General features: G+C 49.7%; 68 protein-coding genes (2 of these 68 only partly in view). 33 read left to right on the plus strand and 35 right to left on the minus strand.

Annotated elements, in window-relative coordinates:
- On the plus strand, positions 1–624 hold the 3' portion of the coding sequence (locus tag MPF33_03620; GenBank protein MCI2414329.1) for a hypothetical protein. 543 nt of this gene lie to the left of the window's left edge; only the last 624 of its 1,167 coding nucleotides appear in the window; its start codon lies beyond the left edge, outside the window; it ends in the stop codon at positions 622–624.
- A complete protein-coding gene (locus MPF33_03625; protein MCI2414330.1) occupies positions 551–1,753 on the plus strand; it encodes a DUF4147 domain-containing protein in 1,203 nt (400 codons plus the stop codon). The genes MPF33_03620 and MPF33_03625 overlap by 74 nt, the downstream gene beginning before the upstream one ends.
- Here the strand turns inward: MPF33_03625 and MPF33_03630 are convergent.
- Positions 1,735–2,244 (minus strand): NADH-quinone oxidoreductase subunit B, encoded by a 510-nt coding sequence (locus MPF33_03630; protein ID MCI2414331.1) that lies wholly within the window; start codon positions 2,242–2,244, stop codon positions 1,735–1,737. The genes MPF33_03625 and MPF33_03630 overlap by 19 nt on opposite strands.
- A 243-nt stretch (positions 2,245–2,487) precedes the next feature.
- Here MPF33_03630 and MPF33_03635 point away from each other — a divergent pair, with 243 nt between their 5' ends.
- Together MPF33_03635 and MPF33_03640 are read left to right on the plus strand one after the other, a co-directional pair.
- Complete coding sequence (locus tag MPF33_03635) at positions 2,488–3,534, plus strand: threonylcarbamoyl-AMP synthase (protein ID MCI2414332.1); 1,047 nt, start codon at positions 2,488–2,490, stop codon at positions 3,532–3,534.
- Complete coding sequence (locus tag MPF33_03640; protein MCI2414333.1) at positions 3,521–4,204, plus strand: biotin--[acetyl-CoA-carboxylase] ligase; 684 nt, start codon at positions 3,521–3,523, stop codon at positions 4,202–4,204. The genes MPF33_03635 and MPF33_03640 overlap by 14 nt, the downstream gene beginning before the upstream one ends.
- Here MPF33_03640 and MPF33_03645 read toward each other — a convergent pair.
- From MPF33_03645 to MPF33_03660, 4 genes are read right to left on the minus strand one after another with little or no spacing between them, the layout of a single operon-like run.
- Positions 4,184–5,404, minus strand: coding sequence for an NAD(P)/FAD-dependent oxidoreductase (locus MPF33_03645; GenBank protein MCI2414334.1), 1,221 nt, complete (start codon positions 5,402–5,404; stop codon positions 4,184–4,186). The two genes, MPF33_03640 and MPF33_03645, sit on opposite strands and share 21 nt — an antisense overlap.
- Positions 5,405–5,434: 30 nt before the next feature.
- Positions 5,435–5,860 (minus strand): universal stress protein, encoded by a 426-nt coding sequence (locus MPF33_03650; protein ID MCI2414335.1) that lies wholly within the window; start codon positions 5,858–5,860, stop codon positions 5,435–5,437.
- Between the two features lie 42 nt (positions 5,861–5,902).
- Entirely contained in the window at positions 5,903–7,138 is a 1,236-nt protein-coding gene (locus MPF33_03655; GenBank protein MCI2414336.1) for a TldD/PmbA family protein, read from the minus strand.
- A complete protein-coding gene (locus tag MPF33_03660) occupies positions 7,131–8,468 on the minus strand; it encodes a TldD/PmbA family protein (GenBank protein ID MCI2414337.1) in 1,338 nt (445 codons plus the stop codon). The genes MPF33_03655 and MPF33_03660 overlap by 8 nt, the downstream gene beginning before the upstream one ends.
- Before the next feature lie 30 nt (positions 8,469–8,498).
- Between MPF33_03660 and MPF33_03665 the strand changes: the two genes are divergently transcribed.
- The 4 genes from MPF33_03665 to cyoE all read left to right on the plus strand — a co-directional run bounded on the left by MPF33_03665 (position 8,499) and on the right by cyoE (position 11,481).
- Positions 8,499–8,894 carry a CopG family ribbon-helix-helix protein gene (locus MPF33_03665; protein ID MCI2414338.1) on the plus strand — a complete coding sequence of 132 codons (396 nt, stop codon included), beginning with the start codon at positions 8,499–8,501 and terminating at the stop codon, positions 8,892–8,894.
- Positions 8,891–9,553: a hypothetical protein gene (locus MPF33_03670; protein ID MCI2414339.1), complete on the plus strand. Its 663-nt coding sequence runs from the start codon at positions 8,891–8,893 to the stop codon at positions 9,551–9,553. The genes MPF33_03665 and MPF33_03670 overlap by 4 nt, the downstream gene beginning before the upstream one ends.
- A complete protein-coding gene (locus MPF33_03675) occupies positions 9,550–10,482 on the plus strand; it encodes a homoserine dehydrogenase (protein MCI2414340.1) in 933 nt (310 codons plus the stop codon). Before MPF33_03670 ends, MPF33_03675 begins: the two co-directional genes overlap by 4 nt.
- Positions 10,483–10,614: 132 nt before the next feature.
- On the plus strand, positions 10,615–11,481 hold the full coding sequence (gene cyoE, locus MPF33_03680) for a heme o synthase (GenBank protein ID MCI2414341.1): 867 nt from the start codon (positions 10,615–10,617) through the stop codon (positions 11,479–11,481).
- Positions 11,482–11,610: 129 nt separating this feature from the next.
- Here cyoE and MPF33_03685 read toward each other — a convergent pair whose 3' ends face one another.
- Positions 11,611–12,174 (minus strand): hypothetical protein, encoded by a 564-nt coding sequence (locus MPF33_03685; protein MCI2414342.1) that lies wholly within the window; start codon positions 12,172–12,174, stop codon positions 11,611–11,613.
- A gap of 67 nt (positions 12,175–12,241) precedes the next feature.
- Here MPF33_03685 and MPF33_03690 point away from each other — a divergent pair, with 67 nt between their 5' ends.
- Positions 12,242–13,015: an enoyl-CoA hydratase-related protein gene (locus tag MPF33_03690; protein MCI2414343.1), complete on the plus strand. Its 774-nt coding sequence runs from the start codon at positions 12,242–12,244 to the stop codon at positions 13,013–13,015.
- Between the two features lie 9 nt (positions 13,016–13,024).
- Here the strand turns inward: MPF33_03690 and amrS are convergent, their stop codons facing one another.
- Entirely contained in the window at positions 13,025–14,080 is a 1,056-nt protein-coding gene (amrS, locus tag MPF33_03695; protein ID MCI2414344.1) for an AmmeMemoRadiSam system radical SAM enzyme, read from the minus strand.
- Positions 14,081–14,112: 32 nt separating this feature from the next.
- Between amrS and MPF33_03700 the strand changes: the two genes are divergently transcribed.
- Positions 14,113–14,547 carry a DUF309 domain-containing protein gene (locus tag MPF33_03700; protein MCI2414345.1) on the plus strand — a complete coding sequence of 145 codons (435 nt, stop codon included), beginning with the start codon at positions 14,113–14,115 and terminating at the stop codon, positions 14,545–14,547.
- Here MPF33_03700 and MPF33_03705 read toward each other — a convergent pair.
- Positions 14,476–14,964 (minus strand): adenosine-specific kinase, encoded by a 489-nt coding sequence (locus MPF33_03705; protein ID MCI2414346.1) that lies wholly within the window; start codon positions 14,962–14,964, stop codon positions 14,476–14,478. The two genes, MPF33_03700 and MPF33_03705, sit on opposite strands and share 72 nt — an antisense overlap.
- A 33-nt stretch (positions 14,965–14,997) precedes the next feature.
- A complete protein-coding gene (locus MPF33_03710) occupies positions 14,998–15,387 on the minus strand; it encodes a carboxypeptidase-like regulatory domain-containing protein (protein MCI2414347.1) in 390 nt (129 codons plus the stop codon).
- Between the two features lie 66 nt (positions 15,388–15,453).
- Between MPF33_03710 and MPF33_03715 the strand changes: the two genes are divergently transcribed.
- Positions 15,454–16,002 carry a hypothetical protein gene (locus tag MPF33_03715; GenBank protein MCI2414348.1) on the plus strand — a complete coding sequence of 183 codons (549 nt, stop codon included), beginning with the start codon at positions 15,454–15,456 and terminating at the stop codon, positions 16,000–16,002.
- A 237-nt stretch (positions 16,003–16,239) separates the two neighbouring features.
- A complete protein-coding gene (locus MPF33_03720) occupies positions 16,240–16,779 on the plus strand; it encodes a cupin domain-containing protein (GenBank protein ID MCI2414349.1) in 540 nt (179 codons plus the stop codon).
- Between the two features lie 12 nt (positions 16,780–16,791).
- Here MPF33_03720 and MPF33_03725 read toward each other — a convergent pair whose 3' ends face one another.
- Positions 16,792–17,748, minus strand: a complete 957-nt coding sequence (locus MPF33_03725; GenBank protein ID MCI2414350.1) for a 3-hydroxyacyl-CoA dehydrogenase family protein — start codon at positions 17,746–17,748, stop codon at positions 16,792–16,794.
- Positions 17,749–17,824: 76 nt separating this feature from the next.
- Here MPF33_03725 and MPF33_03730 point away from each other — a divergent pair, with 76 nt between their 5' ends.
- A complete protein-coding gene (locus tag MPF33_03730) occupies positions 17,825–18,421 on the plus strand; it encodes a haloacid dehalogenase (GenBank protein ID MCI2414351.1) in 597 nt (198 codons plus the stop codon).
- Here MPF33_03730 and lysX read toward each other — a convergent pair.
- From lysX to MPF33_03805, 15 genes are all read right to left on the minus strand, one after another.
- Positions 18,407–19,252 carry a lysine biosynthesis protein LysX gene (gene lysX / locus MPF33_03735; protein MCI2414352.1) on the minus strand — a complete coding sequence of 282 codons (846 nt, stop codon included), beginning with the start codon at positions 19,250–19,252 and terminating at the stop codon, positions 18,407–18,409. The two genes, MPF33_03730 and lysX, sit on opposite strands and share 15 nt — an antisense overlap.
- Complete coding sequence (gene carB, locus MPF33_03740) at positions 19,252–22,392, minus strand: carbamoyl-phosphate synthase (glutamine-hydrolyzing) large subunit (GenBank protein MCI2414353.1); 3,141 nt, start codon at positions 22,390–22,392, stop codon at positions 19,252–19,254. The genes lysX and carB overlap by 1 nt, the downstream gene beginning before the upstream one ends.
- Before the next feature lies 1 nt (position 22,393).
- A complete protein-coding gene (carA, locus tag MPF33_03745; protein ID MCI2414354.1) occupies positions 22,394–23,494 on the minus strand; it encodes a glutamine-hydrolyzing carbamoyl-phosphate synthase small subunit in 1,101 nt (366 codons plus the stop codon).
- A complete protein-coding gene (gene argH / locus MPF33_03750) occupies positions 23,469–24,815 on the minus strand; it encodes an argininosuccinate lyase (GenBank protein ID MCI2414355.1) in 1,347 nt (448 codons plus the stop codon). Before argH ends, carA begins: the two co-directional genes overlap by 26 nt.
- Position 24,816: 1 nt before the next feature.
- On the minus strand, positions 24,817–25,992 hold the full coding sequence (locus MPF33_03755; GenBank protein ID MCI2414356.1) for an argininosuccinate synthase: 1,176 nt from the start codon (positions 25,990–25,992) through the stop codon (positions 24,817–24,819).
- A gap of 89 nt (positions 25,993–26,081) precedes the next feature.
- Positions 26,082–26,225, minus strand: coding sequence for a ribbon-helix-helix domain-containing protein (locus MPF33_03760; protein ID MCI2414357.1), 144 nt, complete (start codon positions 26,223–26,225; stop codon positions 26,082–26,084).
- A gap of 103 nt (positions 26,226–26,328) precedes the next feature.
- On the minus strand, positions 26,329–26,778 hold the full coding sequence (locus MPF33_03765; protein MCI2414358.1) for a hypothetical protein: 450 nt from the start codon (positions 26,776–26,778) through the stop codon (positions 26,329–26,331).
- A 56-nt stretch (positions 26,779–26,834) separates the two neighbouring features.
- Positions 26,835–27,803: a phosphoribosylformylglycinamidine cyclo-ligase gene (gene purM / locus MPF33_03770; GenBank protein ID MCI2414359.1), complete on the minus strand. Its 969-nt coding sequence runs from the start codon at positions 27,801–27,803 to the stop codon at positions 26,835–26,837.
- Entirely contained in the window at positions 27,797–29,230 is a 1,434-nt protein-coding gene (purD, locus tag MPF33_03775; GenBank protein MCI2414360.1) for a phosphoribosylamine--glycine ligase, read from the minus strand. The genes purM and purD overlap by 7 nt, the downstream gene beginning before the upstream one ends.
- Positions 29,231–30,433: an amidophosphoribosyltransferase gene (locus MPF33_03780; GenBank protein MCI2414361.1), complete on the minus strand. Its 1,203-nt coding sequence runs from the start codon at positions 30,431–30,433 to the stop codon at positions 29,231–29,233.
- 5 nt (positions 30,434–30,438) lie between these two features.
- A complete protein-coding gene (gene purF, locus MPF33_03785) occupies positions 30,439–31,776 on the minus strand; it encodes an amidophosphoribosyltransferase (GenBank protein ID MCI2414362.1) in 1,338 nt (445 codons plus the stop codon).
- A complete protein-coding gene (gene purL, locus MPF33_03790; GenBank protein ID MCI2414363.1) occupies positions 31,769–33,883 on the minus strand; it encodes a phosphoribosylformylglycinamidine synthase subunit PurL in 2,115 nt (704 codons plus the stop codon). The genes purF and purL overlap by 8 nt, the downstream gene beginning before the upstream one ends.
- Entirely contained in the window at positions 33,877–34,530 is a 654-nt protein-coding gene (purQ, locus tag MPF33_03795) for a phosphoribosylformylglycinamidine synthase I (protein ID MCI2414364.1), read from the minus strand. Before purQ ends, purL begins: the two co-directional genes overlap by 7 nt.
- On the minus strand, positions 34,526–34,795 hold the full coding sequence (purS, locus tag MPF33_03800; protein ID MCI2414365.1) for a phosphoribosylformylglycinamidine synthase subunit PurS: 270 nt from the start codon (positions 34,793–34,795) through the stop codon (positions 34,526–34,528). The genes purQ and purS overlap by 5 nt, the downstream gene beginning before the upstream one ends.
- Positions 34,792–35,499, minus strand: coding sequence for a phosphoribosylaminoimidazolesuccinocarboxamide synthase (locus MPF33_03805; GenBank protein ID MCI2414366.1), 708 nt, complete (start codon positions 35,497–35,499; stop codon positions 34,792–34,794). Before MPF33_03805 ends, purS begins: the two co-directional genes overlap by 4 nt.
- Before the next feature lie 109 nt (positions 35,500–35,608).
- Here MPF33_03805 and metG point away from each other — a divergent pair, with 109 nt between their 5' ends.
- Genes metG through MPF33_03820 form a run of 3 tightly spaced genes read left to right on the plus strand, consistent with a single transcriptional unit; the run spans position 35,609 to position 37,537 of the window.
- Complete coding sequence (gene metG / locus MPF33_03810) at positions 35,609–35,947, plus strand: methionine--tRNA ligase subunit beta (protein MCI2414367.1); 339 nt, start codon at positions 35,609–35,611, stop codon at positions 35,945–35,947.
- Complete coding sequence (locus tag MPF33_03815; protein MCI2414368.1) at positions 35,941–36,921, plus strand: 50S ribosome-binding GTPase; 981 nt, start codon at positions 35,941–35,943, stop codon at positions 36,919–36,921. The genes metG and MPF33_03815 overlap by 7 nt, the downstream gene beginning before the upstream one ends.
- Positions 36,902–37,537: a 7-carboxy-7-deazaguanine synthase QueE gene (locus tag MPF33_03820; protein ID MCI2414369.1), complete on the plus strand. Its 636-nt coding sequence runs from the start codon at positions 36,902–36,904 to the stop codon at positions 37,535–37,537. Before MPF33_03815 ends, MPF33_03820 begins: the two co-directional genes overlap by 20 nt.
- Here the strand turns inward: MPF33_03820 and MPF33_03825 are convergent.
- Positions 37,460–38,104 (minus strand): hypothetical protein, encoded by a 645-nt coding sequence (locus tag MPF33_03825; GenBank protein MCI2414370.1) that lies wholly within the window; start codon positions 38,102–38,104, stop codon positions 37,460–37,462. The two genes, MPF33_03820 and MPF33_03825, sit on opposite strands and share 78 nt — an antisense overlap.
- Positions 38,105–38,138: 34 nt before the next feature.
- On the opposite strand from MPF33_03825, the gene MPF33_03830 reads away from it, so the two are divergent.
- The 5 genes from MPF33_03830 to MPF33_03850 are packed head-to-tail and all read left to right on the plus strand — an operon-like array spanning position 38,139 to position 41,745.
- Positions 38,139–38,519, plus strand: coding sequence for a hypothetical protein (locus tag MPF33_03830; GenBank protein MCI2414371.1), 381 nt, complete (start codon positions 38,139–38,141; stop codon positions 38,517–38,519).
- Positions 38,509–39,861: an NAD(P)/FAD-dependent oxidoreductase gene (locus tag MPF33_03835; GenBank protein MCI2414372.1), complete on the plus strand. Its 1,353-nt coding sequence runs from the start codon at positions 38,509–38,511 to the stop codon at positions 39,859–39,861. Before MPF33_03830 ends, MPF33_03835 begins: the two co-directional genes overlap by 11 nt.
- A 25-nt stretch (positions 39,862–39,886) precedes the next feature.
- Complete coding sequence (locus MPF33_03840; GenBank protein ID MCI2414373.1) at positions 39,887–40,192, plus strand: winged helix-turn-helix domain-containing protein; 306 nt, start codon at positions 39,887–39,889, stop codon at positions 40,190–40,192.
- 24 nt (positions 40,193–40,216) lie between these two features.
- Complete coding sequence (locus MPF33_03845; GenBank protein ID MCI2414374.1) at positions 40,217–40,705, plus strand: hypothetical protein; 489 nt, start codon at positions 40,217–40,219, stop codon at positions 40,703–40,705.
- A gap of 23 nt (positions 40,706–40,728) precedes the next feature.
- Positions 40,729–41,745: an AbrB/MazE/SpoVT family DNA-binding domain-containing protein gene (locus MPF33_03850; protein MCI2414375.1), complete on the plus strand. Its 1,017-nt coding sequence runs from the start codon at positions 40,729–40,731 to the stop codon at positions 41,743–41,745.
- On the opposite strand, the gene MPF33_03855 is transcribed toward MPF33_03850, so the two are convergent.
- The 3 genes from MPF33_03855 to pyrE are packed head-to-tail and all read right to left on the minus strand — an operon-like array spanning position 41,742 to position 43,600.
- Positions 41,742–42,401: a hypothetical protein gene (locus tag MPF33_03855; protein ID MCI2414376.1), complete on the minus strand. Its 660-nt coding sequence runs from the start codon at positions 42,399–42,401 to the stop codon at positions 41,742–41,744. The genes MPF33_03850 and MPF33_03855 overlap by 4 nt on opposite strands.
- Positions 42,367–43,029, minus strand: a complete 663-nt coding sequence (gene pyrF, locus MPF33_03860; protein MCI2414377.1) for an orotidine-5'-phosphate decarboxylase — start codon at positions 43,027–43,029, stop codon at positions 42,367–42,369. The genes MPF33_03855 and pyrF overlap by 35 nt, the downstream gene beginning before the upstream one ends.
- On the minus strand, positions 43,022–43,600 hold the full coding sequence (gene pyrE / locus MPF33_03865; protein MCI2414378.1) for an orotate phosphoribosyltransferase: 579 nt from the start codon (positions 43,598–43,600) through the stop codon (positions 43,022–43,024). Before pyrE ends, pyrF begins: the two co-directional genes overlap by 8 nt.
- A 62-nt stretch (positions 43,601–43,662) precedes the next feature.
- Between pyrE and pyrB the strand changes: the two genes are divergently transcribed.
- The 12 genes from pyrB to MPF33_03925 are packed head-to-tail and all read left to right on the plus strand — an operon-like array spanning position 43,663 to position 51,510.
- Complete coding sequence (gene pyrB / locus MPF33_03870; GenBank protein ID MCI2414379.1) at positions 43,663–44,556, plus strand: aspartate carbamoyltransferase; 894 nt, start codon at positions 43,663–43,665, stop codon at positions 44,554–44,556.
- A gap of 4 nt (positions 44,557–44,560) precedes the next feature.
- A complete protein-coding gene (pyrI, locus tag MPF33_03875; GenBank protein MCI2414380.1) occupies positions 44,561–45,028 on the plus strand; it encodes an aspartate carbamoyltransferase regulatory subunit in 468 nt (155 codons plus the stop codon).
- Complete coding sequence (locus MPF33_03880; GenBank protein MCI2414381.1) at positions 45,025–45,600, plus strand: 2-polyprenylphenol hydroxylase; 576 nt, start codon at positions 45,025–45,027, stop codon at positions 45,598–45,600. The genes pyrI and MPF33_03880 overlap by 4 nt, the downstream gene beginning before the upstream one ends.
- Positions 45,591–46,739 carry a dihydroorotase gene (locus MPF33_03885; GenBank protein MCI2414382.1) on the plus strand — a complete coding sequence of 383 codons (1,149 nt, stop codon included), beginning with the start codon at positions 45,591–45,593 and terminating at the stop codon, positions 46,737–46,739. Before MPF33_03880 ends, MPF33_03885 begins: the two co-directional genes overlap by 10 nt.
- Positions 46,717–47,589, plus strand: a complete 873-nt coding sequence (locus tag MPF33_03890) for a dihydroorotate dehydrogenase (protein MCI2414383.1) — start codon at positions 46,717–46,719, stop codon at positions 47,587–47,589. Before MPF33_03885 ends, MPF33_03890 begins: the two co-directional genes overlap by 23 nt.
- Complete coding sequence (locus tag MPF33_03895) at positions 47,586–47,900, plus strand: hypothetical protein (protein MCI2414384.1); 315 nt, start codon at positions 47,586–47,588, stop codon at positions 47,898–47,900. The genes MPF33_03890 and MPF33_03895 overlap by 4 nt, the downstream gene beginning before the upstream one ends.
- Positions 47,863–48,174, plus strand: a complete 312-nt coding sequence (locus tag MPF33_03900; GenBank protein MCI2414385.1) for a hypothetical protein — start codon at positions 47,863–47,865, stop codon at positions 48,172–48,174. The genes MPF33_03895 and MPF33_03900 overlap by 38 nt, the downstream gene beginning before the upstream one ends.
- Before the next feature lie 2 nt (positions 48,175–48,176).
- Positions 48,177–48,779, plus strand: a complete 603-nt coding sequence (locus tag MPF33_03905) for a MarC family protein (protein ID MCI2414386.1) — start codon at positions 48,177–48,179, stop codon at positions 48,777–48,779.
- Positions 48,780–48,838: 59 nt separating this feature from the next.
- Complete coding sequence (locus MPF33_03910; protein MCI2414387.1) at positions 48,839–49,306, plus strand: Lrp/AsnC family transcriptional regulator; 468 nt, start codon at positions 48,839–48,841, stop codon at positions 49,304–49,306.
- Between the two features lie 37 nt (positions 49,307–49,343).
- A complete protein-coding gene (locus tag MPF33_03915; protein ID MCI2414388.1) occupies positions 49,344–49,685 on the plus strand; it encodes a DNA-directed RNA polymerase subunit M in 342 nt (113 codons plus the stop codon).
- A gap of 37 nt (positions 49,686–49,722) precedes the next feature.
- On the plus strand, positions 49,723–49,962 hold the full coding sequence (locus MPF33_03920; protein MCI2414389.1) for a hypothetical protein: 240 nt from the start codon (positions 49,723–49,725) through the stop codon (positions 49,960–49,962).
- Positions 49,963–50,001: 39 nt separating this feature from the next.
- A complete protein-coding gene (locus MPF33_03925) occupies positions 50,002–51,510 on the plus strand; it encodes a B12-binding domain-containing radical SAM protein (GenBank protein MCI2414390.1) in 1,509 nt (502 codons plus the stop codon).
- A gap of 17 nt (positions 51,511–51,527) precedes the next feature.
- Here the strand turns inward: MPF33_03925 and serS are convergent, their stop codons facing one another.
- The 6 genes from serS to hisD form a co-directional block, all read right to left on the minus strand.
- Positions 51,528–52,895 (minus strand): serine--tRNA ligase, encoded by a 1,368-nt coding sequence (gene serS / locus MPF33_03930; protein ID MCI2414391.1) that lies wholly within the window; start codon positions 52,893–52,895, stop codon positions 51,528–51,530.
- A gap of 25 nt (positions 52,896–52,920) precedes the next feature.
- The gene (locus MPF33_03935) at positions 52,921–53,325 is read right to left on the minus strand and encodes a metal-sulfur cluster assembly factor (GenBank protein MCI2414392.1); all 405 of its coding nucleotides are present in this window, start codon (positions 53,323–53,325) and stop codon (positions 52,921–52,923) included.
- A gap of 80 nt (positions 53,326–53,405) precedes the next feature.
- Entirely contained in the window at positions 53,406–53,693 is a 288-nt protein-coding gene (gene hisI, locus MPF33_03940) for a phosphoribosyl-AMP cyclohydrolase (GenBank protein MCI2414393.1), read from the minus strand.
- 68 nt (positions 53,694–53,761) lie between these two features.
- Positions 53,762–54,349 (minus strand): imidazole glycerol phosphate synthase subunit HisH, encoded by a 588-nt coding sequence (hisH, locus tag MPF33_03945; protein ID MCI2414394.1) that lies wholly within the window; start codon positions 54,347–54,349, stop codon positions 53,762–53,764.
- Positions 54,346–54,627: a phosphoribosyl-ATP diphosphatase gene (hisE, locus tag MPF33_03950; protein MCI2414395.1), complete on the minus strand. Its 282-nt coding sequence runs from the start codon at positions 54,625–54,627 to the stop codon at positions 54,346–54,348. The genes hisH and hisE overlap by 4 nt, the downstream gene beginning before the upstream one ends.
- Positions 54,620–54,705, minus strand: the end of a protein-coding gene (gene hisD, locus MPF33_03955) for a histidinol dehydrogenase (GenBank protein ID MCI2414396.1). It continues 1,099 nt past the right edge of the window; only the last 86 of its 1,185 coding nucleotides appear in the window; the start codon falls outside the window, past its right edge; its stop codon occupies positions 54,620–54,622. The genes hisE and hisD overlap by 8 nt, the downstream gene beginning before the upstream one ends.

Raw genomic sequence — 54,705 nt, forward strand, 5'->3', positions numbered from 1 at the left:
CTCAGCAGAGGAATGGTGGAAAAAGAAAGCCTTTCCTTGAGCGACATGAAGCTCTCAATACTCGTGTTCTCCGTGGCCTTTGCCTTTGTCGGCATAGCCCCCGTCATTGTGAACAGCTACGCCTTTGACGTCTTTAAGGACGAGCAGAGCTTAGCGCTGGTCTCGGCGTTTACCACTGTAGGTAGCGGAGTTGGAGCTTTCCTGTCCTCGAGGTTCAGCGAGAGGTTTCTCCTCACTACCGCAATACTGGGTGCCCTAGGGTTGGGGGTGTCCATGATCTCCATGTCCCTATTCAAGGACTACGCCGTCTTTACGTTAGTTGTCATTAGGGGAATTTTTACGTCGTTCCAGAACGTGAGCTGGAGGTCGATAATGAGGCTTAACGTTCCAAACCAAGTGATGGGAAGGGTCTGGGGTAGCGTGAAGACGCTCTCTTCAATAGTGGGGGGCGCGTTTAGCGTAGTATATTCCACGTTTTCTGTATATCCAGGGACAGCACTAGATATCCTAGGGTTTTTAATTATCTTGTTCGGAATACTCTTGATAGGAATTGGACGAAATAGTAAGAAAGATCTTGGAGTTCTCAGACCCTTACCTAGTGCTGAAGGAAAAGGTGAAGATTGAGGGCAACAAGCTCACCTATGGGAACTTCAGCGTTACCTTCGAGAGACCCCTGCTTATCTCCGTGGGAAAGGCCTCATATAAGATGGCCAAGTTCTTCCTGGAGAGGGTAAAGCCCGTGAGAAGCATAGTAGTGACTCCCAAGGGCTCAAATGTGATGCTCGATGCCGAAGTCATAGAGTCCACGCATCCCAACGTCAGCGAGCTCAGCGTGAGGTCGGCAAGGGAGGTAAAGGAGGCTTTAGCAAAGGAGAACTACGACCTAGTCCTCTTCCTACTCTCTGGCGGTGCATCTGCCCTCATGGAAGATCCCCTTATACCCTTGGAGGAGTTTTACGAGCTCAACAGGGCCCTAGTCTCCTCTGGACTTTCCATAAACGAGATCAACGTAGTTAGGAAACACCTCTCCACGGTCAAGGGAGGCAACTTGGGCCTACTGTCCAGGGCCCCCGTGGTCACCTTTATAGTTAGCGACGTCCCGGGGAATGACGTGAGTAGCATCGGCAGTGGACCTACAGCCCCAGACCCCTCCACAGTGGAGGATGCAAGAGACATCCTCTCCAGGATAGGCCTCGAAAAGTACTCATCCTTTTTGAGAGAGACGCCAAAGAATCTAGAAAACGTCAGGAACTTCGTTATCCTAGACAATATGCATGTGCTAAAACGCCTCTCTCAGATCCTCCTAAACCCCTTCATACTTACTTCAGAAATAAGGGGTGAGGCAAGTAGCCTTGGGGAAAACCTTGCCTCGATCTACAACTCCTCAATGGAGTACTCGATCCCCTTTTCCGGTAAGTTTTCACTAATAGTTGGAGGGGAGCCAGAGGTCACCATAAGGAAGGGGGAGAGGATAGGAAAGGGAGGGAGAAACGGAGAAGTCGCGTTATCTTTCCTAAAGTGGGTAAGGAAAAGGGGCAAGTTCAAGCTGTACGCCATAGCCACTGACGGTATAGACGGCAACAGCGAATACGCCGGTTGCGTTATAGACGAAGGATTTGACCTAGGCTACAGAGAGATAAGCGAAGCCCTGGCAAATCACTCCAGTTATGAGTTACTGGAGAAGTACAGGGTAACAGTAAAAACTGGGCTGACATACACTAACGTAAACAACGTCTACTTGCTTATCTCGTGATTCCTTATCTTCTTCTGTAGCATCAAGAGACCTCTGGCTATTGCCTCAGGTCTTGTTGGACAGCCTGGTAAGTAGATGTCGACCGGGATCCCTATTTCCGATGGCAAGACCGTGTTGTAAGAGTTCCAGAATATCCCTCCCTCTAGACTACACGCGCCCATGGATATTACATACTTGGGCTCCGGCATCTGCTCCCACACTATCCTCGCCGCTCTGGCCATCTTCCTCGTCATAGTCCCCTCAATCACGAGCAAGTTTGATTGCCTTGCTGAGGAGAACGGAAGTAGGCCAAACCTTTCCCCGTCGAACCTCGCTGCGGCAAAGGCCCCGAATTCAGTTCCACAGCAACTGGTGGTAAGGTGAGGTGGCCACAGCGAGAAGGAAATTCCCCAGTCTATGAGTTTCTTGATGGGTTTCCTGTTGATTAACCATTGGGCCGCCTTTTTGGCTGCCTCCTCCACGTTTCCAACTAACAATAGCTCTTCAGTCACAGTGCATCATTTAGTTAATCGTAGTGACAAATTATATACTTTTTTAACAAAACTTTTATCGCGGGTAAATACGCTCTCTGTAATCGTCAATTCTGTATCTAGGAAAAATGGAAATTTTTCATTTGTTCATCACATCGATCAGAGATCACCTCATCAATCACCCCTCAGCTTTTATCAACATGGAACAGCGAGCTTTATGGTTTGTGGATAAAAATAAAGTCTAATAGGATTCTCCTTTAGTTTATGATAATTAAGGTAGACCCTTTGAATCCTGAAATCGACAAGATAAGGATAGCTGCAGAGGTCATAAAGAAGGGAGGTTTAGTAGCATTCCCCACTGAAACAGTTTACGGGCTCGGTGGGAACGCCTTCAACCCAGAGGCTGCAGTAAAGGTTTTCAAGGCGAAGAACAGGCCCATGGATAACCCCCTAATAGTCCACATTTCCGACCTAGACCAGCTCTTCGAGGTAGCAAGGGGCATACCTGACCACGTGCTTGAGGTGGCTCAGAAGGTATGGCCAGGACCCCTAACCTTTGTCTTACCTAAGACCGATAAAGTCCCAAAGGAGACCACTGGAGGCCTTGACACTGTGGCAGTAAGGATGCCTGCCCATCCCATAGCCCTCCAGCTGATAAGGGAAAGTGGCGTTCCTATAGCAGCCCCAAGCGCCAACTTGGCTACAAGACCTAGCCCCACAAGAGCTGAGGACGTAATAGATGACTTAGACGACAAGGTAGACGTTATAATTGACGGCGGGGAGACGTTCTTTGGAGTGGAGTCCACTATAATTAACGTCACTGTTGACCCACCAGTCCTACTTAGGCCAGGGCCGTTCACGGTGGAGGAGCTGGAGAAGCTATTTGGCAAGATAGTTGTCCCCGAGGAGATAAGGACTGGCGGGTTTAAGGTTGCCTTGGCCCCGGGCATGAAGTACAAGCACTATGCTCCTAGGAAAAAGATGCTCTTAGTAGAAAATATGTCAATTTTCAGGGAAGTGGTGGAGGCGCTGAGGAAGAAGTACAAGGTGGCCGTGCTGTGCTCAACCGAGATGGCTCCCATGTTCGACGACCCTAAGATAATCCTGGGTAGCGAGAAGAACTTGTACGAGGTGGCGAAGAACCTGTTCGCGTCGTTTAGGAAATTAGATACGTTGGACGTGGACCTTGGCGTTCTACAGTCATTTCCCGAGGCTGGGATAGGATTGGCAATCATGAATAGGGCAAGGAAGGCGTCTGGGATGTCAATTATTAAGGAGATGGAGGATATAGAGAAATATGTTGGTAATTAAGCTGGACAAGGTCACCTCGACCCAGGATTTTGCGGAAGCAGTGTACTCCCTGCTCTATTCCGAGTACATAGTAGTTGCAGAGGAGCAGACCAAGGCTAGGGGTAGGCACGGAAGGGAGTGGTATTCGCCAAAGGGAGGCCTCTGGTTTACCTACGTCAAGTACAATTTCCTCCCGAGTCAAGTGCCAATGGCTACCTTGAAGTCCTCCCTTGCCATAAGGCAAGTCTTAGGCAAGTATGTAGATGCAAGGATAAGGTGGCCAAACGACATAGTGGTTAACAAGAAGAAGATCTCAGGAGTCCTCGTGGAGGCGATAGCTCAAGGTGAGACCTCCACGATTTTCATAGGCACTGGAGTTAACACTAACGTTACCGCTTTTCCTCAAGGGATTTCCGCGACTTCACTCTTCCTCGAGACGGGAAAGGAGTTCAACAACGACGAACTCCTGCTCGAGCTCGTTAAGTCCATTGACGAGTACCTAAAGATAGGGGACAAGGAAGCGATAGAAGAGGTCAACCGCTATTTGTCCATAAAGGACGAGAAGGTGAAAATCTACGGCAGGGACTTCGCAAAGGAGTGCGAGGCCCTATTCGTGGACAACTACGGAAGGTTAATAACTGACTGCGGTATATTTGAAGTGGAGGACGTCTTAAGGCTGGAGTCTTCTTAGGGCCTCCCAGAGCGACTCAAGGTAAGAGGGGTGGGGGGCGAAGAACTCCTTTGCCTCTGAAAGAGGCATTTTGGACAGTACCGACGCTATCGTCACTATTTCCTCCGCTCTCTCACTGAAGGCCACTGCTCCAGTGATCCTTCCTTCTTTTTGACAGACCTTTACGAAGCCCTCCGTCTCCTTCTCGGCTATGGCCCTAGGGTTTTCAGCCATGTTCACCCTGACGCATTGGCCCTCCATTTTACCGACATACGCTATCTGGGGCTCAGTATAGATGACTTTGGGTACCATCTCGCCCACGTACTTTTCCTTAAGGCCTATAGCGTTCTTCCCTGCTATTATCCCCTTGTGTATTGCCTCGTGTGCCGTAAAGCTCCCAGTTACGTCACCTGCCGCATATATGTTGCCCACTCCGGTGTACATCCTCTCGTCTGTTTTTATCCAGCCAGAGAACGTTCCCTCGAACCCCTTCAAGGAAGGCCTTCTCCCGAACGTGAATACTACTAGGTCCACGTTAACAGTCTCATTCCCGAACAAGACCTTCTTCTCATCTACCTTCGCTAAGTCGCCTAGGTGCAACTTTACCCCAAGTCTCTGGAAATACTTGGTGACCTCGGATCTTAAGTCTTCGTCTAAGTAGGGCAATAGCCTGTTCTCCTTTTCAAATATGTGAACTTCCTTTCCCAGCATCTTAAAAAGCCATCCGTACTCGACTCCCCCAACTCCTCCGCCTATTAGCCCTACCACGTTAAACTGTCCATCTAAGTAGGGAATGTTGTCTGAGGCTATTGTTCCCTTAACGCTGGGCTTCTCGGTACCAAGGGCTAGCACTACAGAGTCTGCCTCCATGCTCTGCCCTCCCACGTTTATTTTACCAGAGCTAAGGGAGGCTAAGCCGTGTACAACCTCTACGCCGTAGCTCTCCAAGGTCGCCTCAACTCCCTTTGACAGCCTGTTAATGGCGTCCTTCGCTAACATTTTAGCATCCTCAAAGGAGAACTCGACCTTTCTGCCAAGCCTTCCAAGCTGATACGCAATTACCCCAGGGTGGAGCATCGCCTTGGAGGGTATACAGCCGTAGAGGACGCAAGTCCCCCCAAGCTTTTCGTCTTTTTCTATTAGCGTCACCTTAGCATGTGAGCAGGCTGTTATTGCTGCGTAAAGTCCCGCGGGCCCGCTCCCAACTACAACTACTCTCATATGGTAAAATGAAAAGAGGTAACTAAAAAATTACTTTACAACGAGTACCGGTATCTTGGCCTCCTGGACAATCCTAGTGGACACGCTACCTAATAGGAGCCTCTTAAATGTAGAAAGACCTCTGCTCCCTGTGACTATAAGGTCAACCTTGTTTTTAGTCGCATAGTCGAGGATTGCCCCAGCGGGGTCCCCTTCAAGTACTTCTCCATTGGCGTTTACCCCCTTGGAGGCTGCCTGCTTCTTTGCCTCCTCCACGTCGCCCTTAGCCTTGTTGTAGACGCTCTCAATCACTTCTGCAGGGACTGGGGCAATACCCGCACCAGCAAAAATCGTCGAGTCAACGACCTCCACAATGTCCAGCTTAGCCGAGTACTTTGAAGCCAGTTCTATGGCGACGTCTAGCGCTCTCTTTGAGTTGTCCGAACCGTCATAAGCTACGAGTATATGAGAGAACATAAATCCTTATTGAAGAAAAGAAATATTAAATTTAATTACTGATTAGGAGACGTGCAATCCCCTTATTAGAAGATCTCCAGACATTACATTGTCTACTAGCTTTCTTTTCTTTCCTTCTGCCTCTATACCCCTCAGTAAGTCAACAAGGTTACCGGTGATTATGACGTCTCTTACTCCTTTCATGTCCTTGGAGAACCACGCTACTGGGGCGGTTACGCTGAACTCTCCCGTGTCGAAGTTGCTCGTGTGGACTCCCTGAACTTGATCTACTACGAGGTAGTTCTCTCTGCTTTCTAGAAGGTCCTTGTGCTCTATGACGAGGTTTGAGGGAGATATCCCAGGAGTAGTGAGGTAGCTCCTGGAAGCTGAGGCCGTGTGCTCGCTCTTGGACTTCAGTGCCCAGAACCAATTGCTGAGGAATCCCTTTACTTTCTTGTCTATTACCACGTTAATCCTAGACCCCTGCCCTTCTCCGTCGAACGACCTAGAGTACAAGGAGTCTTGGAGGGTCGGGTCGTCAACTACCTTAAGGCCTTCGTTTACCTGCATTCCCTGCCTTAAGGGACTCTTCCCCCTGAACTGGTTTTCCCTGCTAACGGCGTGAGATAAGAGAGGGAAAACTAGCTCCGCAACTGCCTTTGGCGTAAGTATCAGAGCGTCGACCTTTCCTTTAATCTTCTCCCTGTTCTTGGTCACGTCAACCTTGGCCTTTACCTCCTCAATTAAGTCACCGACGTCCGTGGAAGGGTCTCTGAAAGACTTGTACTCCACGATCTCCGGCGATACGTTGGTCCCTTCCTTGTTGTTGGCCATTACCACTACGCTAATTCCCTTTCTCCTCTCTTCCACCTGAAGGCCCTCCGTGTTTACCAAGCCCACCGTGCTCTCGTAGGCCTCAGAGTGGATCGTTATCACGTTTACCGACTCGTAGAGCTCCCTCAGAGTCTCCACGTACTTCAGCGTTACCTCCCTTAGATCGAATTCCTTGGCGAGCGGCAAGTAGTTTACCTTAGAGGGAAGGGGGATCTGATTTGCTTCGTCCTCCTCCGAGACCTTCCACGAGCTTATGGCGTTCTCTATTAGGCTCTCGCTTGGTCTGGTGGAAAAGGCAAAACCCATCTTCCCTTCCTTGAACACCCTTAGTCCGTATCCTTCCTCGAAGAGGTCCTTGGAAGAGTATTGTCTTTCTATCCTTATTGAGAACTCCCTCCTCTTGACGTAAAATAGCTCCGCTGAGAAGCCTAGGTTTTTTGCCTTTGAGATTACCTTGTCAAGCAACTCCTCCCACCTTTATCTTTACCTTAATGTACGGGCCACCAGTGCCCACGGGGACGCTTTGTCCACCTTTACCGCAGAAGCCTGGCCAAACGTCGAACTCCTTAGATACCGCCGATATGCTGTTGAGCGTCTCTAAGGTGTAGCCGGAGATACCAACGTTTCTAAGGGGCTCCTTTACCTCCCCGTTCTCTATCCTATACCCCTCCTGTATCCCAAACTGGAAAGAGCCGTCTGGGCTTGTCTGACCGCCCAAGGGGGAGGACAAGAGGTACCCCTCCTTCACTTCCTTGACCATCTCATCCAGTTTCCAGTCGCCCGGGTACATGAAGGTATTCCTCATCCTAATTAGCACTGGTGTCCTGAAGCTCTCGGCCCTAGCGTTTCCCGTGGGCTTCTGTCCCAGATAGGCGGAGTAATACCTATCAGTCATGAACTCCTTAACTACCCCCTTTTCTATGATTTTCACCTCTCTGCCCTCCACTCCCTCATCGTCGTATGGGGTGATCCCAATTGCCATATCGTAGGGGAGGGAAGGGGAGTCGGAGACGCTGACGAACTCTGGGGCTATCCTCTTTCCCTTTAAGGGCTCCAGTATCCCGTTTGTCGCCAAGTCTGCCTCAGCTAAGTGGCCTAGAGCCTCGTGGGAGAAGACCCCTACTACATCTGGGGCGAGGACTGTCTCGTAAGTCCCGGCCTTGGGGATGACTCCCTTCAGCTGGTTCTCAATCCTCCTCCTAATCGTGGAGACGACCTCGTTGGCGTCAAACACCTCCAGCGGGTAGCCCAAGGTAGTGGACTTACCAATAAAGGCTGAGGCAACCCTGTCTGCCTCCCTAGCTATTACCGTCACGTATATCCCGGAAAGGGAGTACTCCTGGATGATCTCCCTCTCCTCGCTACTGAAGTACTCCTTGTGGAAAACGTCATTGTAGTACCTTACGTTGACCGACTTCACCCTCTGGTCCCTCATCAGCTCATCCTTCAGCATAGACAAGTCCTTCGCCACTTCCTCTATTGACTTAGTCAGGGGCTTCCTCTCCTTTACCTTGACCTCGTCCTTCTTTGAAGGCAGGAAGACTATGTTGGCCCTTGAGTCCCCGACCGCGCTGTCGATCGCGTTCTTAACCATCTCCTTCCCCCCAGACACAAAGCTGGAGTAGCCCCAGTTACCGTTGTAGAGTACCCTTAGAGAGTATCCCTCCTCTACCCCGTTAACTGGGACGTACTTCCTGCTCTCACTCACAACTAGGGATACCTCCTTTACCTTGTAATACCTCAAGTCGGCGAACGACGCTCCTTCTCTCTCTGCCTCTGCCAATAGCTCATGCATTTTAAAAGCTTCACCGACAAAATATAGCATATGAACGTTGAAAAACTTAGTGTGTCACTGCCAAAAGAGCTGGTACAAGAGCTGAATAAGTTCATGGAGAAGAATGCGATAGGGGATAGGTCAAAGATCTTCCAAATAGCGTTGAGGAACTTCCTGGACGAGAACGAAAAGGACAATGCGGTGGTATACGGTATAATAAATGTGGTGTACGACGAGCACGAAGCCTCCTGGGACTTCCTAGAACTCCAGCACGAGTACCTAGACAAAATAATCTCCACTATGCACCTCCACTTGAATGAGAGGGACTGCATGGAGGCGATAGCTGTAAGGGGAACTAGGAGCGAACTTGTAAATCTTAACTCGAAGCTTTCACAAATAAGAGGCGTTAAAAAGTCCAGGCTACTTATTTCTTATGAGGTAAGATGAGAGTAACGGTCTCAAAGGAATGCAGAGAGATGGGAATTTTCATAGCCTACACCGAAGTTCTGGGTTTGAGGAACGGGCAGGGCAACTTAGAGGAAGAGATCAGAAGGATAGAGGAGGAGTTCTCGGGACAAGACCCCGACTCGCTGAGGAACGACCCCGTTGTGAGGGCTTATAGGAACTTCTACTGGAGGATTGGTGTGGACCCAACTAAGGTTAGGCCTAGCGGAGAGGCCTTAAGGAGGAGGATTGCGAGGAACGGGAAACTTCCGAGAATAAACGATATAGTGGACGCAGGGAACATTGGTAGTGCTAAGACGCTGGTACCAATAGGAATATACGACTTGGCAAAGATAAAGGGGGAGCCCTCCTTGGTTATATCTAGGGGAGACGAGGAGTTCCTTGGAATAGGCAAAAAGGCCACAGAAAAGGTGGAGAAGGGGATACCCATTCTTGTTGATGGTGAAGGGAGGGTAATGCATATCTATCCCCACAGGGACTCCGTTTTGACTAGCGTCGACCTAAGCACTAAGGACGTCCTAGTAATAGGAGCTGGAGTGCCAAATGTAAGCTACGAACTGGTTGCAGAGGCTGTCAAGATCACATCTAACCTTTTATCTAAGATAGGGGGTAAAATTGTTCACGAGGTCGTAATAACTTGAGGCTAATGCTCGTGGGATATGGTAACGTGGGAAAGGCGTTTCGGAAGTTGTTACACGAGAAAAAGGTAAACGCAACAATTTCGGCCATAGTTACTAGTAGGGGGGCTATGTTTAGGGACGCGGAGGAGTTTGTGACGGAGAAGAGATTAACCGCATTAGAAGCTTTGGAGGAGGTAAAGCCTAACGTAGTGGTGGACATGAGCGTGGCCAACTACAGGGACGGAGAGCCGTCGCTTAGCTTGTACTTGAGGGCGTTAAGCCAAGGAATACATGTGGTCACCACCAACAAGTCTCCCTTGGCCTTGAAGTTCCAGGAGATAATGGACACCGCTAAAAGACATAATGCTAAGGTGGGCTTTCAAGCGACTGTCATGAGCGGAACGCCCTCAATAAACTTAGCGAGGGTCATGCCCTACGTGCAGACAATAAGGCTTAGGGGGATACTCAACGGGACCACCAACTATATATTGACCAAAATGCACGAGGGGCTTAGCTACGAGGAGGCATTAAAAGAGGCACAGGCAAAGGGATATGCGGAAGCGAATCCAGAGCTGGACGTTAACGGTTTCGACGCTGCAGCGAAGCTAGCAATTCTTGCTAACGTGTACTTGAAGTCCAGGGTAACAATTAACTACGTGAAGTTCACTGGCATTAAGGGGATAACTAAAGAGGACATAGAAAGGGCTAAGAGGGAAAACTCAAAGGTAAAGCTAGTGGCCTATGCAGACAGGAACCTAATCAAGGTTAGTCCAGAGATGATTAGGCAAGGGGACGAGCTATACAGCGTCGATGGGGTGAACAACGCACTCCAAGTGGAGACTGATGTCCAGAAGGTCACTATTATCGGACCTGGAGCAGGTCCGTTAAACGCCGCCTACGGAGCCCTTAGCGACCTATCCTTGATAATCAACGGGGCTGAACTACTGTAATCCATGGTTAATTTTATTTCCGGTAGCATAACTGAGTTCAAGGAAAGTTAATATGAGATTATAATAATGACAATGTAGTGAAGCGTCTTGTAAAAAATTTTTATTCTCAGGATAGAAATTAAACACGAGAAGATGGCTCTGGGTTTTACGCCAAAGTTAATCTATTATGCGAAGTTAAGTAAGCCTAGAATAATATGGCTACTAGACTTAGCAGCTCTGGCAGGTGCATTCCTAGCTGGTAGAATTTTACCGTTGGACCTCGCAGCAGTTTTGATAGGGGGTACACTAGCTTCAGGGGGATCGATGATCGTAAACGAGGGAATAGAAATAGAGAAGGACAAGGTAATGAAGAGGACTTCGAGGAGACCTACAGTAATGGGCTATGTGAATAAAAAGGAGGCAATAGTGGTAGGTTCAATCATGTTGCTTTTAGGTACGGCTATTGGGCTAATAGCCAACCCTCTGACTTCGTTCTTCATTCTACTGGGAGGGCTAATCTACATCCTGGTTTACACAGTTTGGCTAAAGCCTAGATCTCCCATTAACATAGTTATTGGAGGATTTGCGGGAAGCGCTGCAGCGTGGGCAGGGTACGCAGCCATGGTAGACAAGTTTGACCTCGCTTCCTTCCTACTGGGCTTCCTTATATTTATGTGGACTCCAGGGCACTTCTGGTCCCTTGCCCTAAAGTATAAGGAGGACTACGCAAAAGCTGGAATACCGATGCTCCCTGTAATTATGCCGGAGAACTTCTCAGCCAAGATGATAGCCATCTCGAATGCCTTAATGATACCCTTCGCTCTGGGCTTGTACTTTTACCTTGGAACTACCTACTTAATTGTGTCCGCTGTTATGTCCACAGTACTCATGTACTTTAGCGTTAGACTCGTGAGGAATCCAAATGCCGAGGAGGCGTGGACTTCGTTTAAGGTTTCCTCCCCATACTTGGCCGTCCTCCTTATAACTATCATAATCCTCAAGCTAATGAGTATTATTTAGGATTCTTTCAAGCCAACTAAGGAATTTTCCCTCTGTGTTAAGTGAAAACGCTCTTTCCTGGTAAAATTACTCTCCTTCTTTCACTTAATAACTTACGTGGAGAACGGGAGAAAAGAAGGTTGTTCTTGGTTAATAAGAAATTGACACCTTCATGTTGGCTATTTTCTTATTATTTATCTCTATCTCAATGATTAGATCACCACATCTCTTCCTCAGCACCATCTTGTCCTCAGAAAGGGAAATCTTTAGGCTGGAACATGAACCGGAAGACTTTAACTTGTAGTAGTAGTACGGGTTCCTCATCTTCTTCAAGGCTTTGTGGAGTAACTTTTCGAATACCTCGTTGGGGTCGCTAAAGTTCTCCATGTCCACTGGCAGGTCGAACTTGATCTCGATGTAGTATTCGTTTACGTTTATGGTCATGTTCTCGTATTTCCTGGAGGTCAAGTAGTTCACTAAAACTGGCGAGATGGCTGAGTATATGAGTACCAAGTAGAGATAGCTTCTGATAAAGAAGAAGGAAACTAGAGAAGAGGATATTACGAAGAGCGGAAGGGAAATAAGCAGATACGGCAGGGATTCCTCAAAGTCCCTGAGCTTTCTTCCAAGCAGGAATCCCACAACAGGGCCTCCGACCATGGGCACTGCAGAGGTCAAAGAAGTTAGTATATTTCCTTTTTCCAGCCCTTGCATGATTAATATTACCGAGTACCAGAATTAAAGCGTTATTTTAAATATCTTTTCGTAGAGATATCTACACATGGAGACCGTAGATATCAAAAAAGACAATGGCATTGGATGGATTTTTCTAAACAGGTCTGATAGGTTAAACGCGATAAATATGGACATGATTCAAGAATTATGGATAACAATTAAAAACTATGAAGAAGACAACGAGGTAAAGGTCATACTGATTACCGGGAGGGGAAAGGCGTTCTCAGCAGGCGCAGACATTTCCCAGTTCAAGGAACTCACGCCAACTGGAGCGTGGGTGTTTGCCAAGAAGGGCAGAGAACTTATGGACTACATAGAGAGGGTACCAAAGCCCACCATTGCCATGATAAACGGCTACGCTCTGGGAGGTGGACTGGAACTTGCGATGGCCTGCGACTTCAGGATTGCCTCAGAGGACGCAATGCTCGGCCTCCCTGAGATAAACTTGGGCATATACCCCGGATTTGGAGGGACGCAGAGATTGGTGAGACTCGTTGGGAAGACAAAGGCCTTGGAAATGATGATGACAGGCGACAGGATAACCGCACAAGAGGCAGAGAGGATTGGTCTGCTCAACAAGGTAGTCCCAAAGGAAAAACTTGAGGAGGAAACGATTAAGTTCGCCCAGAAATTAATGGAGAAGTCTCCCATAATACTCTCGATACTGAAGAGCGTTGTGCTGTATGGTAACGACGCCCCCCTATTGGACGGCTTAAACATGGAGAGCTTGGGGTGGGGATTCGTGTTCTCCACCAACGACCAGAAGGAGGGGGTAAACGCGTTTTTGGAGAAGAGGAAGCCCAACTTTCAAGGCAAGTGAGCTATCTTTTTATATAAACACAGGCTCAAACCTGTCGTCAAATGCGTGTTTTGACAGCTTCCCCTTTATGGGGAGCCTATACCCACAGTACTTACACCTCATGTCGTCAGTAAGGTACCACTCAAGTATCTGGAACCCATACCTTCTTATGACCATTCTCCCGCAGTTAGGGCAATAGGTGTTCTCAAACGGGTGTCCAGGCACGTTGCCAATGTAGGGGAACTTGAAGCCCATCTCCTTGGCCAGCTTGTAGTGGGCCTCAAGTGTTTCAACCGGGGTCCAAGGTAGGTAGTTCAGCTTGTAGTCAGGGTGAAATCTTAGGAAGTGTATGGGGACGTCTGGACCAAGAATATCGTATATCTTTTTCAACAGAACCTTGGCGTACTCTAGGCTGTCTCCTATCTGCGGGACAATTAGGTCAGTTATCTCCACGTGTATACCCCTTTTGTGCAGGTCCTCGATTGTCTCCAAGATCGGCTCCGGCCCTGACGCTCCAGTATACCTCTTCATGAACTTTGGCTCCCCGTTACCCTTGAAGTCTACTGTTGCTGCGTCAAGGAACTCAGTCACATAGCCCACTAGCTCTGGTGTCCAATAGCCATTTGTAACCATGGTGTTGAAGAGTCCTTTTTTCCTTGCGATCACTCCAACGTCGTGAGCGAATTCAGCAAAAATTGCAGGCTCATTGTATGTGTACGTGATTCCCTCGCTCTCGTAGGATATCGCCATCTCCACTATTTCCTCTGGGGTTAGTTCGGTTCCCTCAGCCTTTCTCCTTTGGCTTATGTCGTAGTTCTGGCAGTACATGCACATCCAGTTACACCCATAGGTGGAGAAAGAGAATACTTTGGACCCAGGGTTGAAGTGGACTAAAGGCTTCTTCTCTATTGGGTCCACGTGGGCCGCTGCCACCTTTCCGTAAACGTCTAAGTAGAGCTTTCCGTTTCTCACAGTCCTCACTCCGCAGAAGCCAGTTTGTCCCTCGCCTATAAGGCACCTCCTAGCGCAGGCTAAGCACCTAACTCTGCCGTTCTCTTTTCTATACAGAGTTGCTTCCTTGCTCATTAATTATATTCTCTCAATCTCAGGATATAAACATGCCTAATCGCTACATTCTTTTTTACCCTCCAATTGATGTAGAGAAACTGGAGGGAGTAAGAGTAATTGACGTCAGGAAATGCAAGTTTACTGAAATAGACGTGATGGATGACCCGCAGAAGGTCGTTGCAGTGCTAGGTGAACCCCTCTTCGTTATGGACGCGAACAACGTCAACGGCAAGTTCTCGGAGCTTTTCTACCAGTGTAGGTTTTGGGAGGCCCACGAGATTCTCGAGGAAAAGTGGAAGAGGGCAAAGGGGGAAGAAAAGGACTACCTTCACGCCCTAATCCTAGTATGCGCTTCCCTCATAAATTTCCTGAAAAACAAGGTGGAAGTCTCGGATAAACTAATGGACGAGGCACTATCTCTTATATCCAAACTTCCTGAGGATCTCCTTCCTCTCCTTTATGTCCGCCTCTCCCTCGACGCCTAGAGGAGTGTAGCCGTCGACTACCCCTATTATTCCTCTCCCTTGGTCCGTCTCAGCTACAAGTACTTGTAATGGGTTTGCGGTAGCTGCGAATATCCGGATAACCTCTTCCACAGACTTTATCCTGTTCAACACGTTAATTGGATAGCCGTTTTTCAAGTACACTATGAAGGTGTGCCCCGCGGATATCTTCTTCAAGTTCTCTATGGCCAACTTTACGAGCTCTTGGTCGTTCCCGTCCCACCTTATGAGCCTTTTACCACTTGCCTCGGAAAACGCCAGTCCGAACTTTAGGGAGGGAGAAGAAGAAGCTAGGGTCTCGTATAAGTCCTCAACAGTTTTTATGAAATGTGATTGACCCAATATTACGTTAGTTCCCTCTGGTATGTCTATCCTTACGACGTCTATCTTAACGCTCATAGTAAAATGTAAAGGAAAAGGGATTAAAACGTTTTATTCGTAGAGATAGGCGTAATTTAACGTGACTTCCTTGTTGGCGTTTAACTCCACGTGCACAGTGTAGTGTCCAAGCTGGGTTATTTCCACCGTGTAGCTGCCTGGAGGTAAGTAAAAGGTCGCTATGCCGTCTGAGTTAGTGTAGTTCTGGTAGAAAGAGCCGTTAGCTCCCTTTACCCACACTACGGCGTTAGTCAGCGGAGACTCTCCGCCAAACGGACCGTAGTTCATTATCACCTTGACCTCTAGGACGTAGTTACCATCTTGAGGGATAGTAGAAATCGTGGATATCGTCAGGGTGGTCTTGTATCCCGATGCAAGGTAAACGCCAGCAAAGGTGAGCACTAAGATTAAGACCCCTAGGCCAAGAAGTAATACCTTGTTCATGGTTCATAGTAAACTACAAAACACTAATATTTAAAACGAATCAGTATAAGGAGGAGCGTAACGGGGTTGCTGGAGAAGGTAATCCAAGGTCTAAGGTACTCAGTTAAATACGATAAGTCCGTCTTAAGGAGGTACACCATCCTTGGGGCGTTCGACGGCATACTTTTGGCAACTGGGATACTAATATCTAGCAGTGCAGTCAAGATACTCCCTCAAGACATATTTTTGTCTGTGGCTAGCGGAATCATAGCTATAGCGATCTCTTCCACGTGGAACGCCCTAGTGGTAGAGGCAAAGGAGAGGGAAAAGGAGTTCAGGGATTTGGAAAGGCAAATGATGAGAAAACTAGACGGCACAATATACGAGTACGGGATGAAGTCCACCATAGTGCTCTCTGCGTTGCTTCACGGTGCCTCACCTTTCTTGGGACTAATACCAATTTTAGTTTACACCTACACACGAAGTGTTATGTTGGGCGTAGGGGCTTCCTTGGCCTCACTATTCGTTCTAGGGGTGCTTTACGAGGGGGACTTGAAGGAAAAGCTCGTCTCTGGAGTGATTATATTCATAGCTGGGGTGGTAACGGTTTTAATAACAGCGTTGATAAGCCGTTAGAGCCGATCAGAGCCACCAACCAGTGGTACTCCAGCAACCAAAACGCGTCATCATATCCTGGCACGAGTTCCTGTCTCCCTTGTTACACTTCTCGCAAAGCGCGCCGTAGTCCTTGACCGTCTCTGGATCGCAAATTATTTTACCGCATATTTCTACGCAAATTTTGTCTCCTTCTTTAATATAACACTGTATATACATACAATCACCTTTTTAAACTACTTATACCATATAAACATAATGCAGTCCCTTAAAAGAGTGGACAGACAAAAGGAGTTCACTGAAAAAGTAAAGGATCTAGTCCAGGAGATAGAAGAAGATGACCTAAAGGTAGTAACTTTCATGGAGTACACCACACCTCCAGAGAAAGTAAAACCGAAGGTTATTAAATTCGACAAGGTGGTAAAGCTCCTCAGAGTAATAGCTGAGGAGGGGAAGGTGGAGAAGGGAGTTGCCAAGATCATGCTGTACTCCCCATCGACTGGGAGGTCTAGGGGTCTCACCCCAACAATGATGGCTGGCTTTCAATACATCCAGAAGGGGATGAGCACTAAGCCCCACTCCCACAACATGGCTTCAATATATCTAGTAGTTAAGGGAAAGGGATACTCCGTAATTGACGGGGAGAAGTATTACTGGGAAGAGGGCGACGTCTTCGTGGTTCCAGCAAACGCTGTGCACAGTCATGTAAATACTGGAGAAGAGGACGCGATACTGTTCGACGTCACGGATTCGGGTCTACTAGAGAACCTAGGAATCCTGGAGTTCAAAGAAGAGTAAAAGGAAAAAAAGTCATTTTCCTGTTTTCTCCCCCCAGACCAACTTGTACACTTTGAACAGTTTTTCGTCCCTCCACTTCGATAACTCTTGGAACGTCTTTCCCTTAACGAATTGGTAATCCTTCATCTGCTGTATTGCCTTCACTACCCCAGTGTAGGGGAACTTGTCGTACTTAGCGAGGGTGTGCATCCACTCGTTTGCTCCATAGCCAAATCCCCTGCTGAAGAAGTACTCCAGTCCTCCCTCACCTCCGCCAAGGTGGTAAGTTAAGAAGGGACCCATGAACGCCCACCTTAGGCCTATTGCTGCCGTCATGACCTTATCTATGTCCTCCACAGTCGCCACTCCCTCGTCAACGAGGTAAACAGCTTCCCTAAAGAGGGCAAAGGCCAGCCTGTTGCCAATGAAGCCTGGCACCTCTTTCTTGAGGACCACAACGACCCTGTCCAGGTACTCCATGAACTCCTTGCTCACGTCTATCGCGGTCTGGGAGGTCTTCTCGCCGGGGACAATCTCGACTAGGGGTAATAGGTGGGGTGGATTCCAGGGGTGTACTATGATCCCCCTCTCAGGGTACCTCCTCATCGCCTTCTGTATTTCCGTCATTAGCAGGCCAGAGGTAGAACTGCCCAACACCACTTCCTTACCTAGTTTTTCGTCCAAGTAGGAGAACAGCTTCTTCTTGACGTCGTAGTCCTCTATAACCGCCTCTATTACGTAATCTGCTCCGTTTATTGCCTCGTCGAGGTTAGTGGTTGGCTTTACGTTCTTCATGTATTCCTCTGAGGGCTTCTCCACTAGTCCCAAGTTCTTCATGACGTCCAAGTACCCTTTGACCTTCGCTATCCCCTTGTCAAGCGTTTCCTTCTTCTCAGTGTAGAAAGTAACCTCGTACCCTTTGCTTGCGAGAAGGGTTGCCCAACCTGAACCTATTAGCCCAGCGCCTACCACGGTTACGCGTTTTATCATAGACACTTATACTGTTTAAGGAGTATAAGTACATTTCTCACGTTTAATTTTTATTTACACGCCTCCCTATATACCTATGGACGTAGCCAAAATAGTCGACTACTTGAATGGCATTGAGCCAAAGCTCTCCGCTAGGTCTGACAGTAGGGAACAGCTCCTCCTGAAGTCTAGGGAGCTAATAAGGCTCTGCGGGGAGACTATTTCCCTAGCCCACAGACAGAAAAGGGATGAGGCCTTGAAGAAGTTCCAAGAGGCGATGAACAAGGCAAGGGAAATCGAGCAGATAGTCTCCAACTACCCAGAGCTCCTCTATGGAGACGTGGGAACTGCATTCCAGGAATTGGCTGAGGCGTCGATAGTGCTTTCCTTCTACTTTGACGTGGAGCTTAGGCTACCCAACGACCTGGGTATACCGGACATATACTACATAACTGGGATAGCAGACGCGGTTGGGGAAATGAGGAGGACCCTGCTAGAGAAGCTCAGAAAGGGGGATGGGGTGAAGGAGGCAGAACGTATCCTAGAGTACATGGACGTGATTTACGAGAACCTCTGGAAGATGGAGTACCCTAAGTCCTTGGTCCCAGGGTTGAGGCAAAAAATAGACCAACTGAGGAAAATCCTGGAGGAGAGCAGGCACGACGTGTTCTTGGCTAGTTTAGGAAAAGTTTGACTTTAGGTACTCCACGAGTTTTTCTGGGACGTTTATTCCAGTAGCTAGCATGAAGCCCTTAAACTCCGGCACGTCGTTCAGTTCGTTTATAATGTAGCCCTTCTTGGGGTGCTCTAGGACGTCTATGGAGATGAACTCCCCCTTTACCACTGACGACGCCTTTAGGGCTATCTCCCTCAACTTGTCGTCCACCTCAATTTTTGAGGGGCTACCCCCTAGGGCTACATTAGCTCTCCACTCGTTCTGGGGTATGTTCCTCGCGTAACAGCCGAGCAACTCCTTGCCCATCACTATACACCTTATGTCCCTGTCCTTCCACTTGACGTACTCCTGGACTATGTGGACCTTGAGGGCCGAGTTACCCATCATCTCCCTGTGCTCTATGATGGTCTTTCCCTCGAATATGTCCCTGATCAGCGATACCATCCTACCCCAGCTACCTATTGGGGGTTTGTCAATTAGCGGGTAGCCCATTTGCTCGTATGCCTTTAGCGTGGCGTCTGGGGACATGGCTATAATGGAATCTGGTATTGGGATGCCTTCCTTGAACAGCTTCGAGTAGGTAAGTATCTTGTCCCCTGCAACCGTGATTACCTCCGTCGAGTTTATTGTGTGGACGTTAGCCCCCTCTAGTACCGCCGCTGCGTATAAGGACCTATACATGCTCACTGATCTTATTATCCCGACGTCGTACCTGCTCAAGGCCTTGTTGAACGGTAGTGCCTCTTGTCCTACGTTAATTATGTCGTAGGGTATCTGGTGGTCATTTAGGGCCTTTACAATTAACTTTTCTTCTTGCCTTATTATGTCTACTACTAAGGCTACTTTAATCACACACCACCTCCATAAGCTCTCATCTCGTAAAAGGTGAGGGATGGCAAGGCAAACGACCTTGAGAGCTCGTAGCCAAGCCTCGCGTTGAGGACTATGGGCACGTTGTAGTCTACGGCAGTCCTCCTCAACTCGTAGTCGACTCCCTTTAAGTAACCGTTGGTCACCACTATGTCCACCTTTCCTGAGGTGATCTCCTTTATCAAGTCTTTTTCGCTCTTCCCTTCAAAGCCGTCAGCTTCGAAGCTGGAGAGGGTATGTACCTCTAGCCCTACCTTTGAGAGGTTCTCTGCAGTGGCTTTTAAGTAGTCCTTGTTCCCCTTCCCGTAGACTATTGCCACCTTTCCCTGAGATGGCGTCTTATTTGGAGAGGACGAGAGCCAGCTCTTCAGTAACGCCTCGTGGAAGGTAAAGCCAAAGGACGCCGCTTCCCCGGTGCTCCTCATCTCGGGTCCAAGGAACGGGTAAGCTCCCTTGAGCTGAGCCCAGGAGAACTGTGGCGACTTCACTGCCCATGCCTTTGAAGGCGGGTCGTAGAACTCGTCTAACCCTAGTCCCTTGAATATACCGTCTACTGCCTTCTCTATTAAGTTAACCCCCTTCGCCTTACTGGTAAAGGGCATTGACCTACTTGCCCTCAAGTTCAGCTCTATTATGTAGGGGTAGTTGTCCTTTACCACGAACTGGAGGTTGAAGGGACCTTTAATCCCTATTTCCCTAGCCAGCCTTAAGGCGGATTCCTTCATCTCCCTTACCACGTCATCCCTCAACTGCCTATAGGGTATTGACATTGTGGCGTCTCCGCTGTGAACCCCCGCCTCCTCAACGTGCTCCAGCACAGTGCCTATTGCTCCCTTCCCGTCGCTTATTGCGTCTATCTCTGCCTCGATGGCGTTATCAAGGAACTTTGAGACGACCACAGGGTACTTAGTGGACACCTTAGCTTTACCTAGGAACTCTATCAGCTCGCTCTCGTTGTAGGCAATCGCCATAGCTGAACCGCTTAACACGTAACTTGGCCTTATTATCACGGGGTAACCTACTGAGTCCACGAACTTCTTCACCTCCTCCATTGACCTAGCTGAGGTCCAGGGAGGTTGCCCGAGGCCTAACTTGTCCAGGAGGGCAGAGAACTTTTCCCTATCCTCCGCAACGTCAACGCTCCTCCCTGCAGTACCGAAGAGTTGTATTCCGTTGTCCTCTAGGGACTTGGCTATGGAGTTGCCTATTTGGCCTGCAGAGAAGGTGGCGACGTACCTGAACTTCTCCTTCTTGATTAAGTCTATTATCCTCTCCACGGAAATTTCGTCAAAGTACAGCTTCTTTGCAACGTCCCAGTCAGTTGACACCGTCTCGGGGTTGTAGTTCAGTATGGCGACCTCGTCAAAGTACTTGGAGGCGGCGTCGTGTAACGACACAACTCCCCAGTCGAACTCAACTGACACGCCTATCCTGAACCCTCCCGCTCCTATCACGAGTAGCTTATTGGGGGACTCTGAGAACTCTATGTCGTCTTCTTGTCCACTATACGTTAGATACAAGTAGTTGGTGACAGCGGGCCACTCTCCAGCCAACGTGTCTATCTGCTTTACCTTTGGCAACAGGTTCAGCTCTAGCCTCTTCTTGGTTACGTCTTCTGGCCTCGCAGATAATGCTTGGGCTATCTGCTCGTCGCTAAGGCCCAACCTCTTTGCCTCCTCTAGGATGTCCTTGGTGAGGGCCTTGTGCTTCTTGAGGCCTTCGTAGAACTCCACTACCTTTCTAATCTTCTCGAGGAAGAACTTGTCAACCCCAGTTACTTCGTAAACTTCGTCCACCGTGGCCCCTAGCTGGAAAGCCTTTGCGGCGTACAGGAACCAGTAGGGGTACCTGTTCTTCAGCTTCTCCAACATCTCCTGCTTAGTCGTGTAAGAGTTGTAGACCCTTCCTCCTACTAGACCGGGTTCGCCTATGTCCAGCATCCTTATCGCCTTCTGGATCGCCTCCTCGAATGACCTCCCTATGCTCATTACTTCTCCTACGCTTTTCATCTCAGAGGCTAGGCTGTTTTCCACTTCTTCAAACTTCTGAAGGTCCCACCTAGGTATCTTAATGACTACGTAGTCTAGGCTCGGCTCGAAGCAGGCACACGTGGAGCCGGAGACCTTGTTTATTACCTCCTCCAGCGTGTAGCCGAGGGCGAGCTTAGCGGAGACGTAAGCCAGTGGGTAACCAGTTGCCTTACTCGCGAGGGCGCTTGACCTAGACATCCTTGGGTTGGTCTCTATGACGTAGCTGTTATAGCTCTTTGGATCTAACGCGAACTGGACGTTGCATTCGCCTATCAAGTCAATGGACTTCGCTACCTCTACGCTCTGCGTCCTCATCTTCTGGAACTCGTAGTTGTCCAAGGTCTGGCAGGGGGCTATTACCGTGGACTCCCCGGTGTGGACGCCCATGGGATCCAAGTTCTCTATGCACGCTATTACCGCGGAGTTTCCCTTCTTGTCCCTCATTACCTCGTACTCCAGTTCCTTCCAGTGGTGGAGGTACTTCTCTATTAGCACCTCGTGGATGTAGCTTTGCGAGAGGGCCCTCCCAATGTTCTTCTTGAGCGTCTCCTCGTCCCAGGCTACTATGGAACCCCTACCGCCCAAGTTAAAGCTTACTCTTACCATGACGGGGTAGCCTATTTCCTTGGCTTTCTTTAGCGCCTCTTCCTCGGACCTCGCGGAGAGTGAAGGTGGGACTGGGAGACCCACTTGAATCATGGTCTCCCTGAACTTCTCCCTGCTCAGTGCCCTCTCTATCCCTTCAATTGGCGTTCCCAATACCTTCACTCCGTACTTCTGGAAGATGCCCCTCTTGTATAGGTCTACCCCTACGTTGAGGGCGGTCTGCCCTCCAAAGCCTATCATTATCGCATCTGGCCTTTCTTGCTCTATTACCCTTTCAGCCGACCACCACGTAACAGGTTGCATGTATATCTTGTCGGCTATTTTGTAGCTTGTCTGTACCGTAGCCACGTTGGAGTTTAAGAGGATAGTCGAAATTCCCTCCTCCTTTAGTGCCTTAAGCGCTTGACTACCGCTGTAGTCGAACTCCGCTGCCTCGGCTATCTTTATTGGACCAGACCCGATGACTAGTACCTTCTCCACCACTTTACCTCACCATCTTCTTGAACTTATCAAAGACCCATGTTACGTCGTTTGGCCCCGGCCGGGCCTCTGGGTGGAACTGGGTCGTGATGATGGGCAACTTCTCGTGGTACATACCTTCTATAACCCCGTCGTCGGGGTTGTAGAACCACGGCTTCATCGAGGAGGGTACGTCCTCCTTGTATACCCCGTAACCGTGGTTATGAGTAGAGATGTAGCACTTGTTGTCTGTCAAGTCAACTACGGGCTTATTGATCGCCCTATGCCCGTACTTCATTTTCCTCACTTTCCCGCCGAGGGCCAAGGTAACAGCCTGATGACCTAGGCAGATACCCATTACGGGAAGCTTGTACTCCAGCACCTCCCTTACGGCGTTAACTAGCTCTAGCTTTAGGTTGGGGTTCCCGGGACCGTTGCCAAACACCACTCCATCGGGCATGTAGTCCATAATCTGGTCAGCAGAGAAGTTACATGGAACCCTTACGATTGTGAAGCCCCTGGAGTAGAGCTCGTAAAGTATGCCGTGCTTTATGCCACAGTCCACTAGTACGATCGTCTTTCCGTTATTTGGGTGCACTATAGGTGACTTGGGGGAGGTGAACTGGGTGAAGTCGATCTCGTCGTACTTCTTCTCCAAGAACCTCTGTGGGTTCTCCAATTCGTATCCACTGGTTATGACCCCCATCATAGTCCCCTTGGTTCTCACCCTCTTAACTATCATCCTCGTGTCAACGTTAGAGAGTCCAGGGACTCCCTCCTCTTGTAGCCACTCATGGAGGGACTTGGATGAGTTCCACTTGTTGGGATCTGTCTCCTCTGTCACCACTAGTCCCTCCACTTGTATCCTCTCTGACTCGAAGTTCTTCAGAATACCGTTTTCGTACTCCTTCTTTGGCACGCCGTAGTTTCCCACAAGGGGGTGGGTGATTACCAGTACCTGTCCCTTGTAGGAGGGGTCAGTGAGGCTCTCTGGATAGCCGTTCATTGATGTTGTAAAGACCACCTCCCCCGCCCTCACTCCCCTTGCCCCGAAGCCGCATCCCTCTATTAAAGTCCCGTCCTCCAAGTAGAGGTAACCCTTATAGCCCCTCTTGCATAACGTCATCTTCCACCACCCTAAGCTGACCAATTTTGCTCAGGATCAAGTTCTCGTAGTCGTCCAAGGACTTCGAGTCCCTCTCGAGTCTGGCGATGGCGTCCTTAAGGTCTTCCTCCAAGATTTGGGGGTTCGGAGAACCGGTGACTGCCTTGAGCTTCACCGATTCCTCAGGGGTTATCTTACTTGTAAACTTATCGCTGAGAACCATTTCCTTAACCTCAAAGTAAGCCTGCCTATAAGGTTTTCCATTTAAGGCCAACCTTTCAGCTTCGTCAGTTGCCAACGTAGAACTATCTAAGTCCTTCTTGACCACCTGGATACCTTGGAAGAGGTCTTTGAGGACTTCTATCGTGGCCTTGACGATGGAGGTGCACTTCCAGTAGTATGCGTTCATCTCTTGTAGGTCTAAGTCGTAACCTGAAGGAAGCCCCTTATACATGGCCATGATGGAGGTTAGAGTTCCCACGCACTCGCCTCCCTTTGCCCTTAAGACTTCCATGGTAACTGCGTTCCTCTTCTGCGGCATCAAGCTACTGGTACTTACCTGTGAGTCTGGTAGCCTTAAGTACCCCACGAAGGAGGAGGAGAGGAATATCAAGTCCTCAGCTACCCTGCTAAGGGACACCATGAGGGTCGTTAGTTCCGCTATTGCCGAGATCATGTCTGCCCTAGACGACGTGGCGCTTATGGTGTTAACGATTACCCCGTCAAAGCCCAACATTTCCGCCTCCCTCTTCCTGTTGAGCTTAACGTTAGTACCTACGATTGCCCCAGACCCTAGTGGGGACCTGTTCAACGTCTTAAGTACGCTAAAGATGACTCCCCACCTAGAGCTTATCTCCTCCTCCACGTACATGAGGTAGTGGGCGAAGGTGGTGGGCTGGGCGGGTTGAAGGTGAGTAAAGGAAGGGAACAAAGTGATCTTGTGTTCCATTGCCTTATTCAAGACAACTTTCCTCAACTCCAGTAGGCCCTCAAGGATCTCAAGGATCTCCTCCCTCATTTTCAACCTCAATGCAGTAGCGACGTGGTCGTTCCTGGATCTCCCCATCCCGACCCATCCGCCTTCCTCCCCTACCTTGGTAAGGATGTGATCCTCAAGTGCCTCGTGTACGTCCTCGTAACCTTGCTTTATTTCCTTGAATTCCTTTACGGCAAACAGTATGTCCCTTGCGGTCTTTTTGCTTATGACTCCGTCCAGGTACAGCTCTACGACGTGGGCCTCCATGACTTCCTTGACTTGTTCCAGGATAGCGTGGTCTGAGTCAACGGAGGAGGTGTACTTAATTACAGCGTCTTCCTTTGACCCCCACTTCCTGTACAGCATCCTAGCCGTACCTCACTTGCCTCGTCAGCAGGGATTGCAGTCCCCATATTTCTATGAACCCCCTCGCCATCTCGTCAGTTGGGTACCAGCCCTTGTTGTAGCTCGCAATCTTGTCGGAGTATGGGGAGTACTTTGAATCCCTCCCAAGGATCCTCATTCCGTTTCCTTCAATCTCTACCTTTACTTCGCCTGAAACCCACTTGTTCATCTGCTCTCCAACCAACTGAAGGGTCTCCCTGAGCGGTTCGTACCACAGCCCTTGGTAAACTAAGTCAGCCCACTGGGCGTCGGCGACCTTCTTGAACCTCAGCTCAAGGGGGGTGTACGCTGTCTTCTCGAGGTCCTTGTGGGCAGATATGAGGACGAGGGCAGCTGGAACCTCGTAGTTTTCCCTGGACTTGAAACCGACTATCCTGTTCTCTAAGTGTTCAACCCTTCCAAACCCGTACTTACCAACTTCGCTGTTTAGGAACTTCACTAATTCCACGAGCGACATCTTCTCCCCGTTTACCCTAGTCGGAATTCCGCGGTCGAACTCGACCGATAACCTCAACTTGCCCTGCTTTACCCTCCTCGTCCACTCGAAGGCCTCTTCTGGTACCTCGACGCTAGGGTCGGCAATTTCGTCCCCCTCTATGCTCCTCCCCCACAAGTTCTCGTCAATGCTGTACTTTGTGCTCTCCACCTTGATCGGGATGCCCCTCTCTCTAGCGTACTTTACCTCGTCCTCCCTCGTCATCTTCCATATCCTAGCTGGCGCGATTATCTTCGCGTTGGGCATTGTGGCCTTTATGGCGAGGTCAAACCTAACTTGGTCGTTCCCCTTTGAGGTGGAACCGTGCGCCACGTATTCTGTTACCTCCTTCTTGGCCACCTCCACAATCTTCTCGGCGATTAGTGGCCTTGCTAAGGCGGTTGACAATGGGTAAACGTCCTCGTATAAACCGTTCATTATAACGTCTTGTGCAATGAACCTTTTTGCAAACTCTTCCTTTGCGTCAATAGTGTAGTGCTTAACTGCGCCTGCAAGGTACGCCCTTTCTTCGAGCTTCTTAAAATCGTCACTCTGTCCCACATCTACACTGACTGTCACAACGTCAGCGTTGAAGGTTTCCTTCAACCACCTTATGGCTACTGTTGTGTCTAAACCACCCGAGTAAGCTAAGACTATTTTCATCTCACTCAAAAGGCGGACAACTCATTTAAAAACTATCAACAAAATGAAATTTACGTTTTTCTAAATATAGAGAATGTTGAAGGACTGCCTTAAAACTTCTTCCTAGTTTGAACGAAGTATTCCAGAGCTTTTTTTATGAACTCAGTCCTACTGTCCACACCTAGTGCTTGACACTTTTCATCTATTTCCCTTAATACGTCTTCTTTCAGTCTAACGCTAATCACCTTTCGCATAACAACCTAGTAAGAATAGGTCGAAACGCAAATAAATAGGTTATACTTCTGAAAGTCAAAAAAAAGGAACGCAAAAATCTATCTACTATTTAAAAACTTGTTTTTAACTTGCAGAAGTAAATATTACTGGCTTAACCTTTTTAGCCCTTATTTCATCAAGCTTTTCTTCCATCCTTGCGATTGTAAGCGTAAGGACGTCCTTATGGTACTTCCTTACGTGCTCCTCAGCGTCTTCCTTGGCTACCACTGTGTGGCACACTGAACAAGTGTATACGCCGTTCTCGTCTCTAACTACAACCGGTTTAACGTCCTTTGATATCTCCTTGAGTATCGGTATGACCTTCTTGGCTCTAAGCTCGCTTCCGCTCTTCTCAATGATCCTCTGGGCGTAGCCTCTGAGCTGATGTTTTGATATGTTGTACTTGTGCGCAACGATCGCCGGTCCCTCTCCGTTGACCAAGTACTCCTCTAGGGCGTTCAGCAGGTAGTCGCTCCCTCCCAAAATTTTCAAAGCTACGTAATTTATTAGAGACTTCATATCTATAGGTTTCATATATAGTCACTAGAGTCACAATTGAGATTTAGAGTTTAAAAAGACTACATTAAATTCTATAGGTAGAGAATTTCGTTCTTATACGTAATAATTTTTATCTTATCACCCTCAGTTACTTTACCTAACTCAAAAACTTCATGGTATCTCGATAAAAAGTTTTTAAGAACTTCCGCGTTCTCTATATCAGTAAATACCACCATTCCCACCCCCATGTTGAACACTCTGTACATCTCGTCGTGAGGTACCCCTGCCTTCTCTATTTCCTTAAAGACCTCCTGTGGTTCCGGCATCCTCAGCTCAAGCCCGTATTTGGTCACCCTCCTGAGCTTGGTAAAGGAACCTCCAGTGACGTGTGCGACTGCCTTAACCTTGTCAAGGACTGCGAGGATCTCCTTAACGTAGATCTTCGTCGGCTTCATCAGCTCCTCTCCCCAGTCCTTCAGCGAGAGCTTACCCTCGTCTATTAACTTCCTGACGAGCGAAAAGCCGTTTGCATGGACGCCGTTGCTCCCTAGACCTAGCACCACGTCCCCTGGCCTCACCTCATTTCCCAGCTTTGGGGAATCAACGACGCCAATGGCAGTGCATGCGATGTCGTAGCCGTTTACGACCCCCTGCATTATTGCCGTCTCTCCCCCGACTACCTCAGCGTCGGACTCCTTAGCCCCCTTGACCAGGCCCTTAATCAACTGCTCTACCACGTCTTCCATTGGTCTCTCGAGCGCTAGGTAGTCAACCAACGCCACCGGTCTTGCCCCAACTGAGACCAGGTCGTTGACGTTCATTGCAACGCAGTCCACGCCAATGGGCTCGTATATCCCGGTCTTTAGGGAGAGGACGGTCTTTGTGCCCACTCCGTCCACGTGAATGGCTATGTTCTGCGTCCCTACCCTCACTACCCCTGAGTAGTGGCCTGCTCCCACTACGGTGTTTTTGTAGGTGGACAAGATCATTTCCGCTATCTTAGAGTGGAGTTCCCTCTGCTTCCCTATGTCCACCCCTGCGTCAGAGTACTTGGTCACCAGAGACCACCGTTTGGAGACCAGTCAGCCGATACTCCGAGGACCCCCCTCTTTATCCTGTCTTTGTACGAGTACCTCACTATCTCCGCCTTCTCCACTTGTTCCTCTATCGTCCTGCCTATGTCTGTGCGGTATACAAGCTTCGCGTTTGACGACACGAGGGAAGTGCACAAGTCCAGCTTCTTCACTGCCCCCTCGTACGTATCGTCCACGGCCACAAGCTCCATAGCCCTGGAGCCAGTGGTTACGAGCTTTCCTCCCTCTAGGGCTACTGCCCCAAAGAACGCTTGGCAACCAATCTCCTTCATTTTGGGCAAGTCCAAGGAGATCTCCTTTCCCTTTGCCAGGTCCCTGTTTAGCGGGTAGCCCAAGGGGGCGATGGCCCTAACTATGGAAGGCCTCGGATCCACCTTAAGCTTTGCCTTGTTTAACCTCCCTGTAGCTGCCAGCTCCAGGATTTCCCCAAAGTCGCTGGTTATCCTGGGAACAATCGCTGAGGCCTCCGGGTCGCCCAGCCTGGAGTAGAACTCTATGACCGTTGGCCCCCATAGCTCCGTTAGCATCATTTGACCAGATATAAATCCCACGTATTCGTCTCCGGTCTCCTTCTTTATGGCCTCTGCAGTCTGCTTCACTATCTCGAAGGTGGCATTGTACTCCTCCTCGTTGATAAAGGGTAACGTATAGCCTGGGCCTGAGATGGAACCCATCCCCCCAGTTTCTGGCCCTATGCCGTCCTGGTAGGCGTGCTTGTAGTCTTGAGCCAGTGGCAAGGGCAGGAAGCTACGCCCGTCAGTGAGGACGTGGAGGGTGTACTCTGGGCCGTCCACTTTTTCCTCTATTATTATTTTCACCTCATCCTTCACCAACTTCCCTATCTCGTCGACGCTCCTGCTTGCGGCTCTCCTCTTCTCGTGGGAGAGATAAGCCTGGATGTCGGCGACTACCTTAACCCCCTTACCGCCTACCTGCTCTGAAGGTTTAATTGCTATTGAGCCGCCGTACTCCTCTACGAACTTCGCCGCGTCCGCTAAGTTGTTGAACGCCCTATACCTGAGCCTCCCTGGGATGTTGTACTTCCACATGAGGTTCCTCATCCACACCTTCGACTTCTCTATTGTCGACGCCTTGCTTGAGGGCCCCACTACAGGTATTCCCTCTTCCCTGAAGGCGTTGGCAGCTCCGTTGAAGAGCGGGTCCTCTGGGCCTATGACTCCGAAGTCTGGGCTAACTTGAGATACTACTTTCTTCACCTCATCCTTTGACAGGATATTGCCCACGAAGTACTTACCGTTGGTCTTGTCCACGTTCTCCTTTATCCCAGGGTTTACGTAAGAGGAAAAGGCGTATAGCTGGTATCTCCCGGACTTGGCTATGGAGAACGCCAGGGAGTTCTCCCTGGCACCGTCGCCTATGAGTAGGACTTTCATTCACATCACCTTCGGGTACCTCCCCACCATACACCCAACGCATATTGTGTTAATACCTATCACCTCGTAAATCCCCTTCAAGCTTAGCCAATATATTGAGTTGGCTCCGATGACCTTGGCTATTTCCTCGTCGCTCAAGTTAGCAGCTATTAGATCCGAGGACTTGGGCACGTCAACTCCGTATGGGCAGTGCGAGACCAGCTTGGGGCTTCCTATCAACACGTGGACTTCCTTTGCCCCGGCCCTCCTTAAGCTCATTACCGTGTTCTTCAACGTGAGCCCCGTGACCATGGAGTCGTCTATCAAGATAACCCTCTTGCCGAACACCGCTGACTTCACCACGTTAAGCTTCAGCTGAACCCCAACGACCTTAAGGAAGCTGTCCTGCGCCAGCATCGTCCTTATTGGGCTACCGGTCCTCGTGAACCCTAAGTCCATAGGTATACCGGTTGCCCTAGAATAACCAACTGCAAACGGCAACGCTGTGTCCGGCACTCCTATAACCGTGTCTCCTTGTATGGGCCTCTCCTTGGCTAGCTGTTCTCCTATTCTAACCCTCAAAGCGTATATGTCCCTCTCGTTTACCTTGCCGTCTATTCTGGACTGATAGACATAGTCTATTGCGCAGTAGTTCCTCCTAGGTTCCTTCAACCTCTTAGAGTCTATGTAGTACTTGTCAACTATTACCATCTCCCCAGGGGAAATCTCCCTCCTCGCCTCCCCGCCTATCACGTTGATAGCCACGTTCTCCGACGACACGATTGCCATGTCAAAGCCAAATCCTCCCAAGCTCAAGGGCTTCAGACCGCTCTCGTCCCTGTAGGCTATCATCTGCCCTTCCCTAGTTATGGCCACAAGCGAGAATGCTCCCTCTAGCTCAGAGAGCGTCTTCTCAGGGTCCTTTGACAACCCCCTTAAGGCCTCTGGGTTCTTCAATACTCCGTCCACGGCAACAGCCACGTCCTCGTAGACCACTGGGTATGCCCTTTCCTTTCCGGTGTAGCCTATTCCAGCCCATCCCTCGCCGTTGAACCTCAAGTCTTCAGGTGACTTGTCTTCCCTGTGCTTGTAGAATTCCCCGTTTAGTAGCACTACCCCACTGGAGGAGTAGCCCCTGTGCTGTAGGCCTATTAAGGCGTAGTACAAAAACTTGGAGACGTTCCATACCTTGTCAAACGCGAACACTCCTACTATCCCAGCCATGACCTTCACCTCCTAAAAGCTACCTCTAGTCTTTCAATTTGGTACTTACCTTTTAGTGGGTACTTCCCAGTGAAACAAGCCGTACACAGGGTGTTCCTTCCTATTGCCTCGACCATTTCCTCCACCGTCAAGTAGCCCAAGGAGTCTGCCCCCAACTCCCTGGCGATCTCTCCCTCAGTCCTACCGTACGCCGCTAGCTCGCTCCTCCTGGGGAAGTCAATCCCCATATAGCAGGGGTACCTTATTGGAGGGGAGCCTATCCTCAAATGCACTTCCTTAGCCCCGGCGTCCCTTAAGAGCGAGATGAGCCTCTTCATGGTGTTCCCCCTGACTATGGAGTCGTCTATGAGGACGACCCTCTTGCCTTTTAAGACCTCCTCCACTACGCCGAACTTCTCCTCAAGAACCTCGTTCCTCTTCTCGTTTGTGGGCATTATAAATGACCTCTTTGATGCCAAGGTTCTCACGAGGCCCTCTTCAAAGGGTATTCCGCTCCTCCTTGAAAAGCCAATGGCGATGGGCCTAGACGAGTCGGGGACTGGGACGACGATGTCCGCGTCGACTGGGTGCCTTTCGAAAAGCACTTCCCCTAACCTCTCCCTAGCCCTATATACAGAAATCCCGTCTATCACGCTGTCGGCCCTTGAAAAGTAGATGTACTCGAAGGCACAAGTGCTCACTTCCGACTTTGACAACACATCGGAGTAAACTTCCCCTTCCTTGATCACTACCAGCTCCCCGGGGTATACGTCCCTAATTACCTTACCTCCCAGTTGCCTTATAGGTGAGTCCTCCGACGACACCACGACGCTCTTTCCTATCCTCCCGAGCACTAGGGGCCTAAAGCCCTTTGGGTCCCTCACCGCGTAGATTTCCCCCGACCTAGTCAGCACCAACAAGGAGTAGGCTCCGTCAGCCACGTCGACGAAGTGCTTAATAGCGTGGACTAGGCTTTTCCCGCCCTCCAGATCCTTGTTGAGGAACTTTAGGATAAACTCCGTGTCCGTGGAGAAGTTGCCGAACTCGAAGTAGTTTGTTATTGTCCCGTTAAACGCCACTGCCAACACTTCGTTGCTCAGTGGCTGTGCCTCCTCCAAGGTCGTCTTCCCAGTAGTAGAGTACCTTACGTGACCTATGCCCACGTTTGAGTTGCTGTCTATGCCTTCCCCTAATGCCTCCTCAACTAGCCCCAGTCCCTTCACGGTCTTCAACCTACCGTCTTCCACAAAGGATATGCCCGCCGATTCCTGTCCCCTGTGCTGGAGGAGCTTCAGTCCCTCGTACACGTACCTTACCGAGTCCTCTCCCTTTACTCCAAACACACCGCAGTGCTCTTTAATCACTCAACTCCTCCTCCAAGTAGTTTAAGTAGTGTTCGACCTCTCTCTCGACGTTGAGCTTCCTTGAGCCTATCTCGAGGTAATTCCCCTCCTTCTTTACTTCCCCTATCACCGACGCTATCACCCCTCTTCTCTTTGCCCTCTCAACTACGCTTTCTGGGGAGTTGGTTATCGCGATAAACCTCCCTCCGTTCTCGGAGAAGAGCTTAGCCATAAGGTCGTCGGTTCCAAGGACCTTGTCTGGGTCGACTTTTGCTGAGTAGCCCTTGCTTAGGACAGCCATTAGGGTGCCGACGAGGCCTCCCCTGTTCACGTCCTTTACGAAGGTGATGATCCCTTGGTTGATCAAGTCGAGGACGACCTCGCTCGCTAAGTAGTCCTCCTGTAACCTCACCTTGGGAACCTCGCCATGGGGGCCGAACAGCTTGGCGAAGAGCGACCCCCTCATCTCGTTCCTGGTGTACCCTATGAGCACTAGGGCCCCCTCCTCTACTTTTGGCTTGAGTAATTTCCCCTCCACTAGTCCCGCCATCACGACGAGAGGCGTGGGCTTTATCGGTACGCCGTTCTTGTTCTCGTTGTAGAAGGAGACCTTCCCCCCAACGATGGGTATGGAGAAGAACCTCGCTGCCTCCCCAATCCCCCTGACTGCGTCAACGAAGTTACTGTATATCTCGGGCTTCCTGGGATCGCCGAACTGGAGGTGGTCTACCGCAGCTACCCCCCTAGCCCCCACAACCGCCAAGTTCCTATAGGCTTCAGCAAATATCGCCTTTCCGCACTCGTAAGCGTCCTCAGCGCAGAGGTCGGGGTTTGCGTCCCCCTTTATGGCCAACAGCTTGCCGTTTGGCAGGGAGACCACTGCTGAGTCTGCCTCCCCTGGCTTCACTACCGTTGACGTGCCAACTTCGTAGTCGAACTGGGAGTACGCCCACTCCTTGCTTGCTTGGTCTGGGTGCGTGAGAACAGAGCGCACTGCTTGTTCGAGCTCAACGTTCGGTTTCACGTCTATTTTCCTCGCCTTCTCCCTTATTGGCCAGGCGTAAAGCGGAGGGGACAGGAGGAGTTCTGACGGAAGGGAAGCTATTTCCTTTCCTTCGTAGATGAACCTTATCACGCTGTCTGCAGATATCTCGCCTATAACCGCACAAGGGTACTCGTAATACTCAAAGGCCCTACAGACGTAGTCTACGTTTTCCTCCCTAACTGCAAAGAGCATCCTCTCCTGGGTCTCGGAGATTATGATGTCCTCCGGGCTCATGTCCTTAACCCTGAGGGGTACCTTGTCGACGTATACCCTGGCCCCCAGCCCGTTGGCCATTTCAGTCACTGCTACCGCTAACCCACCACCACCTAGGTCCTTTATAGCCTCTACCTTGTCGGCCACCTCTAGCGTAACGTCCATGACTATCTTGCCCGCGAACGGGTCTGCTATCTGGACAGCCCCAATCTCGTTTTCCCCGCTAAGCTTCCTGGAAGCAAAGGACGCCCCTCCTAGGCCATCTATTCCGGTGAGTCCCGTCAGGACTAGCTTCAGCCCGGGCTCCTTGACGACGCTCGGCTTTATCTTGTCCTTCTTGACGATACCGACGCAGGCGACGTCAACCAGTGGGTTGTCCGAGAAGGACTCGTCAAAGGAGAGCTCCCCTCCAACTACCGGGATGCCGATGCTATTTCCGTAAAAGCCTATCCCAGCGATAATGTTCTTCAAGAGCCACTTGTTTCTGCTGTCCCTTAACCCGCCTACCCTTATCATGTCTAGCAAGGCTATTGGTGTGGCCCCTTTGCTTATTATGTCCCTTATGATGCCTCCAACTCCAGTGGCCGCGCCGTTAAAGGGGTCAACAGCTGACGGGTGGTTGTGACTCTCAACCTTTAGCACTATTGCGTAGCCGTCGCCTATGTCAACTGCTCCCGCGTCCTGCCAGTCCTCTATCCCCATCACTACTCTTGGGCCCTCGCTTGGAAAGCTCCTCAGGAATATCTTTGACGACTTGTAGGAGCAGTGCTCGGACCATAGGGCGTCAATGACCTTAACTTCGGCAGGGTTTGGATCCCTGCCCAGCCTTTTCCTAGCGACGTCTAGTTCATACTCTGAGAGGTTTACCACCTCAATCCCCTCAACAGAAGTAGTCCGTCAACGTTTCCGTCAACTGAAGTTAAGGGAAAGGAAGCCCTCTCGGGGTGAGGCATTAGCCCAATTACGTTACCCTCCTCGTTGGCTATACCAGCGATGTTCAGCACGGAGCCGTTGGGGTTGTAGTCCTCTGAAACCTCCCCTTTCTCGTTTGAGTACTGAAACACCATAAGCCTCCTAGCTTCCTCCCCGTCTAAGACGAACCTGCCCTCGGCGTGGGCTATTGGCATCCTCAAAACCTTCTTTGGCAGGTTCTTGGTGAGCCTAGTGTCATCCCTCACCACCTTCACGTAAATCCACTTGGATATGAACCTCATCTTCAAGTTGGGCAGGAGGCCTCCCTTTAGGAGACCGCTTTCAGTCAAGATCTGGAATCCGTTGCATATACCCAGCACGGTCTTCCCTTGGTCTGCCATCTCCTTTACCATCTTCATGGTCTCCGTGCTTGCAGCTATTGACCCTGCCCTTAAGTAGTCGCCAAAGCTGAAACCCCCCGGTATTACGACGGAGGAGTACCTATCTGGGTCCAAGTCCTTGTACCTCACTATCTCGGCCTCTACCTTTGCCTCCCCCAGCGCCTTCAGGACGTCATAATCGCAAGTGGTTCCAGGGAACTTAATGACCGCCGTCTTCGTTCTTCCTCACCCTTATTTCCACCTTGTGAACAATGGGGTTGTAGAGCCTCTTTTCGTCAGCGACTCTCTTGGCTATGTTCATAGCTTCCTCCTCTGACCCCGCGTCTACCCTGAAAAGTACGTACTTCCCCGCCCTCACTTCCTTGACCTTGTCGGTCACCTTGTCTACCATGTACTTCTTTATTGTTTCTCCCTCTGGGTCCCTTACCCCTTCCTTGTTAAGGACAATTATCTCCACGCTGTACATCAGACCACCCTCTTTAACCTCTCGAGGAACTCAGCGTAAGAAGACGCCACCACCTCAAGGGGCTGTCCCTTCCTGTAGAGGTCCTTGTCGTATATTCTCCCCTCCCTGTCCCTTACCCTCATGGAGTCCAAGGATATCTCATCACCTATGATGAGCTCGTCGCCCAGCCTTCCGAACTCCAACTTGAAGTCGTAGAGGACGAGGCTCATCCTCTTTACCATGCCCTTAAGTACCTTGTTTGCCCTTACCATTATCTCTTCTACCTGTTCAGCCTCCTTCCTCGTCATTAGCTTCAGGAACTCCATGTGGTGGTAATTTAGCATGGGATCGTGTCTAGCGTCGTCCTTCAAGAAGAACTCGACTATGGGAGGGTCGAAGACCTCCCCTTCCTTTATTGGCAACCTCTTCACTATGCTACCTGTGGCCAAGTTCCTGAGTACCACCTCAACGGGTACCATCTTCAGCCTCTTGGCTATCATAGTCCTCTCGTCGTACATCCCAACGTAGTGCGTCTTGATTCCTTCCCTCTCTAAAGCCCTAAAGAAGAGGGCAGACGTTTGGGCGTTAATTACGCCCTTGTCTTTTATCACGTCGACCTTTGCCCCGTCCCCGGCGGTAACGGTGTCCTTGAACTTCAGGAGCACGTGCCCCTCATCAAAGGAGTAAACTTCCTTTGTCTTCCCTTCCCCGAGCTTCGTAAATTCCATATCCCAGATTTCCTTAACTAATATAAAAAGTCTTCTCAGTAGTCCCCTAATAATTTACTTGGTTAAGGAAACAAGCATTAAATAGCCTATCCGTTTTCCTCAATTGCCTATGGAAATAACAATAGACGACTTCGCTAAGCTCGACATAAAGGTTGGCGTGGTTAAGTTTGCTGAGAAAATTGAGGGCACTAAACTCCTTAGGTTGATAGTCGACCTAGGAAGCGAGGAAAGGCAGATAATATCGGGGATAGCCGAGTATTACACGCCAGAGCAGATGTTAAACAAGAAGGTAGTCGTGTTAACTAACTTGAAGCCTAGGGTGATCAGGGGCTATGAGAGCCAGGGTATGGTGCTTGCAGCGGGGTGCAAGGAAGACGAGAAAAGGGGCGTGAGGCCTAGTCTTTTAACTTCAGACTCAGATGTTCCACCTGGCACCAAAATATGCTGAACCCCTTTGAGAAGATCAATTGCCCGCCCAAAGTCGAGGACTTCATTAAGTCCCAGCTCAACAGGCTTTCAAGGATCTCTGGGGAGACGATAAAGGACAGGGAAATAAGGAGGCTAATTTCCTATAGGGATAACCTCAACAAATACGTGGAGTTCGTCAACTCCTTCCCCAACGTCGATAAGCTCCACCAGTTTTACAGAGAGTCCATGGAAATCGTGGCTGGCAAGAGTTCCAGGGAAATTAAGATCTGTCTGGCGGTTGCGATGAAGTCCGTGAAACTCGCCATGAAGATACTTAACCAGTACATAGGCAAGATAAAGACTTCAGACGAGAAGGTGAGTAACAGGCTGATGAGGGAGGCTTTCGGTAGGGCTTCCTCAGTCCTTAGAAAAGACCGTTGCATTAATTGGCTAATAAACTTGGCAAAGCAACTGAAGAAGCTTAAGAGCATAGACCCCTCGTTACCCACTGTAATAGTTGTAGGCCCCCCAAACGTGGGCAAGTCGACCTTGGTTTCGAGGATATCCTCTGCTAAGCCAGAGGTGGCGAGCTACCCGTTCACTACCAAGGAGATCCACGTGGGCCACATAGAGTGGAACTTCTCTAAGATCCAAGTAATAGACACTCCAGGGATCCTCGATAGGCCCCAGGAGAGTAGGAACGAAATAGAGAAGAAGGCAATAAACGCCTTGAGGAACTTGAATGGCGTCGTGGTTTTCCTCTTTGACGTCTCAAAGTACTCCCTCTACTCTCCTAAGGAGCAGTTGGACCTCTACGAGGAGGTGAAGTACTTTGGCAAGAGGGTGATCCCAGCGTTGAACAAGATAGACGAAGTAGACCCGGGCATCTACGAACAAGTAACATCGGCGTTGAGGGAGAAGTTCTTTAAGATAAGCGCGGAGAAGGGAGTTGGGCTAGAAGAACTTAAGAAGGAGATCATGAAAGTCTTACAAAATGAAGTACTGGGTAATTGAGATATTTACCTCCGTACAAGGAGAAGGGGAAGTGGTGGGGTACCCCTCCAACTTCGTTAGGCTAGCCGGTTGCAACTTGAGGTGCGTCTGGTGCGACACCAAGTACTCGTGGCTTAGATCTGACGGGAAGGAGATGACAGTAGAGGAGATAATTTCTAAGCTTGACTTGAGGATGCCATACACAACAATAACCGGAGGGGAACCGCTCCTCCAAGATCTCTACCCACTCGTCAAGGCGTTGAAAGAAAGGGGGCAGAGGGTCATAGTAGAGACCAACGGCACTGTGATGCCTAGAAAGGAGTTGAGGGAGCTTGTGGACGTGTTCTCCGTGTCCCCAAAGCTCAGGAACTCTGGGTACCAAATAAACTACAAGTTCCACCAAGACTGGGCGACCTACTACAAGTTCGTGATCACGAGCCTTGAGGACGTGGACGAGGTGGTGAAGTTTGTGGAGGACAACGGGATTAACCCCACGAAGGTTATACTACAACCCAATGGCCTCTTAAACGACGAAGAGTACATGAAGACCTTGAGGCAGTTAGGCAACTTCGTAGTTGGCAGAGGTCTTCCCTTTAGGATCCTTCCCCAGCTTCACAGAATCCTCGGATACAGATGACTCAATTACCTTTTGAAGTTCCCTCATCTTCTCCTTTCCCCTCTGTAGGATCTCGTTGGACAGCCTTGTGAGCCTTGCTACCTCTTCCCACGGCACCTCCTGTTTCTCGTCCTCCCTAATCAAGTGGACGAACTTTATCCCAGTCTTGAGCTCCACGAGGACGCCCTTTGAGTTCTTGGTTAATATACCGCTGTGTTTGAAGCCCACGAGTCTTGCTAGCCTAATAACCTCCCACGCCTCTTCCTCGTCCTTTGTGTACGCGTGTATTATGGGACCTTGGACTACGAGCCAGAGCCTATATAGCTGTCCCTTGCCCAAGGTGTTCGCTAGGTCCTTTTCCTCTACCTTCAGGTGGTCCTTGAAGACGATGGTGGAGCCTTTTCTGGACCAAGGGTAGACTCCATCTATTATAGTTATCCTTCCGCTACAGCTACTGTAGGTGTAGGTCTTCTCTCTCTTGAAAAAGGCCATGAGAAGGCCGAAGATGTCCGGGTCTAGGTAGCCTATTTCCTTGTCGTGATATATCCTCTGCAGGGCCTTCAGCTTAAACTCTTCCCAGCTCTCCACAACCTTTTTTCCTAAAGTCTAGCTAATAAAGTGTGTGAAGATAGAGGAGGCTTACAGGCTCTTTCTTCTAGGGGAAGAGAGGGAGATAGAGGTAAGGGAAGACCTTGAGGTAGACAGGGAAATAAAGGAGATCCCTATAGGCACGAGGGTTCTCCTAAACGTCAGGGGAAGGAGGAGGACGGTGGACCTAGGTTTCCTTTACATCGCCAGTAAGTGCAGTAGGGAGTTCGTTAGGGACTACTTGAACATGGACCTCTCCCTAGAGGAAATCCACGAGAAATACGGCGTCTACACGGAGCTGGAGTTCGTTGCCCTGAACTGCCTAGACGAGGTTAAGGACTTAGACGCCAAGGAGGCTTTGAGGAAGCTCAAAGCCTTTATACTTACTAGAGAGAATAGGAAGCATGGATTTTGATGTAGTGGTAATAGGCGGTGGAGTCGGAGGATTAGCCTCAGCAATTAGGTCAGCGGAACTGGGGAAAAGGGTAGCAATAGTGGAGAGGGACGTAATTGGAGGGGAGTGCATAAACAGGGCGTGCATTCCTTCCAAGACGCTCATCGACGCTGTGAAGCTGGTCTCGAGGACAAGGAAGTCCCCTTGGATTAAGGCTAACGCCAGCATAGACTACGAAATCCTAAACCAGCACAAGAACAAGTCGATAGAGGCAATAAGGAACAACTTGATTGAGAACTTGAGGAAGCACAACGTAACGGTTATAGCGGGCGAAGGTAAGGTAAACGAGCACGGAGAAGTACAAGTAGAGGAGAAAACCATCACCTTCGACAAGCTAGTAATAGCCACAGGCTCCTCCCCGATCTCCCTTGCCGACTTCCCCCTAAACGGGAGGAACGTGCTCGACCCTTGGACTGCAATGAACTTGCCTTCGCTTCCCAACTCCATCGTAATAGTAGGAGGGGGAGTGGCTGGCGTAGAGCTGGCTACGTTATTTAGGGCCCTAGGGAAGGAAGTGACTATCCTTGAGCTGATGCCCCAGCTACTGCCCGGCTTCGACAGGGAGATAGCCAGCGAGACGAAGAAAAGACTAGAGGAGAACGGAATAAAAATATACCTACAAGCCAGGTCAAAGATAGTGGACTCCAAGGACAAGGTCAAGTTCTCCGTGTCCCTCCCCAACTCGAGCGAAACTGTGGAGGGCGACCTGGCGGTGATAACTATAGGGAGGAAGGCTAACAACGACAACTTGGGACTGAACAACTTGAAGGTGGAAGTTGACCAGAGGGGCTACATAAAGGTGGACGGAAAGGCTAGAACTTCCAACTCCAGGGTTTATGCAGTGGGGGACTGCGCTGGCATACCGCTCTCCGCCACCAAGGCGTGGAAACAGGGAATAGTAGCAGGGGACAACATAGGCGGTAAGGACAGCGTCATGCCAAAGTACATACCCATCTCTATATTTGCCGACCTGGAGATTGGGCTTGTCGGCAAGAGCCTAGATGACGTTAAGAAGGAGGGAGTGGAAGCAACAGAGGTAAAGGTAGAAATGAGGGAGATACCTAGGGCTTGGACGGTAAACGAGACTGAGGGGTTCCTCAAAGTGGTAGTAGACAAGGAGGGTAGGATACTGGGGGCCCACATGATAGGTGAGGGCGCCACCGAGATAATAAACACCATGGCTTTGGCAATAGAGGGCAACTTGACCATGAAGGAGCTGTACAAGGTGTCGTTCTCCCACCCGACGCTGACCGAGGTTATATCAGAAGTAGTCCAGAGGTTCTATCACGGAGAACTATATTAACCCTTTAAATCATATGGCAAATTCAATGAATGAAAAGGAAAGGAGACAAGTGAAGAAGGCGCTGAAATTTCTCTTTTTCTCCTCAAGGGGAGGGAGGACGAGGCTACGAATCGTTAAACTCCTCGAGGGAGGTGCCTTCAACGCCAACCAGATAGCTGAGGCCTTGGGCTTAGACTACAAGACGGTCATGCATCACTTGGAAGTCCTCGGGGAGAACAACCTCGTGGTAAAGGACGGGGAAAAATACGGGGCAAGGTATAGGCTTTCCTCGGAGTACAAGCTATTTAAGGACATTTTAGAGGAACTAGAAAAGGAGGCAAAATACTCTTAAACGTTATCGCCCGATATTTATTCCGTGAAGAAGAACCTAGCGGAGCTCTTGACGGAAGTTAGGGTTGCCAGAAACAAGCTGAGGCTCTGGAGGTCTAGGATTTCCAGTAAGGTAGAGCAGTATAGGAGCTTGTCCATAAGCAACGCCACTAGGTTTTCCGTGCTTGCGGAACAGTACGCCAAGGAGTCAGAACAGTTGGAGAAGATCTCAGAGTACTTGGAGAAACTCGACGTCCTTCTAGAGCTTCTAGAGGTAAAGATAGAGACGGTAATAACGGTGGGAAAGGTGGTAAACGACGCGCCTGCGGTCGTCGAGGCCTTGAAGCTCTTCAAGGGGATAACGCCGTCGTTAAGCACCGAGTTCTCGTTAGCTATAGATGCTATATATACCGATTTCTATACCTCTATAGATGTTCCACAAGAAGTGAAGATAAGGTCAACCAACGAGGCAAAGAAGGTCCTAGAGGAAGTCGATTCCATAGTGAAAATGAGGGAAGAGGGAGCAAAAGCTTAAATCTATATAGATCTACGTAAATTATGCCAGGAAAAATAGTGAGAAAGGTACAGTTAACGGGAGGCTCCACCTATATAGTTTCCTTGCCCAAGAGTTGGGTCAAACTCCTTTCCTTGAAGCCAGGAGACGAGGTAGAGATATCCCAGGATAAGAACTTGAGGCTAATCATCGCCCCTAGGACTTCCGAGCAGAAACAGGAGAGAGCAGTAATAAGTTGCGAAAACCTCAAGCCCGATTTCGCCATAAGGGAGTTTATAGCCTATTACATGGCAGGCTACGTGACCGTATCGCTCTCCTGCGGTAAAATGAAGCCCGAGGATAGATCCGTAATAAAGGACGCCATAAGGAAGAGGCTCTTGGGGGCTGAGGTTGTTGAGGAGGACGCTGATTCCTTAACTGTGCAGTTCTTGGTAAACGAGAAAGACCTGCCCATTTCTAGGGCCATATCGAGAGCCGCTACCATATCCCAGAACATGCTTAAGGACGTGATCACGGCTATGGAGAACTGGGACGTGGATATAGCAAGGGAAGTGACGGAACGGGACGACGAGGTTGACAGGTTTTACTTCTACGTATCTAGGCAGTTGAGCCTCAGCGTGTCCAACTTCGAGATCTTGGAGGAGGAGGGCTACAACATCGCTCAGATCGTCGACATACATTCCGCCATAAAGTCCATCGAGAGGATAGCCGACCACTCGAGTAGGATAGCTGGACTCATCCCACAGTTCAACGGGCAAAGGGATAAGGACCTAATAGAATTTGGGAAGCTTGTTTTGGAGGTGTACAAGAGGGCCACCTCGGCTTTCATTGAGGGGAGGAAGGACATAGCCAACAAGTTGATAGAGGAGGACGCAAAGATAGCTGAAATACACAGACAAGTGTCGTCAAAGGTACTCTCCTCCGACTCCCCTTACAAGATAAGCTTCCTCATGACGTCGGACTCCTTCAGGAGGATAAGCAGGTATTCGATGGACCTGGCTGAGACGTCAATAAACATACTGGCAAAGAGGAGGGCAGAGTACGAGGAACTGAGGGACTAGAACTCTAGGTACGTAAAGACCAAGTTCTCAGACTTAAAACCCTTGTAGCTGTCAACCAGCTCCTCTAGCCTTTTTGCCCTCTTGACCGACTTGGAGAGCGACAGGAGACTTTCTCTGTCTTCAGGTGTGTAAGGTCCCTTCCTTAAGATAAAGGAACCGCACTTTGTGTTCATAACTGCCACCACCACGTACCTCTGGATGAAGTTGTGGTCTGCGGTCTCTAGATCCTTGTGCGAAAAGAGGCATATCCCGGGATGGGTGTGGGCCAGGGCTATTCCACTTGGTAAAGGTAAGGAGACCTTGTTTTCCTCTCCCTCGAAGATTGCGAACTCCCCGGAGTCCAAAAGCACGTTTATGAACTCGATCCCGGTCTCCATGGTCCTGCTAGTGTAGGGAGCCATTACCTCCTTTAGGAACTCTACGTATTCCGAGAAGATCTTATCGTAGAGGACAGTGTAGGGCAGTGGGGCTTTTCCTGTCTCCACTCCCTCGTAACCCTCGGGGAGAGGCGATCGGACGTAAACCTTCTTAAGGTCTGTGGTTGGGGCTTCTCCCACTTCCTCGTGTAAATCTTCGGCCAGGGTTAAAAGCCCGTAGAGCTCCGCTATCTTCCTGCTCCTGTTATTGCTGTCGATCCTCTGCTCCTTTACACTCATTTAACCTTTCACCTTGTGCTCTTTCCACCTCGAGGAGGGACTTCAAGGGATCAGGAGACGCGTAAATGCTCCTTCCCACGATCTCGTAGTCGGCCCCAGCACATAAAGCGTCCCCTGGCCTTGCTCCCTGTGCCCCAACCCCTGGGGACACTATTACCTTGTCCGGGAAGTCCTGCCTTATCCTCTTGAGTACTTCTAGCCTAGTTGCTGGGGCCACCAGTCCAAATGGGCTAGCCTTGTGTATCACCTCCCTCAAGTACGGGTAAAAGCTGTCGTTCCAGCCCCGGTGTGACATTGACGTTACCAGGAAGAGCTTCCTCCCTTCCCTTTCCAGTAGCTCCTTTACCTCATCTAACGCCTCTTCATAGCCCACGAATGCGTGAGCGATGAACCCTTCCCCGTAAGGGGTCAGCGAGCTTACTACCTTGCTCATGGTAGAGGCTATATCGGCCAGCTTTAGGTCAAAAATCAACCTGCCTTCGAATACCCTCGACGCATCTCTTACTCCTTCCATCCCGGCCTTGAGTATAAAAGGCCACCCCACCTTAACGTAGGCCACACGGGGAGAAAAGGAAACAAGCACTTCTTTGTCGACTACCTCGTCGAGGGAGAAGATGAGTCTACTCAACGTTCTTCACCAAGTACTCCTCTATTCCCTTCCTCTCGGCCTCGTTCAGCTTCCCAAGGATTGACCTCAGTATGTCGTGTATGTTATAAAGGGAGTAGAGCTCAACGCCCATCTCCTTGAGCTTTTCCCTAGCCCCCTCCTGTCTGTCCACTAGGACAAAGGCCCCTACTACCTTTCCTCCGCTCTTGTTTACCTCCTTTATTGCCCTCTCCAACGAGCCCCCTGTGGTCGCTACGTCATCTACTACTAGTACCTTCTTGCCCTCTACCTCGGCCTCGAGTAACTTATCAGTACCGTGCCCCTTTTTCTCCAGCCTTATGTACCCCATAGGCTTTCTAAGCTTACACGCCAGGAAGGAGGCTAGTGGAACTCCCCCGGTGGCTATGCCTATTATCATGTCGAACTCCACTTTTTCCACGACTTTCTTGGCCTCCTCTACCACGTCGAAGAACTCAGGAAAGCTGGGGAATCTCCTTAGGTCAAGGTAATATGGACTGCTCTTTCCAGAAGTCAGTATAAAGTTACCTATAAGCAGTAATTTTCTCTCGAGCAGGACATCTCCTATGTTCATGCCAGAAGAATAAGGAAAAGAGTTTAAATACGCTTTTCTCCAATTAAAAGCAAGGGCAATTAGTGAGGCACATAATTTCCTCATATGATTTTTCTAGGGAAGAATTACACAAGCTCTTTGAACTGTCGGACGAGATCTTGGGCGGAAAGCTAAAGCCCAACGTTGATGGAAAAGTCGTATCGTTGGCGTTCTTCGAGCCCAGCACTAGGACTGCAACTAGCTTTGCAACAGCCTCCTGGAGGATAGGGGCAAAGGTGATAGGCTTCACCTCGGCGGAGGGGACTTCAGTGGAGAAGGGGGAGAACTTCGCCGACACCATTAGGATGTTGGAGAACTACTCTGACTGCATCGTGGTTAGGCACAAGTTTGACGGGGCTGCTAAGTTTGCCTCAGAGGTGTCCGAAAAGCCCATAGTTAACGCCGGGGACGGCAAACACGAGCACCCGACTCAGAGCATGATAGACCTATACACTGTCTACAAGGTGTTTGGCCAAGTGGACGGCTTAAACTTCGCCCTCTTCGGAGACCTCAAATACGCTAGGACTGTGAACAGCCTCCTAAGGGCTTTGACTAGGTTTAAGCCCAGGAAGGTGTTTCTGATTTCCCCTCAGCAACTGAGGGCGAGGAGGGAAATAGTCCAAGAACTGAACTACGAGGTGGTCGAACGCGATAACCCATATGACGTCATCTCAGATGTCGACGTACTTTACGTCACCAGGATACAGAAGGAGAGGTTCCCCGACGAAATGGAGTACGAAAAGATAAAGGAGAGCTATGTGGTTGACTTGAAGTTGGTGGAGCACATGAAGGAGGACTCAATAATCCTCCACCCTCTCCCAAGGGTGAACGAGATAGACAGAAGGGTTGACAAGACGCCTCAAGCTAAGTACTTCTACCAGGCTTCGCTTGGAGTCCCAATTAGGATGGCGTTACTTTACACTATTCTGACCGGATGAGAGCATGGAGAACGGGCTAATCGTCAGCAAAATAAGGGATGGAACTGTGATAGACCACATACCTGCAGGTAGGGCACTTGCCGTGCTCAAGGTTTTGGGCATAAGGGGAAGTGAGGGCACTAGGGTAGCTCTAGTAATGAACGTAGAGAGCAAGAAGATGGGGCGTAAAGACATTGTGAAGATCGAGAATAGGGAAATTCAGGAGAAGGAGGCGGAACTCATAACTCTGATCGCTCCTAACGCCACTATTAACATAATAAAGGAATACGAGGTAGTTGGCAAAAGGAAACTGGGGGTTCCAGAGAAGGTATCGGGTCTGCTAAAGTGCCCAAACCCGTCGTGCATAACGAACAACGACGTAGAGGCGACGAGCACGTTCATAACCGCCAGGAAGAGCCCGATTACGTTGAGGTGCGCCTACTGCGAAACGGAGATAGGTGAAGAAGAGGTACTGAGGCAGATCTTGTCGTGACCTACGGGAAGTTACTTTCAATAAAGAGAAACGAGAGAGTCTACGAGGCGGAGATAGAGGTAAAGCTAGAGCCCAGGCCTGGGCAGTTTGTATCCTTGGTGTTCCCCAAGTTCGAAGTACCTCTGAGCATTGGCGACTACGTAGACAGAGTACTTTACGTGCACTTCTCTTCCGAGAAGATCTATCAGTTGCTGTCAAAGAGGAGGGAAGTTATGATTAAGGGGCCGTTGGGAAGGCCAATAGCCCTTGGAAAGAAGGTATTGGGGATTGCAGAGGGGGAGCTCTACTACGATATACTCTTCCCCCTTAGGGAGGCAAAGAGGAAGGGCTCTGATGTTGCTGTCAATTGTAAGGACTGTCGTTCCGAGTTCAGGGAGCCCTTGAAGGATGAGACGTGGGACACCGTCATAGCCTCGGTAAGGGACTTTAAGACCTTGCCGAGCAAGTCCTTGGTCTACGTGAGGTGGGTAAAGATGAACTGCATGATGGGAGTCTGTGGAGTGTGCGAGGTTAAGGGAAACCTGCCCTGCGTTGAGGGCCCTTTCCTGGAGGTGGAGAGGCTTTGTGGATAAAGGGTAAACTGTACTTGGGAGAAGTGGTAGAGGGATGCGTGGAGTTCGATAGGAAGATAAAGTCTATAAAGAAAGAGTGTAAGCCAGATCTCTATTATCCCGACTCAATTATCCTCCCTGGGTCTATAGACATGCACGTTCACGTCAGAGGAATGCAACTTTCCTATAAGGAGACCGTGGTATCTGCAACCTCTGAGGCTGCCTATGGAGGGGTCACGGTAGTAGTGGACATGCCAAACACCCAGCCCTATATAAACACCCACGAGAGGGTTCTCGAGAGGATCAGGGAGTTCGAGAACTTCTCGAGGACGGACTTCGGGGTGTACTCCGGGGTGACGTCTGACGCCAGGGTAGACGGGGATCCGATAGCTGGGTACAAGGTGTTCCCGGAGGATCTAGAGAAGCCGGAGCTGGAGATTGTGTGGTCCTCAAACAAGCTGAAAGTCCTCCACCCCGAGTTGCCCATGTCAAACAAGGTCTTAAGGGAGTCCAGGCTGTTGTGGCAGGAGATAGCCTCCCTGTACTTGGTGAGGGGAAAGGTACACGTTACTCACGCCACTAACTTGGAGACCGTTAGGTTGGCGAAATCCCTTGGCTTCACCACCGACGTGACACCCCACCATCTACTGCTAGAGGAGAGGGACTGCCTGACTAAGGTGAACCCGCCACTGAGGGACAAAACAGAGAGGAATAAGCTCTTGAGGGCCCTGTTTGAGGCAGACGCTGTAGCCAGCGACCACGCCCCCCACACAGCTAAGGAGAAGGGATTGCCCTTTGAGATATGCCCTCCAGGGATAGCTGGAGTATCCTTTGTTACTCCCTTCGTTTACACGCTGTTTAAGAAGGGTGTTCTCTCCCTGGAGAGAACAGTGCAGCTAGTGTCCAAAAATCAAGCTAGGATCCTGGGAATTAAAGCCGGGGAGATAAAGGAAGGCTACGTGGCGAACTTCACGGTCATTTCCTTTGATACGTGGAGGTACTCTACCAAGTTTTCAAAGGTAACTCAGACCCCGTTTGACGGTTACCCACTTGAAGCTAAGGTCACGGCAACAATAGTGGAGGGCAAGGTAGCCTACGATGGCGAGACCGTGTATCCAATAAGGGGGGTGAACTTGTTTGATAAGACTGAAAAACCTTGAGTTTAACGACCCAATAATCATTCCCTCTGGGATTGTGCCTGACGTAAAGGAATTCATCCAGAGAGTGTGCAAGGAATACAGCCCCTCAGCCCTGACTACAAAGACCTTAACGCTTTCGCCACTGCTCTCACACCCGCCTCCTACCTTGGTGAAGTTCCACGAAGGTTGTTACCTAAACGCCATTGGTCTGGGAAACCCGGGAGTGGAGTTCCTGAAGGGCCTCAACGTTGACTGCAGGCTCTTCGTAAGCGTGGGTGGTTCCTCTCCCCAGGAGATAGCTGAAGTGGCAAGGATAGCGGAGGAGAAAGGGGAACTCATAGAGATCAACATAAGCAGCCCTAACAGGAGGGGCTATGGGGCCTCACTCTCTAGTCAGGTATACGAAGTCGTCAAGAACGTTAAGGGAAGTGTTAAGAAGCCCGTTTTCGTGAAGCTCGGTCCTTGGGACAACATCCTGGATTTGGCAGGGAAGGCACTGGAGGCCGGGGCAGACGGTCTGACGTTAATAAACACTCTTAAGGGGACGATAATAGACCACGAGACCTTGCAACCAGTGCTCAGTTACGGGACTGGAGGGATATCGGGGAAGTGCATTTACCCCCTAGCCCTTAGGATCATTGCAGAAGTGTACTCCGAGTATGAGGCAGAGATCATAGGCATGGGAGGAGTTTTCACCTTCAGGGAGGTGATAGGCTTAATGAGCGTAGGCGCAAAGTTGGTAGGGGTGGGCACAGCAATAATCGATAGGGGGTTTGGGGTTATCCGGGAAATAAGGAGGGACTTGTACGCCTATTTGGAGCAAAACGGATTAAACTTTGAGGAGATAATAGGTAGAGCAGTGAAAAGATGACTCCAAGGCCAGTAATGAAAGGGAGAGACCTAGAGGGCCTAGTGTTCCTAGGGAAGGTCTCCTCAGTAAACGTGGAATACTGTAGCGAGGACAAGAAGATGGCAAAGGTAGTGGTGACCACTACGGAAGGGAAAGAGGTGGAGTCTGAGTGCATCCCAGTGAGAGCTGCGGGCAAGATATCGATAGTCATCAAGCACTACCTCAGGATGGGTATAGGCAAATATATAATTTCGGACGAGAAAGTTGTAGGTAGCGTCGACATGGAGGGAGAAGATGAAGTTCAGGATAGACAAGATTCCCAAAACGGATGAGGACCTAGAGGAAATCCAGAGGGAAGTTGAACAGGAACACCAGCACGAGCATCATCATGAGGAAGTAGACCTAGAGCACTTGTTAGGCGAGCTATACGCAGGTTTCCAATCACTACAGTCCAAGGCAGACAAACTGGAGAAGGACAACGACAAGTGCAAGCAGGAAATAAGCAGAATTTACAAGATCCTTTCAAGGATGCTTATAGCTCTATCCACTAACGACCAAAATGAAAAGATTAAAAATCTCAAGGAGATTTTAAGCATGTTAGAATAAACATGGACTTTGCTCAAACTTTAGTAATTGCAGTAAAACTTTTTGCTATAATGGATCCCTTCTCTATAATACCCTACATCCTGGCAATGTACGAAGAGTTCAGCCAAAACGACCCAAAGGTCACGTGGAGATTACTCGTAAACAAGATAGAGATAGCCGTTATAGTCCTTCTCCTTTTGTTCTCCGTTTTGGGTAGACCAATGTTGGACTTCCTGGGTCTAAAGCCGTCTTCGCTGGAGATAGGGGGAGGGATAATCTTAGTTTACTTAGGAATAGACACCATGGGCGGCTTCCAGCAACTCAGGTTCGCCTCGAGAAGCATTACAGAAGCAGTAGTAACACCGATCGCTACACCGCTAATAGTCGGGCCAGGCACAATGACCGCCCTCGTGACCCTTTCGGTCTCGTTTAACGCCTTTTACTTAATAGTAGGAAGTTTAATATCAGCCCTACTGGTTTACGTAGTCCTCATGATGGGGCCCCTACTCATTAAGGCCTTGGGCAGGACGGGGACGATAGCAGCGGGAAGATTTACAGCAATAATAATAGCGGCGTTTGGCGTACAACTTATTTTAGAGGGCATATCGCAGATCAACTTGTCATGATAATTCGAAGGGAAAATAAAAATTTTTTAACGAGCAATTCGTAATTCTTCATGAAGTGTATGTCTAACGGTAATAAGAAAGTGGACTTAGACGCAATAGACAGGAGGTTGTTAATAGAGCTTCTAAGGGACGCCAGGACTAGCCTGAGGAGGCTCTCCGAGGAGATGAACGTGTCTCCCGCGACCCTCCACAACAGGCTGACTAGGCTAGTACAAGAGGGTCTCATAAAGGGCTTTACAGCCCTCGTAGACTACACCAAGCTGGGCTATTCCCTCTCCGCAGTAATAATGGCAAAGATAGACGGGAAGCACTTAGTGGAGTTCGAGAAGGAAATAGCCAACACGGAAAACGTAGTAGCGGTCTACGACGTGGTAGGCGAGTACGACGTTGTGATAATAGCCAAGTTTAGGAGCGTGGAGGACCTAGACAGCTTCCTCAAACAACTGCTGAAGAACCCTAAGGTGGAGAGGACTTACACTAGCATAGTACTTAACGTTGTTAAAGAGGATCCCAGGATCAAGGTGTAGGGAATACCAGGAAGTTTTCCAAAAGCCTTTTATAACAATGCCCTGCCCTATATACCTATATGGTGAGTGGGTTTTGCAGTTCTGTCCTAAGTGCGGAGGAGTAATGGTTCCAACAAAGAAGGACGGAAAGGAGATCCTTAAGTGCACTAAGTGCGGTTTCGAGAAAGAGATGGACAAGAAGGACAAGAAGTCCTACGAGGTAAAGGAGGCTAGGTCCAAGTCAGAGAGGGTGTTAACTACGTCTATAGTCAGCGAGAAGTCTGGTAGGAAAAGGGACGAGGAAGAGTGGGAGCAAGAAAGGGAGGAGTACTATAAGGAAGTCGGGCTCGAGCTGTTGAGGGACGAACTAGAGGGGTCAGAAGAGAACGAGGAAGACTAGCGTAAACATTTTATAAACCTCCTAATTATATGAAAATATGAAAGTTAGTGCGTCAGAAGAAAAGTACTTGATTGACCTCAACAGGAGGAAGTTTTTGGTCGAGGCCTACAAGACGGAGAAGGGCGAAAAGGTATACACTGTGTCAGAGGTAAGGTCCTATAAGTTGCCGAACGGTGAGGAATGGACTCCTGACACAAACAACGCCAAGACCCTTGACCTGTCCTCCGCCAGTCCGGAGCTCAAGAAAGTCATAAGGAGTATAGTAATACGTTTATAAACTATATTTTTATATCATTCTGGTTATTAGGTGAATTGAATGGTTCAGTTTGACTTTATCTTAACAACGGATAGATGCCTAATGACAAATCACCACCACAAGGAATTCTTGGGCTTCCTGGGCACGGGTCCAGCGATAGGGATACCGGAGAGGGTGTGGAAGTGGCTAGCCTGTCCTAAAATGGAAGTTGATGAACTAGGTAGGCCCAAAGAGGCACCTTACGGAATGAGGAAAGTGGAGGCAAAGCTAATAGACGAGGGTTTCAACGCAGCCATCATAGACCCAGACTACATAGGCAAGTACTTGAAGGATGCCAAGGCTCTAATGTTTTCTCACCACGACTACTTCGCCTTCGGTCCTCCTTCATCCACGTGGTGGGGCATAACCAAGAAGGAGCCTCTAAACTACAAGAGCTTCCAGGAGCTGATAAGCAGGCCAGAGATAGCTGAGGCCAAGAAGAGGGGTATGAAGATCTTAGTTGGGGGACCGTCGACTTGGCAGTGGCTGTGGAGGGAGGACATGATAGAGAAGCTGGGAGTTGACACATTGTTTGACGGAGAGGCAGAGAAGTTAATAGTTAAGCTGGCTCAGGCAGTACTAGACGGCGAACCTCTGCCCAGGTACGTGTACGTGAGCGGAGACGACGTTCCAGACATAGAGGACATACCCGACATTAAGGGGGCTAGCGTCAACGGGCTCATAGAGGTGATGAGGGGATGCGCCAGGTCGTGCAGGTTCTGCTCAGTAACCTTAAGGCCAACAAGGTACTATCCGCTTGAGAAGATCGAGAGGGAACTGCAGGTCAACGTTAAGGCTGGAATAAGGCACGGCGTTATACACAGCGACGACGTGCTCTTCTACGGGGCTGTCGGAATACTGCCCAGACCGGAGCCCCTCATTAAGCTCCACCAGCTCGTCAAGAAGTACTACAAGACCATTGCGTGGAGCCACGCAAGCCTTGCTGCAATTAGGTACTCGCAGGAGAAGTACGGGCTCATCAGCAAGCTCTCCGAGATTATTTATGAAAACGACCAAAAGTACCTAGGCGTTGAGGTCGGCATTGAGACGGGGTCCGTGAGATTAGCTAAGGAGATAATGCCGGCGAAGTCGGCCCCCTATAAGCCTGAGCAGTACCCAGAGACTGTGGAGGAGGCGTTCAAGATAATGCACGAACACCACATCATCCCTGCAGGAACCATGATAGTTGGGTTACCAGAGGAGACAGAGGAGGACGTGTACAGGACCATAGAGTTGGTGGACAACTTGAGGTCTTACAGGAGCATCCTCGTTCCCATGTTCTTTGTTCCCATGGGGTACTTCAAGAACAAGGATTGGTTCACGAGGATTAAGCTAAGCGACGCCCACATAGAGTTATATAAGAAAGTGTTCTGGCACGACGTCTACTGGGCAGAGGACATAATAGACAAGTTCTACATGCAAGGGCCCTTGTACTACCCAGTGAGGCTTACGCTAAAGCTGTTTCTAGCTGCGGCTAAGAGGAAAATGAAACAAGTGGAAGCGTGGCTAGAGTCGCAGATGAAGAAGTGAAAATTTTTCCCTTTTCCTTATTTAGCCTTTTTCGGCAGAATGTAGTCCTTTGGAGCGGCCTTAAACATTTCCAAGTACTTCCTCAAAACCTTGGGTACCTCAACTGCTCCGTCCTGCCTCTGGTAGTTCTCCAGGATAGCAGTTATCGTCCTAGTGCTAGCTACCGCAGTACTGTTTAAGGTGTGGACGTAGCCCTTCTTGTTGTTTTTCCTGTCCACGTATCTTATCTTCATCCTATACGCCTGCCAGTCCGTGCAGTTGCTACAGCTTACCATCTCCCTGAATTTAGCTTGAGCGGGCATCCACACCTCTAGGTCGTACTTCTTAGCTGCACAAGCGCCCAGATCCCCAGAGGCTATGTTTATTATCCTGTAGGGTAGCCCCAGCCCCTGAAATAGTTCCTCGGCGTTGCTGATTAGTTCCTTGTGGTAGTTCCAGCTCTCCTCAGGAGAGGAGAAGACAAACTGCTCTACCTTGTGGAACTGGTGGACCCTGAATATCCCCTTCAAGTCCTTGTTGGCAGCTCCAGCCTCCTTTCTAAACGCTGGGCTAACGCCAACTAGCTTTATGGGTAGGTTTTCCTTCTCTATCTCTTCCTTAAAGTAAAGCGCTGCTAAGGGGTGTTCTGCAGTGGCAATGAGATAGAGATCCTCGTCTTCGATCTTGTATATCGCGTCCTTAAACGTGTCTAGGTCTATAACGGAGTGTATTACCTCTCCCCTCAACATGTAAGGTGGAAGCACGAGCATATAGCCCTTGGATGTCAGGAGGTCTACTGCGTACAACAAGAGGGAAAAGTCGAGCCAGACTATGTCGTCAAAAAGGTAATAGAACCTCGAGCCAGACACTTGAGACGCCTTCTCTGTGTTCGCTAGGCCTAGGACTCTCTCCAACTCGTCAGCGTGGCCCACTGGCTTCCACTCCAAGACCTCGTAGTCCACTTGCATCCCTCCAGTTTGCCTCTTGAACTCATCCAGATCCTCCTTGTATACCTTGAACCTCCCCCAGAACTTTATTGGCACACTGTAGTTCTCGTCTGGGCCAATTGGCACGTCCTCGCTCACTAGGTTTGGTAGACTCTTCAACAAGCTTTCCCTCTCTTCTTCTACCTGCTTCAGCTCCTTCTCCTTCTCCTTTAACGTGATCAACAGCTTCTTTGCCTCCTCTATCTTGGTCTTCCTTTCCTCTGGTGGAAGTCTCGGTATCTGGTCGGTTATGACGTTATGCTCGTGCCTCAGCCTCTCCACTTCCTGTAAAGTAGTTCTCCACTTCCTGTCAAGCTCAATGACCTTATTTATCAGAGAAACGTCCACAAACCTCTTTCTCAAGTTTTCAACAAGCTTGCCTGGATTATTTCTAACCAGTTCCAGTATACTCCAAGACATAATAAACACAAAAAGCTTTAGGCTTTTATGCCTTCTGATTTTCCGTCTGAGTGACGTCCTGGGGTAAACCGTAGGTCTGTACCCACATCTCTACTATGTCGTAACCGTAAAGCTTCCTGAACTTCTCCCTACCCTCGTTTGTCATCTTAAGCGGCGTCCACTGAGTCTCCAGATCCAAGTCAACTTCAACTTCCTTGGCTGGGACGCTCTCCTTGATAACTTGCTCAACCGTGTAGATTAGGTCGTCGACTACTGGACAACCTGGAGCTGTCAGACCGAGCCTAATGTATACCTTCCCGTCGTCTGAGATTTTCAAGTCGTATATCAGCCCTAGGTTGACTATGTCAACCGGAATCTCTGGATCATACACTTGCTCCAGACCTTCCATAATCTTCTTCTTCCACTCCTCCACGTTCACAGCCGTGCTCATGAAATATCCATTTTAAAATAGGTTGTTGGCCATTTTTATCCTTTTTTAACATAAATTTTAAAGACTAGTATTTGTTAAGTCTACTTAATAAAATCGCTGTAGCCCCTGTAGAAACACGACCAATTCCCAGTGTGGCATACGGGACCTGCGGACTTTACCTTGAGCACTATAGCGTCGCTATCGCAGTCTATCCTGACGTCCTCCACAATCTGAAAGTTACCGCTTGTCTCCCCCTTTAGCCAGAGTTTCCTCCTACTCAAAGACCAGAAGTGGGCGTAACCCGTGGTTAAGGTCTTCATTACTGCCTCCCTGTTCATGTGCCCCACCATCAGTACTTCCTTTGTGTTGATGTCCTGCAGTACCGCGATTACCGTGGAGTCCTCGTGTCTGTAGTTCAAGGTAGAGGCTAGCTTCTCCGCCTCTTCTCTGCTCAACCTTAACGTCTCGCCCACCTCGTCAAGTTGGAGAAAAACGTCTTTCCTGTCGCACTGCTCTTCTCGGGGTGGAACTGCGTTCCTATTGCGAAGTCACTGTATACTATGGCCGGGAACTCGACCCCGTACTTGCTCGTGGCTACCACCCTCTTCTCCTGAGTGTAAGCCACGTAGCTGTGGACAAAGTAGGCGTATTTGTCGTCTAAGCCTTCTACCACCTCAGAGGGCGAGGTAACATGGATTTTGTCCCAGCCTATATGGGGCAGCTTTACCCCTCCTTGGATTCTGTCCACTATCCCCTTGAACCAGCCTAGGCCCTTGTTCCTTCCTCCCTCAGTTCCCTCTTCAAACATTATCTGCATACCAAGGCATACGCCGAGGAACTTAACGCCCTTACTCCTCAAGTCCTCGATCTTCTCCCTGTTGTTCTCAATGAACTTAGAGACAGCAGAGAAGGACCCTACCCCTGGGAAGACGAGGAGGTCGGTTTCCTCTAATCCACCTATCTTTACCTCAAACCCCGCCCTCCTCAAGCCGGAGGATATGCTATAGAGGTTGCCCACTCCGTAGTTTACTACCACGGCCCTCATTTCATCCTCCTCCTCAACTCCTCGTATAGTTCCTCAGGGGTCACGCCTTCAATAGCCATTAGAACCCAAAGGTGGTATATTAAGTCTGCTGACTCAGAGATGAACCTCTCTTTCCCCTCGCTCAGCGAGGCGACAATGGTCTCCACGGCCTCTTCGCCGACTTTCCTAGCGACGTAACCCTTGCCCTTGGACACTATCTCTGCGGTGTAACTTCCATGCGGTTTGCTCTTTATCCTGTCAACTATCACGCTGTAAAGCTCGTCAAGTACCTCAGTCATACCTCGCACCCATGCTCTCTGAGTGCACCCTAAACCCCTCGTAGTCTGCCAGGACTTTTCCAGCTTCTATTAGCTTTT

The organism is Candidatus Aramenus sp. CH1 (genome assembly GCA_022678445.1).
In the GTDB taxonomy this organism is placed as follows: domain Archaea; phylum Thermoproteota; class Thermoprotei_A; order Sulfolobales; family Sulfolobaceae; genus Aramenus.

Excerpts from the sequence above, each read along its gene's own strand:
- MPF33_03760 (MCI2414357.1), bottom strand. The coding sequence starts at position 26,225 with ATGCGAAAGGTGATTAGCGTTAGACTGAAAGAAGACGTATTAAGGGAA.
- MPF33_03650 (MCI2414335.1), bottom strand. The coding sequence starts at position 5,860 with ATGTTCTCTCATATACTCGTAGCTTATGACGGTTCGGACAACTCAAAG.
- MPF33_03720 (MCI2414349.1), top strand. The coding sequence starts at position 16,240 with ATGCAGTCCCTTAAAAGAGTGGACAGACAAAAGGAGTTCACTGAAAAA.
- MPF33_03730 (MCI2414351.1), top strand. The coding sequence starts at position 17,825 with ATGGACGTAGCCAAAATAGTCGACTACTTGAATGGCATTGAGCCAAAG.
- MPF33_03690 (MCI2414343.1), top strand. The coding sequence starts at position 12,242 with ATGGAGACCGTAGATATCAAAAAAGACAATGGCATTGGATGGATTTTT.
- MPF33_03855 (MCI2414376.1), bottom strand. The coding sequence starts at position 42,401 with ATGAGTGTAAAGGAGCAGAGGATCGACAGCAATAACAGGAGCAGGAAG.
- MPF33_03805 (MCI2414366.1), bottom strand. The coding sequence starts at position 35,499 with ATGGAATTTACGAAGCTCGGGGAAGGGAAGACAAAGGAAGTTTACTCC.
- MPF33_03850 (MCI2414375.1), top strand. The coding sequence starts at position 40,729 with ATGCCAGGAAAAATAGTGAGAAAGGTACAGTTAACGGGAGGCTCCACC.
- metG (MCI2414367.1), top strand. The coding sequence starts at position 35,609 with ATGGAAATAACAATAGACGACTTCGCTAAGCTCGACATAAAGGTTGGC.
- MPF33_03780 (MCI2414361.1), bottom strand. The coding sequence starts at position 30,433 with ATGGCTGGGATAGTAGGAGTGTTCGCGTTTGACAAGGTATGGAACGTC.
- cyoE (MCI2414341.1), top strand. The coding sequence starts at position 10,615 with ATGGCTCTGGGTTTTACGCCAAAGTTAATCTATTATGCGAAGTTAAGT.
- MPF33_03725 (MCI2414350.1), bottom strand. The coding sequence starts at position 17,748 with ATGATAAAACGCGTAACCGTGGTAGGCGCTGGGCTAATAGGTTCAGGT.
- MPF33_03665 (MCI2414338.1), top strand. The coding sequence starts at position 8,499 with ATGAACGTTGAAAAACTTAGTGTGTCACTGCCAAAAGAGCTGGTACAA.
- MPF33_03640 (MCI2414333.1), top strand. The coding sequence starts at position 3,521 with ATGTTGGTAATTAAGCTGGACAAGGTCACCTCGACCCAGGATTTTGCG.
- MPF33_03920 (MCI2414389.1), top strand. The coding sequence starts at position 49,723 with ATGAAAGTTAGTGCGTCAGAAGAAAAGTACTTGATTGACCTCAACAGG.
- hisH (MCI2414394.1), bottom strand. The coding sequence starts at position 54,349 with ATGAGGGCCGTGGTAGTAAACTACGGAGTGGGCAACCTCTATAGCATA.
- MPF33_03700 (MCI2414345.1), top strand. The coding sequence starts at position 14,113 with ATGCCTAATCGCTACATTCTTTTTTACCCTCCAATTGATGTAGAGAAA.
- MPF33_03670 (MCI2414339.1), top strand. The coding sequence starts at position 8,891 with ATGAGAGTAACGGTCTCAAAGGAATGCAGAGAGATGGGAATTTTCATA.
- MPF33_03660 (MCI2414337.1), bottom strand. The coding sequence starts at position 8,468 with ATGCATGAGCTATTGGCAGAGGCAGAGAGAGAAGGAGCGTCGTTCGCC.
- serS (MCI2414391.1), bottom strand. The coding sequence starts at position 52,895 with ATGTCTTGGAGTATACTGGAACTGGTTAGAAATAATCCAGGCAAGCTT.
- MPF33_03685 (MCI2414342.1), bottom strand. The coding sequence starts at position 12,174 with ATGCAAGGGCTGGAAAAAGGAAATATACTAACTTCTTTGACCTCTGCA.
- MPF33_03635 (MCI2414332.1), top strand. The coding sequence starts at position 2,488 with ATGATAATTAAGGTAGACCCTTTGAATCCTGAAATCGACAAGATAAGG.
- pyrE (MCI2414378.1), bottom strand. The coding sequence starts at position 43,600 with ATGAACATAGGAGATGTCCTGCTCGAGAGAAAATTACTGCTTATAGGT.
- MPF33_03645 (MCI2414334.1), bottom strand. The coding sequence starts at position 5,404 with ATGAGAGTAGTTGTAGTTGGGAGCGGGCCCGCGGGACTTTACGCAGCA.
- pyrI (MCI2414380.1), top strand. The coding sequence starts at position 44,561 with ATGGAGAACGGGCTAATCGTCAGCAAAATAAGGGATGGAACTGTGATA.
- MPF33_03820 (MCI2414369.1), top strand. The coding sequence starts at position 36,902 with ATGAAGTACTGGGTAATTGAGATATTTACCTCCGTACAAGGAGAAGGG.
- amrS (MCI2414344.1), bottom strand. The coding sequence starts at position 14,080 with ATGAGCAAGGAAGCAACTCTGTATAGAAAAGAGAACGGCAGAGTTAGG.
- MPF33_03925 (MCI2414390.1), top strand. The coding sequence starts at position 50,002 with ATGGTTCAGTTTGACTTTATCTTAACAACGGATAGATGCCTAATGACA.
- MPF33_03915 (MCI2414388.1), top strand. The coding sequence starts at position 49,344 with ATGCCCTGCCCTATATACCTATATGGTGAGTGGGTTTTGCAGTTCTGT.
- argH (MCI2414355.1), bottom strand. The coding sequence starts at position 24,815 with ATGCTGTACAGGAAGTGGGGGTCAAAGGAAGACGCTGTAATTAAGTAC.
- hisE (MCI2414395.1), bottom strand. The coding sequence starts at position 54,627 with ATGACTGAGGTACTTGACGAGCTTTACAGCGTGATAGTTGACAGGATA.
- MPF33_03710 (MCI2414347.1), bottom strand. The coding sequence starts at position 15,387 with ATGAACAAGGTATTACTTCTTGGCCTAGGGGTCTTAATCTTAGTGCTC.
- MPF33_03755 (MCI2414356.1), bottom strand. The coding sequence starts at position 25,992 with ATGAAAATAGTCTTAGCTTACTCGGGTGGTTTAGACACAACAGTAGCC.
- carA (MCI2414354.1), bottom strand. The coding sequence starts at position 23,494 with ATGACGTTATGCAAGAGGGGCTATAAGGGTTACCTCTACTTGGAGGAC.
- MPF33_03900 (MCI2414385.1), top strand. The coding sequence starts at position 47,863 with ATGAAGTTCAGGATAGACAAGATTCCCAAAACGGATGAGGACCTAGAG.
- MPF33_03905 (MCI2414386.1), top strand. The coding sequence starts at position 48,177 with ATGGACTTTGCTCAAACTTTAGTAATTGCAGTAAAACTTTTTGCTATA.
- purD (MCI2414360.1), bottom strand. The coding sequence starts at position 29,230 with ATGAAAGTCCTACTCATAGGCGACGGTGCCAGGGAGAACTCCCTGGCG.
- MPF33_03815 (MCI2414368.1), top strand. The coding sequence starts at position 35,941 with ATGCTGAACCCCTTTGAGAAGATCAATTGCCCGCCCAAAGTCGAGGAC.
- MPF33_03910 (MCI2414387.1), top strand. The coding sequence starts at position 48,839 with ATGTCTAACGGTAATAAGAAAGTGGACTTAGACGCAATAGACAGGAGG.
- MPF33_03895 (MCI2414384.1), top strand. The coding sequence starts at position 47,586 with ATGACTCCAAGGCCAGTAATGAAAGGGAGAGACCTAGAGGGCCTAGTG.
- MPF33_03765 (MCI2414358.1), bottom strand. The coding sequence starts at position 26,778 with ATGAAACCTATAGATATGAAGTCTCTAATAAATTACGTAGCTTTGAAA.
- MPF33_03935 (MCI2414392.1), bottom strand. The coding sequence starts at position 53,325 with ATGAGCACGGCTGTGAACGTGGAGGAGTGGAAGAAGAAGATTATGGAA.
- MPF33_03705 (MCI2414346.1), bottom strand. The coding sequence starts at position 14,964 with ATGAGCGTTAAGATAGACGTCGTAAGGATAGACATACCAGAGGGAACT.
- MPF33_03835 (MCI2414372.1), top strand. The coding sequence starts at position 38,509 with ATGGATTTTGATGTAGTGGTAATAGGCGGTGGAGTCGGAGGATTAGCC.
- MPF33_03840 (MCI2414373.1), top strand. The coding sequence starts at position 39,887 with ATGAATGAAAAGGAAAGGAGACAAGTGAAGAAGGCGCTGAAATTTCTC.